At 70.2% G+C, this 57,671-nt stretch carries 46 protein-coding genes and 1 pseudogene (2 of these 47 cut by a window edge); 19 read left to right on the top strand and 28 right to left on the bottom strand.

Features of this window, described 5'->3' with window-relative positions; all coding sequences use genetic code 11:
- The 7 genes in view from VET29_RS15345 to VET29_RS15315 are tightly spaced (each overlapping or abutting the next) and all read left to right on the top strand, a layout consistent with a single transcriptional unit that may run on beyond the window.
- Positions 1-647 carry the 3' portion of a transketolase gene (locus VET29_RS15345; RefSeq protein ID WP_324920492.1) on the top strand. The gene continues 175 nt to the left of window position 1, outside the view, so only the last 647 of its 822 coding nucleotides appear in the window; the start codon falls outside the window, past its left edge; the stop codon is at positions 645-647.
- Positions 644-1,591 (top strand): transketolase family protein, encoded by a 948-nt coding sequence (locus VET29_RS15340; RefSeq protein WP_324920490.1) that lies wholly within the window; start codon positions 644-646, stop codon positions 1,589-1,591. Before VET29_RS15345 ends, VET29_RS15340 begins: the two co-directional genes overlap by 4 nt.
- Positions 1,588-1,764, top strand: coding sequence for a lysine biosynthesis protein LysW (locus VET29_RS15335; protein ID WP_324920487.1), 177 nt, complete (start codon positions 1,588-1,590; stop codon positions 1,762-1,764). The genes VET29_RS15340 and VET29_RS15335 overlap by 4 nt, the downstream gene beginning before the upstream one ends.
- On the top strand, positions 1,761-2,612 hold the full coding sequence (gene lysX, locus VET29_RS15330; protein WP_324920485.1) for a lysine biosynthesis protein LysX: 852 nt from the start codon (positions 1,761-1,763) through the stop codon (positions 2,610-2,612). Before VET29_RS15335 ends, lysX begins: the two co-directional genes overlap by 4 nt.
- Positions 2,609-3,628, top strand: a complete 1,020-nt coding sequence (gene argC / locus VET29_RS15325; protein ID WP_324920483.1) for an N-acetyl-gamma-glutamyl-phosphate reductase — start codon at positions 2,609-2,611, stop codon at positions 3,626-3,628. Before lysX ends, argC begins: the two co-directional genes overlap by 4 nt.
- Positions 3,549-4,439, top strand: coding sequence for a [LysW]-aminoadipate kinase (locus VET29_RS15320; protein WP_324920480.1), 891 nt, complete (start codon positions 3,549-3,551; stop codon positions 4,437-4,439). The genes argC and VET29_RS15320 overlap by 80 nt, the downstream gene beginning before the upstream one ends.
- Positions 4,423-5,463, top strand: coding sequence for a M20/M25/M40 family metallo-hydrolase (locus tag VET29_RS15315; protein ID WP_324920478.1), 1,041 nt, complete (start codon positions 4,423-4,425; stop codon positions 5,461-5,463). The genes VET29_RS15320 and VET29_RS15315 overlap by 17 nt, the downstream gene beginning before the upstream one ends.
- On the opposite strand, the gene VET29_RS15310 is transcribed toward VET29_RS15315, so the two are convergent.
- The 10 genes from VET29_RS15310 to VET29_RS15265 form a co-directional block, all read right to left on the bottom strand.
- The gene (locus VET29_RS15310) at positions 5,419-6,648 is read right to left on the bottom strand and encodes an MFS transporter (RefSeq protein WP_324920475.1); all 1,230 of its coding nucleotides are present in this window, start codon (positions 6,646-6,648) and stop codon (positions 5,419-5,421) included. The genes VET29_RS15315 and VET29_RS15310 overlap by 45 nt on opposite strands.
- Positions 6,648-7,700, bottom strand: a complete 1,053-nt coding sequence (locus VET29_RS15305; protein ID WP_324920473.1) for a GNAT family N-acetyltransferase — start codon at positions 7,698-7,700, stop codon at positions 6,648-6,650. The genes VET29_RS15310 and VET29_RS15305 overlap by 1 nt, the downstream gene beginning before the upstream one ends.
- Positions 7,701-7,985: 285 nt before the next feature.
- On the bottom strand, positions 7,986-9,284 hold the full coding sequence (locus VET29_RS15300; RefSeq protein WP_324920471.1) for an alpha-glucosidase/alpha-galactosidase: 1,299 nt from the start codon (positions 9,282-9,284) through the stop codon (positions 7,986-7,988).
- Positions 9,281-10,189: a carbohydrate kinase family protein gene (locus tag VET29_RS15295; protein ID WP_324920536.1), complete on the bottom strand. Its 909-nt coding sequence runs from the start codon at positions 10,187-10,189 to the stop codon at positions 9,281-9,283. The genes VET29_RS15300 and VET29_RS15295 overlap by 4 nt, the downstream gene beginning before the upstream one ends.
- Positions 10,189-11,076, bottom strand: a complete 888-nt coding sequence (locus tag VET29_RS15290; RefSeq protein ID WP_324920469.1) for a carbohydrate ABC transporter permease — start codon at positions 11,074-11,076, stop codon at positions 10,189-10,191. The genes VET29_RS15295 and VET29_RS15290 overlap by 1 nt, the downstream gene beginning before the upstream one ends.
- A complete protein-coding gene (locus VET29_RS15285; RefSeq protein ID WP_324920467.1) occupies positions 11,073-11,966 on the bottom strand; it encodes a sugar ABC transporter permease in 894 nt (297 codons plus the stop codon). Before VET29_RS15285 ends, VET29_RS15290 begins: the two co-directional genes overlap by 4 nt.
- Positions 11,967-11,976: 10 nt before the next feature.
- Positions 11,977-13,251 (bottom strand): ABC transporter substrate-binding protein, encoded by a 1,275-nt coding sequence (locus VET29_RS15280; protein ID WP_324920465.1) that lies wholly within the window; start codon positions 13,249-13,251, stop codon positions 11,977-11,979.
- Complete coding sequence (locus VET29_RS15275; RefSeq protein WP_324920464.1) at positions 13,245-13,973, bottom strand: endo alpha-1,4 polygalactosaminidase; 729 nt, start codon at positions 13,971-13,973, stop codon at positions 13,245-13,247. Before VET29_RS15275 ends, VET29_RS15280 begins: the two co-directional genes overlap by 7 nt.
- Before the next feature lie 1,052 nt (positions 13,974-15,025).
- The gene (locus VET29_RS15270) at positions 15,026-15,409 is read right to left on the bottom strand and encodes a cold shock domain-containing protein (protein WP_324920534.1); all 384 of its coding nucleotides are present in this window, start codon (positions 15,407-15,409) and stop codon (positions 15,026-15,028) included.
- 242 nt (positions 15,410-15,651) lie between these two features.
- Positions 15,652-15,960, bottom strand: coding sequence for a hypothetical protein (locus VET29_RS15265; protein WP_324920461.1), 309 nt, complete (start codon positions 15,958-15,960; stop codon positions 15,652-15,654).
- Positions 15,961-16,227: 267 nt separating this feature from the next.
- Here VET29_RS15265 and VET29_RS15260 point away from each other — a divergent pair, with 267 nt between their 5' ends.
- From VET29_RS15260 to VET29_RS15235, 6 genes are all read left to right on the top strand, one after another.
- Positions 16,228-19,128, top strand: coding sequence for a BTAD domain-containing putative transcriptional regulator (locus VET29_RS15260; protein ID WP_324920459.1), 2,901 nt, complete (start codon positions 16,228-16,230; stop codon positions 19,126-19,128).
- Positions 19,129-20,038: 910 nt separating this feature from the next.
- Positions 20,039-20,371, top strand: coding sequence for a DUF397 domain-containing protein (locus tag VET29_RS15255; RefSeq protein WP_324920456.1), 333 nt, complete (start codon positions 20,039-20,041; stop codon positions 20,369-20,371).
- 196 nt (positions 20,372-20,567) lie between these two features.
- On the top strand, positions 20,568-21,437 hold the full coding sequence (locus tag VET29_RS15250) for a Scr1 family TA system antitoxin-like transcriptional regulator (RefSeq protein WP_414636503.1): 870 nt from the start codon (positions 20,568-20,570) through the stop codon (positions 21,435-21,437).
- Positions 21,434-21,646 (top strand): DUF397 domain-containing protein, encoded by a 213-nt coding sequence (locus VET29_RS15245; protein WP_324920451.1) that lies wholly within the window; start codon positions 21,434-21,436, stop codon positions 21,644-21,646. Before VET29_RS15250 ends, VET29_RS15245 begins: the two co-directional genes overlap by 4 nt.
- 143 nt (positions 21,647-21,789) lie before the next feature.
- Positions 21,790-22,983 carry a CoA transferase gene (locus VET29_RS15240; RefSeq protein WP_324920449.1) on the top strand — a complete coding sequence of 398 codons (1,194 nt, stop codon included), beginning with the start codon at positions 21,790-21,792 and terminating at the stop codon, positions 22,981-22,983.
- The gene (locus tag VET29_RS15235) at positions 22,980-23,741 is read left to right on the top strand and encodes an enoyl-CoA hydratase/isomerase family protein (RefSeq protein WP_324920445.1); all 762 of its coding nucleotides are present in this window, start codon (positions 22,980-22,982) and stop codon (positions 23,739-23,741) included. The genes VET29_RS15240 and VET29_RS15235 overlap by 4 nt, the downstream gene beginning before the upstream one ends.
- A 2-nt stretch (positions 23,742-23,743) precedes the next feature.
- Here VET29_RS15235 and VET29_RS15230 read toward each other — a convergent pair whose 3' ends face one another.
- Both VET29_RS15230 and VET29_RS15225 read right to left on the bottom strand, forming a co-directional pair.
- Positions 23,744-24,508, bottom strand: coding sequence for an IclR family transcriptional regulator (locus tag VET29_RS15230; protein ID WP_324920444.1), 765 nt, complete (start codon positions 24,506-24,508; stop codon positions 23,744-23,746).
- A gap of 86 nt (positions 24,509-24,594) precedes the next feature.
- The gene (locus VET29_RS15225) at positions 24,595-25,950 is read right to left on the bottom strand and encodes an SLC13 family permease (RefSeq protein WP_324920442.1); all 1,356 of its coding nucleotides are present in this window, start codon (positions 25,948-25,950) and stop codon (positions 24,595-24,597) included.
- Between the two features lie 244 nt (positions 25,951-26,194).
- Here VET29_RS15225 and VET29_RS15220 point away from each other — a divergent pair, with 244 nt between their 5' ends.
- From VET29_RS15220 to VET29_RS15200, 5 genes are all read left to right on the top strand, one after another.
- The gene (locus tag VET29_RS15220) at positions 26,195-27,211 is read left to right on the top strand and encodes a pyridoxal-phosphate-dependent aminotransferase family protein (RefSeq protein WP_324920438.1); all 1,017 of its coding nucleotides are present in this window, start codon (positions 26,195-26,197) and stop codon (positions 27,209-27,211) included.
- Positions 27,208-30,042 carry an FAD-binding and (Fe-S)-binding domain-containing protein gene (locus tag VET29_RS15215; protein WP_324920436.1) on the top strand — a complete coding sequence of 945 codons (2,835 nt, stop codon included), beginning with the start codon at positions 27,208-27,210 and terminating at the stop codon, positions 30,040-30,042. The genes VET29_RS15220 and VET29_RS15215 overlap by 4 nt, the downstream gene beginning before the upstream one ends.
- Positions 30,039-31,142 (top strand): serine hydrolase domain-containing protein, encoded by a 1,104-nt coding sequence (locus tag VET29_RS15210; RefSeq protein ID WP_324920434.1) that lies wholly within the window; start codon positions 30,039-30,041, stop codon positions 31,140-31,142. Before VET29_RS15215 ends, VET29_RS15210 begins: the two co-directional genes overlap by 4 nt.
- Positions 31,143-31,196: 54 nt before the next feature.
- Complete coding sequence (locus VET29_RS15205) at positions 31,197-35,627, top strand: protein kinase domain-containing protein (RefSeq protein ID WP_324920433.1); 4,431 nt, start codon at positions 31,197-31,199, stop codon at positions 35,625-35,627.
- A gap of 122 nt (positions 35,628-35,749) precedes the next feature.
- Positions 35,750-36,151 carry a DUF1801 domain-containing protein gene (locus VET29_RS15200; protein WP_324920431.1) on the top strand — a complete coding sequence of 134 codons (402 nt, stop codon included), beginning with the start codon at positions 35,750-35,752 and terminating at the stop codon, positions 36,149-36,151.
- Between the two features lie 3 nt (positions 36,152-36,154).
- Here the strand turns inward: VET29_RS15200 and VET29_RS15195 are convergent, their stop codons facing one another.
- The 9 genes and pseudogenes from VET29_RS15195 to VET29_RS15150 all read right to left on the bottom strand — a co-directional run bounded on the left by VET29_RS15195 (position 36,155) and on the right by VET29_RS15150 (position 50,182).
- Complete coding sequence (locus tag VET29_RS15195) at positions 36,155-36,430, bottom strand: YggT family protein (RefSeq protein ID WP_324920429.1); 276 nt, start codon at positions 36,428-36,430, stop codon at positions 36,155-36,157.
- A 64-nt stretch (positions 36,431-36,494) separates the two neighbouring features.
- The gene (locus tag VET29_RS15190; RefSeq protein ID WP_324920427.1) at positions 36,495-38,459 is read right to left on the bottom strand and encodes a HelD family protein; all 1,965 of its coding nucleotides are present in this window, start codon (positions 38,457-38,459) and stop codon (positions 36,495-36,497) included.
- A 79-nt stretch (positions 38,460-38,538) separates the two neighbouring features.
- A complete protein-coding gene (locus VET29_RS15185; protein ID WP_324920425.1) occupies positions 38,539-39,297 on the bottom strand; it encodes an endonuclease/exonuclease/phosphatase family protein in 759 nt (252 codons plus the stop codon).
- A 109-nt stretch (positions 39,298-39,406) separates the two neighbouring features.
- The gene (locus VET29_RS15180) at positions 39,407-41,854 is read right to left on the bottom strand and encodes a PQQ-dependent sugar dehydrogenase (RefSeq protein ID WP_324920423.1); all 2,448 of its coding nucleotides are present in this window, start codon (positions 41,852-41,854) and stop codon (positions 39,407-39,409) included.
- A 393-nt stretch (positions 41,855-42,247) separates the two neighbouring features.
- Positions 42,248-43,885: pseudogene (locus tag VET29_RS15170) on the bottom strand (NPCBM/NEW2 domain-containing protein); the annotation flags it as partial.
- The gene (locus VET29_RS15165) at positions 43,885-45,765 is read right to left on the bottom strand and encodes a glycosyl hydrolase family 28 protein (RefSeq protein ID WP_324920421.1); all 1,881 of its coding nucleotides are present in this window, start codon (positions 45,763-45,765) and stop codon (positions 43,885-43,887) included. The pseudogene VET29_RS15170 and the gene VET29_RS15165, both read right to left, overlap by 1 nt.
- Positions 45,766-45,776: 11 nt before the next feature.
- Positions 45,777-47,903, bottom strand: a complete 2,127-nt coding sequence (locus tag VET29_RS15160; RefSeq protein WP_414636502.1) for a discoidin domain-containing protein — start codon at positions 47,901-47,903, stop codon at positions 45,777-45,779.
- A 691-nt stretch (positions 47,904-48,594) separates the two neighbouring features.
- Positions 48,595-49,557 (bottom strand): DMT family transporter, encoded by a 963-nt coding sequence (locus tag VET29_RS15155; protein ID WP_324920418.1) that lies wholly within the window; start codon positions 49,555-49,557, stop codon positions 48,595-48,597.
- 55 nt (positions 49,558-49,612) lie between these two features.
- Positions 49,613-50,182, bottom strand: a complete 570-nt coding sequence (locus VET29_RS15150; protein WP_324920416.1) for a CGNR zinc finger domain-containing protein — start codon at positions 50,180-50,182, stop codon at positions 49,613-49,615.
- A gap of 147 nt (positions 50,183-50,329) precedes the next feature.
- On the opposite strand from VET29_RS15150, the gene VET29_RS15145 reads away from it, so the two are divergent.
- Entirely contained in the window at positions 50,330-51,850 is a 1,521-nt protein-coding gene (locus VET29_RS15145; RefSeq protein ID WP_324920414.1) for an MFS transporter, read from the top strand.
- 48 nt (positions 51,851-51,898) lie between these two features.
- On the opposite strand, the gene VET29_RS15140 is transcribed toward VET29_RS15145, so the two are convergent.
- The 7 genes in view from VET29_RS15140 to VET29_RS15110 are tightly spaced (at most 9 nt apart) and all read right to left on the bottom strand, a layout consistent with a single transcriptional unit that may run on beyond the window.
- Positions 51,899-52,171 carry a YciI family protein gene (locus VET29_RS15140; protein ID WP_324920412.1) on the bottom strand — a complete coding sequence of 91 codons (273 nt, stop codon included), beginning with the start codon at positions 52,169-52,171 and terminating at the stop codon, positions 51,899-51,901.
- A gap of 9 nt (positions 52,172-52,180) precedes the next feature.
- Positions 52,181-53,062 carry an amidohydrolase family protein gene (locus tag VET29_RS15135; protein ID WP_324920411.1) on the bottom strand — a complete coding sequence of 294 codons (882 nt, stop codon included), beginning with the start codon at positions 53,060-53,062 and terminating at the stop codon, positions 52,181-52,183.
- A complete protein-coding gene (locus VET29_RS15130) occupies positions 53,059-54,156 on the bottom strand; it encodes a vWA domain-containing protein (RefSeq protein WP_324920409.1) in 1,098 nt (365 codons plus the stop codon). Before VET29_RS15130 ends, VET29_RS15135 begins: the two co-directional genes overlap by 4 nt.
- Positions 54,153-54,989 (bottom strand): MoxR family ATPase, encoded by an 837-nt coding sequence (locus VET29_RS15125; protein WP_324920407.1) that lies wholly within the window; start codon positions 54,987-54,989, stop codon positions 54,153-54,155. The genes VET29_RS15130 and VET29_RS15125 overlap by 4 nt, the downstream gene beginning before the upstream one ends.
- Positions 54,986-56,017 carry a xanthine dehydrogenase family protein molybdopterin-binding subunit gene (locus VET29_RS15120; RefSeq protein WP_324920405.1) on the bottom strand — a complete coding sequence of 344 codons (1,032 nt, stop codon included), beginning with the start codon at positions 56,015-56,017 and terminating at the stop codon, positions 54,986-54,988. The genes VET29_RS15125 and VET29_RS15120 overlap by 4 nt, the downstream gene beginning before the upstream one ends.
- Complete coding sequence (locus tag VET29_RS15115) at positions 56,010-57,398, bottom strand: xanthine dehydrogenase family protein molybdopterin-binding subunit (RefSeq protein ID WP_324920403.1); 1,389 nt, start codon at positions 57,396-57,398, stop codon at positions 56,010-56,012. Before VET29_RS15115 ends, VET29_RS15120 begins: the two co-directional genes overlap by 8 nt.
- Positions 57,398-57,671 carry the 3' portion of a (2Fe-2S)-binding protein gene (locus VET29_RS15110; protein WP_324920401.1) on the bottom strand. It continues 215 nt past the right edge of the window, so 274 of the gene's 489 nt are visible here — the last part of the coding sequence; its start codon lies off the right edge, out of view; it ends in the stop codon at positions 57,398-57,400. Before VET29_RS15110 ends, VET29_RS15115 begins: the two co-directional genes overlap by 1 nt.

Raw genomic sequence — 57,671 nt, 5'->3', positions numbered from 1 at the left:
CACGCTGGCCGGGCCGCGACCACTTCATCCTCAGCAAGGGCCACGCGTCGGCCGCCCTGTACGCGACGCTGGCCGAGTGCGGCTTCTTCCCCGTCGACGAGCTGGACACGTACGGCCGCATCGACGGCCGCCTGATGGCACATCCCACGCCCGCCGTGCCCGGCGTCGAGTTCGCGACCGGTTCGCTGGGCCACGGCCTGGCACTGGGCGCGGGACTCGCCCTGGCCGCCCTGCGTGCCGGGCGCGAGAACCGCGTGTTCGTCCTGATGGGCGACGGCGAGCTGCAGGAGGGCACGGTGTGGGAGGCCGCGATGGCCGCCGCCCACTACCGCCTCGACAACCTGACCGCCGTGGTCGACCGGAACCGGCTGCAGATCAGCGGGTCCACGGAGGACAGGATGCGCCTGGAGCCGCTGGCCGACAAGTGGCGCGCCTTCGGCTGGTGTGTGTCCGAAGTGGACGGACACAGCTTCGACCAGCTGGTTCCCGCGCTGGAAACACGTTCGGCCGGCCCAACCGTGCTGATCGCCGACACGGTCAAGGGCCAGGGTGTGCGGCATCTCCAGCACCGCAAGCAGAGTCATTTCGCCAAGCTCGGCGCCGCGGCGTACGAGCGGGCCCTCGGCGCGCTGAGGGCCGTGGCATGACCAGCGGCTTACTGTCCTCCGACCGGGCCGCGTACCGCGCGACCCTGCTGGAGCTGGCACGCAGCGACCCACGGATCTGGTGCCTGGACTCGGACATGGGCGGCCTGGAGAAGGAGTTCCAGGCGGAGCTGCCGGGCCAGTACGTGGATGTCGGCATCGCGGAGGCGAACCTGATGTCGTTCGCCGCCGCCCTGGCGAGCCAGGGAATCGTGCCGTTCGCGAACACCATGGCGGCGTTCGCGTCCGCGCGGGCGCTGGAACAGGTCAAGCTGGACATCGCCTACCACGACCTGCCGGTCCGCATCGTCGCCACGCACGCGGGTCTGTCGGCCGCGCACTACGGCCCGACCCACCACGCGACGAACGACGTGGCGGCCATGCGAACCCTCCCGAACATGACCGTCCTGGCCCCCGCGGACGCCGCCGAGACGGCCCACCTGGTCGCCGCGGCGGTCGAGCACCCGGGCCCGGTCTACCTCCGCCTGGGCCGCAACCCGATCCCGCTGGTGAGCGACCGGCCACCGACCATCGCCAGGGCGATGGAGCTGCGCGAGGGCAGCGACGTCACGATCGTCGCCAGTGGCGCCCTTCCCGTCCACTTCGCCCTGGACGCGGCGGCCGAGCTGCGCGAGCGGCACATCTCGGCCCGAGTACTGAACATGCACACGATCAAGCCACTGGACGTGCCCGCACTCGTCGCGGCGGCCGAGCAGACCGCCGGCGTGGTCACGGTCGAGGACCACTCGGTGTTCGGCGGGCTGGGTGGCGCGGTCGCGGAGGCGCTGGCGGAGCACCGTCCCACGCGGGTGCGGCGGGTCGGCATCGCGGACGCCTTCTGCCACCGCCCGGGAACGCACGCCGAACAGCTGGCGGCGGCGGGAGTGTCACCGGCACACGTCGTGTCGGCGGCACTCGCAGTAACCGACAAAGGAGATCAGTCATGACCGTAGCCCTGAGCACCTGCCCCGACTGCACCGAGGCCGTCCCCGCGGCGGGCGACGTCCGCGTCGCGTCGATCACGGTCTGCCCCGGCTGCCAGGCCGAGCTCGAGGTGATCAGCATCGACCCCGTCGAGTACGCCCTGGCACCGGACATCGAGGAAGACTTCGGCGAATGACCCTCGCCGTACTGACCACGCGTACCCGTCTCGAGGAGCGGCTGATCTTCGCCGCCCTCGAGCGGCGCGGCATTCCCTATGCCCAGGTGGACGACCGGTCCCTGATCCACCACCTGGGCGACCGGGAGGTCCCGCGCTACCTCGGCGTCCTGAACCGGATCATGTCGCACACCAGGAGTGTCTACGCGACAAGGCTGTTCGAGGCGACGGGCCACCAGGTCCTCAACCCCAGCAACGTGGTCGAGACCTGCGGCGACAAGATCCTGACCTCACTGGCGCTGACGAAGGCCGGCATCCCCACCCCGAGAACGGTCGTCGCGGTGACCCCCGACGCGGCCGTCGAGGCCATCGAGCAGCTCGGCTACCCGGCCGTGGTCAAGCCGGCCGTGGGCTCGTGGGGCCGTCTGCTGTCCAAGGTGAACGACCGGGACGCGGCCGAGACGCTGATCGAGCACAAGCAGTCGCTCCGCTCCCCTATCCACAACGTGTACTACCTCCAGGAGTACATCGACAAGCCGGACCGCGACATCCGCGTGATCGTCCTGGGCGACGAGCCGGTGGCCGCCGTCTACCGCCGCTCCGACCACTGGATCACGAACACCGCACGCGGCGCGACGACGACATCGTGCCCGCTGACCGACGACCTCGTGAGCCTGGCGCTGCGCGCGTCGGCGGCGGTCGGCGGCGGCATGCTCGCGGTGGACCTCCTGGAACGCTCGACGGGCGAGCTGCTCGTCACGGAGGTCAACCACACCATGGAGTTCCACGGCCTGGCGGCGGCGACCGACGTGGACGTGGCGGACCTGATCGTCACCCACACACTGTCCACACTGGAGCGTGCCGCATGAGGGCGACGGTCGTCGGCGGCAGCGGCTACATCGGCGGCGAGCTGGTCCGCCTCCTGCGGGGCCATCCGGAGGTCGAGCTGGCGTACGTCACCTCGGACCGCTACGCCGGCCGCCCACTGCGTACCGCACACCCGAACTTCCGCGGCGTGAACCAGACGTTCGTGCCGGCCGGCGAGGTGGGCGAGTCCGACGTCGTGTTCCTCGCCGTCCCGCACGGCGCGTCGATGAAGGAGATTGACCACTGGGCGACCCGCGCCCCGCGGGTCATCGACCTGAGCGCGGACTTCCGCCTGCACGACGACCGGCTCCGCGCGCGCCACTACCCCGGCAGCGCCCCGGATCCCGAGTGGCTGGCCCGTTTCCGCACGGGCATCCCCGAGCTGAACCGCGAGAACCTCCGCGACGCCAGGCACATCGCGGTGGCGGGCTGCATGGCGAACGCCGCCATCCTGGCGCTTCACCCGCTGGCCGCCGCCGGACTCGTGGCCGGCACGGTGCTGGTCGACGCCCGCACCGGGTCGTCCGGCGGTGGCCGTGTGCCCGACGAGGGCAGCCATCACCCCGAACGCAGCGGCGCGCTGCGCATGGCGAAACCGCACGGACACCGGCACATCGCGGAGATCGAGCAGGCGTGCGGGGTCGGCGTGCACATGTCGGTGACGGCCGTCGAGGCCGTCCGCGGCGTGCAGGTCGTGTGCCACGTGCCCCTGCCCGGCGCGCTGCCCGAACGCGACGTCTGGGCGGTCTACCGGGACGCTTACCGGAGCGAGCCATTCGTCCGGCTGGTCCGCGAACGCTCGGCACTGCATCGCCTGCCCGAGCCCAAACTATTGTCCGGCACCAACTTCTGCGACATAGGCCTGACGGTCACGCCGGGCACCGAGCACCTGATCGTGGTCTCGGCCATCGACAACCTCGTCAAGGGAGGTGCGGGGAATGCCGTCCAGTGCCTCAACATCGCGGCGGGCTACCCGGAGACAACCGGCCTCGAGTTCATGGGCCTCCACCCGCTGTGAGCGTTACGTCGTCAAGCTGGGCGGCTCACTGGGCACCGAGATGGCCAACGCCTGCGACGACCTCCGCACGCTGGTGGCACAGGGCGCCGAGGTGGTGGTCGTCCACGGCGGCGGCGCGGCGGCCGACCAGGTCACCGTGGAACTGGGCCGCCGGAAGCGTTACCTGACCGCGCGGGACGGTCGCCGCAGCCGTTACACCGACGCCGCGGCACTGGACGCGTTGACGCTGGGCATCCTGGGCCGGGTCAAGCCGGCGATCGTGACCGCCCTGGGGGACCGTGCGGTGGGCCTGTCGGGCGTGGACGGCGGCATGGTGAAGGCGACCCGCAACCGCCCGGCCCGGGCGACCGTGGACGGCAGGGAGATGATCGTCCGCGACGACCTTTCCGGTCGGGTGTCCGAAGTGGACACCACGCTGCCACGCGCCCTGCTGGCGGCCGGCTTCGTCCCGGTGGTCTCCCCACCGGCGCTGGGCCCCGACGGCCCGCTGAACGTGGACGCAGACCGCTTCGCCGCGGCGCTGGCGATCGCACTGGCGGCCGACTGGCTGATCGTGCTGTCGAACGTCCCGGGCCTGCTGCGCGACCTGGACGATCCCACCAGCGTGGTACCGGAGGTCCCGGCCGACCTGGACGTGTCCGTGGCCGACGGCCGCATGAGGGTCAAGCTCCAGGCCGCCGCGGCGGCCCGCCGGGCCGGTGTGACCAACGTGGTCCTCGCCGACGGCCGGGCCGACTCGCCGATCACGGCCGCGCGCGCGGGCGCCGGCACCCGTTTCACCGAAGGGAAACCCGATGTCCGAGCGAGCTGAGGCGTTGCTGCGGCGGATGGTCGAGATCCCGTCGGTGTCGGGCGACGAGAAGCGGCTGGCGGTCTTCCTGACGGAGGAGCTTGCCACCTGGGGCTTCACCACGTACCTGGACGAGGCAGGCAACGCGATAGCCCGCCGGGGCGACCCCGCCGCGCCCATGATCCTCCTGGTCGGGCACATGGACACCGTCCCCGGCGGGCCGGCGGTTTCCCGGGCGGGCGACATCCTGCACGGGCGAGGCACGGTGGACGCGAAGGGCCCACTGGCCACGATGATCTGCGCGGCGGCGGAGGCGGACCTGAGCGGCATCCAGTACGTGGTGGCCGGCGTGGTCGAGGAGGAGACCTACGGCCGGGGCGCGACACACCTGGCGGAGTGCTTCCGTCCGGCGGTGGCGTTCGTGGGCGAGCCGAACGGCTGGTCCGGCGTGGGCATCGGCTACAAGGGCCGAATCATGTTGCGCTACAGCGTGTCCCGGCCGGCCGTCCACACCGCGAGCCCGGCGGAGAAGGCGAGCGAGGCCGCGGCCGCGTTCTGGCACGACGTCCTGAACTACTGCGCCTCGGTGACGACCAGCGAGAAGGCGTTCGACCGTCCGATCCCGACACTGAACGAGATGTCCGGTGACATAGCGGACGCCCACCTGGTGATCTCGGTCCGCACCCCACCGGGGTTCGACCTACCGGCGTTCGAGGCGTTCCTGCGAACCGTGACGCGCGACGGCGAACTGGTCATCGACGACCGCACCCCGGGTGTCCGGGTTGATCACCGGGGCGTCGCGGTCCGCGCGCTGTGCGCCGGCATCCGGGCGCAGGGCGCCCGCCCGACGCTCAAGCTGAAGACGGGCACGGCGGACCTGAACATCGTGGAGCCACGCTGGCAGGTCCCGATGGCGGTGTACGGCCCCGGCGACTCGGCACTGGACCACACCGACGACGAGCACATCTCGCTGGCCGAGTACACGAAGGCGATCGAGGTCCTACGCGACGCGCTGAACATCCTCGCCGCCGGACTTCGTGGGTAGCGCCCGCACCTCGGCGACGGGGAAGGACCGCCGCCACCGCCCGCCCACGGCGACCAGCACGGCGACCAGTACGCCCGCGAACGCGCCGAGGAGGAGGAAGGAGACCCGCCCGGTCAGTTCGTAGAGCACGACCCCCACCACGGGCCCCAGCACATTGCCCACATCGGACACGAGTCCGAACAACCCGAACGCGGCGCCCTGGCTGGCCGCGGCCGACCTCAGCTCGACGATCCCCCGCCGGGCGGTGAGGAACAGGACCGCATACCCCACCATCACAACGAGAAACGCCGCGGCGACGGGCAGGACGGCCGCGCTGGCGGCCATCCCGGCAAGCCCGCCACCGAGCAGCAGAAGCCCGATCCCGACGAGCGGCACGAGGGCAAGGCGGTCGGCGACGCGTCCCAGCACCCACATGCTGACCGCGGAGGTGGCGAGCCCCACGACGAACACGACGGAGATCGCGCCGCGAGCGGACCCGGTCGCCGCGCCACTCAGGTAAAGCGGCAGAACCGGCTCGAGGGACGTGTAGACGAGGTGGGTGAAGAGGTCGAGCAACCCGAGCACGAGCACCCACCGCCACCACCGCTGCCGGCCGGTGACGCGCTCGGTCTCCTCGTGGGCCTCGGCGGGCATGTCCGGAATGGCCCGCAGCAACCCGAAAGCGGTCAACGAGGTCAACGCGGCCCCGGCGACGAACAGGGCCTCCAGCCCGAAGGGTGCGGCGACTCCCGCGACCAGGGGCCCGAGCAGGAACCCGGCCACGGCGGCGGACCCGAAGTTGCCCATCATCCGGCTGGAGGAGACGTCGTAGCGCCGGCAGAGCGCGGACATCCCGGCGTACAGGGCGGGAGTGACGAGCCCTTCCCCGATCCCCCAGACGAACCGCCCGGCCAGCAACGTGACGGAGTCGGCGGCGAGGGCGGTCATCACGATCCCGGCGGCGGCGATGTTGAGGGCGACGCAGGCGACGGCCCGGGGCCGCCACCGGTCCACCCAGGCACCGCCGACGGGTTGGCACAACGCCTTGGCAGCGGCGAAGAGCGCGAACATCAGCGCGATGGTGACCGGCCCGGCCCCGACCCGTTCCTCGAGATCGGGAACGAAGGGAATCAGGACGGTGTAGGACGCATTGACGCTGATGACCGCGATGAGGAGGAGAAGCGCACGCCGCTGCCCGGCCCCCATCAGGCGGCCTCGATGTAGGCGTGCAGGGTGGCGTGCATCCCGTTGATGGCGGTCGCGAGCTCCGGCCGGGCGACGGGCGAGTAGACCATGGCCCACAGCTCGGTGGCGTCGAGCCCGTGCCGCTCCTTGAAGCGGTAGTTGTCGCGCCCCCACTCGATCCGCGTCATGCCGTTGTCGTAGGCCCACTCGGTGGACCGGTACATGAGGTGGATGTAGGTGCTGTACTCGTGGAGGCTCCTGTAGTCGACCCCGCCACACATGAAGGTGACCTCGTCACCGCGCCGGAAACCGAAGAACACCCCCACGAGCCGCGTACCCACCTGCGCCGCGACGAGCAACGCACCGGGCACGTCGAGCATCCCGTGCAGGGCGTCCTCGTCGAACAGTGCGGGCCACTCGTTCTTGTCGCTGGTGTCGACGGTCAGCGGAAAAGCCTCCGGCACAAGGTGATGCGCGTCGGCCCCGGCAAGCATCCGCACCCGCAACCCACGTTCCTCACCACGCCGCAGCCGCCGCTCGACGTCCCGCCGGATCTTGGGGCTGAGCCGGTACATGTGGTCCTGGAAGGACCCGTCGACGTCGATGCTGTAGGTCCGCTCGAGGTGAACCGTCCCGACCGGCGGCCCGACGACATCGAGCCAGCTGTCGACCCCGGCACTGGTCAGGTTGGGCACGACGAGCAGTTCGGCCGACCCGTCCCGAATCCACGACATGGCCGTGGCGTAGGCACCCTCGACGAGAGGCCCGGCAATGGCGCCACGCTTGCCGTACATGGAGTAGGGCGAACCAGCGAAGACTATCGGGTTGCCAAAACGGCCGACCAGGCCACATTGCAGCTCGTACCCATGCCAGAAGGGCGAGTCGGTGGTCTCGTAGAGCGGCAGAACCTGGTCCCCGGAGTGAACGTAGACCTGTCGGGTCCGTCGCTCGATCCCAATCCGCTCCCACCCCCGCAACCACCCGGCCGAGTCATAGAGACAGGACGCCAGAACCTGGTCAGGAACCTCGCCGGCGACCCCCCAGCCGCCACCCTGCGCACCGGTGATCGCCATACCCAACACCCCGTTCGCATCTACCTGCCCGTAGACCGAACGTATCCACGAGTGGTAACGGAACTTCCACGCAGACCTGGAGCCCACCTGGAGCCGCCCCGGCAACCAACCGCCCAGCAGGGATCGGCCTCACCGACCCCCTTCTCACCCCACGACCTGACCAGGGGCTCCACTCGGCCCCAACCGCCCCTTGCCACCCCACCACCTGACCAGCCCCAGCAACCACACCCCTCCCCCGGCCCCCCACCCCCGGCCCCGGCGGCCCGGACCGCCCCGGCCGAAGCCTCAACCAAGCACGACCCGCAACGACGGCTGCAACCGATCCCCATGCGCGACGACCATCGCATCGCACAGCTCCCAGATCCGCTCCACCGTCAGCGCCGCGGCCGTGGCCGGATCCGCCATCGCCGCGTGCCGGATGTGCCGCGGCTCGTCCTCCACCGCGGCCCGGACCACCAGGTCGTTCATGCTCAGGTAGTTCCGGTTCAACGCCGCCAGCTGCGGCGGCAGCTCACCGACCCGAGTCGGTTGCACCCCAGACGCGTCGACCACGCAGGGCACCTCGACCACCCCACGCGACGGCAGGTTCGCGATCAACCCACGGTTCGGCACGTTCCCGTAGATCACCCGGGGCGTGCCGGTCACCATGCTGTGGATGATCTGCGGCGCGTACTCCATGGTCCCCTCGACCTCCAGCGGAGCCCCGGACGCCAGCGCGGCACGAGTCTGCTCGTACGCGGCGATGTTCTCGTCCACGATCTCCAGGTAGTTCCCCACCGGCACCCGCAGCCGCGAGATCTCGCTCTCATGGCCGAGATACCACGGCACGTACTCCGACGAGTGCTCGCTCGTCTCCGTCGGGTAGTAACCCAGCCGCCGGTACATGTCCACCCGCACCCGCCGCCGCAGCTCCGGATCCGCCTCGATCAGCGCGTCCAACCGCGGGTACAGGTTCTCACCGTCCCGCAGGAACTCCAGCACCCACGCCTGGTGGTTCACGCCCGCCGCCCGGTAGGTCACCTCCTCGAACGGCACGTCCACCAGCTCCGCCAGTCCACGCATCGTCCAGTACACCGAGTGGCACAACCCCACCACCCGCGTCAGCCCGGTCGCCTCCGTCAGGTACTGCACGTTCATCGCCATTGGGTTGGTGTAGTTCAGCAACCAGGCGTCCGGGCACACCTCGGCGATGTCCGCACCGAGCGCACGCAGCAGCGGAAACGTCCGCAGGGCACGGAAGATCCCACCCACCCCGAGCGTGTCCGCGATCGTCTGCCGGACGCCGAACGAGGCGGGGACGTCGAAGTCGGTCCGGGTGGCCTCCGCCATCCCGACCTGCACGATGTTGATGACGAAGTCGGCCCCCGCCAACGCCTCCCGGCGGTCCAGATGCGCCGTCAGCCGCGGCGAGGCGCCCAGCTCCCCGGCGATGTACCGAGCCGCGGCCTCGGCGGTGGACAGCCGCTCCTCGTCGATGTCGTGCAGGGCGATGTGCACGCCACCGAGCTCCGGAAAGGCGAACAGGTCCGCCAGTAAGCCCTGGGTGAACACGACGCTGCCCGCGCCGACAAAGGTGATCTTCATGCCTGCTTCTCCTCGACATAGCTCATCGCGTCGGCCCACGTCGGCTGGGACGTCGTGCCACCAGCGGACAATGTGGACAGTGCGCCGCACACGGCCGCGACGTCCAGGGCCAACTGGTCGGACATGCCCTTCAGCTTCGCGGCGACGAAACCCGCGTCGAAGCTGTCGCCCGCACCGACCGCGTCCACAGGAGACACCACGATGCCCCTGCTGTGCAAGACATTTCCATCGCTGTGACAGAACCCACCGGCCGCACCGTCCTTCACCGCCACCACCGGCCCACGAGACGCCAGCACCGACGCGGCCGCCAGAGCCGTTGGGGCACCGGCCAGACGCATCGCCTCGTTGGCGTTCGGCAGCAACAGGTCCACTTCGGACAGTAGTGATCCCACGTCCCAACGGCCGGCCGGGTCGTCGTTCGTGTCCAGGGACGTGGTCGCGCCGTGCCGGCGGGCCGCCGCCAGCAACCCGGGCAACGAGCCGGCCATCGACGACAGCAGAAAGTACGACGCCACATGGACATGCCGGCTCGACGCCAGCAGCTCCGCCGGCACGACGAAGGAAGGCCACGAGCCGGACGTCAGCATCGCCCGGTCACCGTCCCGGGTGATGATCACCGTCAACGGCGTCGGTGCGTCGTCGGTCACCAACGCGGCGGTGTCGACTCCCCGCTCCGCCAACGATTCCCGGACGAAGCGGCCGGCCGCGTCGTCGCCGACGCGGCCCGCGATGGCCACCGACAGCCCCAGCCGGGCCGCCCCGCACGCCATGATCGCGCCCGAGCCGCCCAGCGTCAGCACGCCGGCGTCGACCAGTTGCTCGTGCTGGCCGAACGCCAGCGGTTCCGTCAGTGGCCCGACGATGACATCGGGGTTCGCGTCCCCGATGACCAGCAGGTCGACCATCACGCCTTGAGGCCGGACGCGGTGACCGACTGGATGAACGTCTTCTGCGCGCCGAGGAAGGCGATCAGCACCGGTACGACCGTGACCACGTTGCCCGCCATCACCGCCGCCCAGTTGGTGCGGTGCAGCCCCTGGAACGTCGTCAGCCCGAGCGGCAGCGTGTACTGCGTGTCGTGGTTGATCGCGATCAGCGGCCACGTCAGGTCGTTCCACGTGGTCAGGAACGTCAGCACGGCGACGGTCGCGAGTGCCGGCTTGGACAGCGGCAGCACGATCCGGAACAGCACCCCGAACGTGGAGCACCCGTCGATCCACGCCGCCTCCTCGAGCTCGCGAGGCAGCGACAGGAAGAACTGCCGCATCAGGAACACCGCGAACGGCGTCACGAGCGACGGCACGATGAGCGCGCCGAGCGTGTCGATGAGCCCCAGCTGCCGCATGACGATGAACGTCGGGATCATCGTGAGCTGGAACGGAATCGCCATCGTCACGAGCATCAGCACCAACAGCACGCGGGAGCCGAAGAACCGCAGCCGCGCGAACGCGTAGCCGGCCAGCACCCCGAACAGCAGGTTCGCCGCGACCGCGACCACCGACACGATCAGCGAGTTCGCGAACCACCGCGGGAACATGCTGTGCCCGAACACGTACGCGTACCCGCCGAGGTCGATCCCCTTGGGCCACAACGGCGGCGGGAACCGGTTGATCTCGGCGTTGGTCATGACCGAGCTGATCAGCAGCCAGATCAGCGGGATGGCGAACAGGAGCGCGAGCGGCACCAGCAACAGGTGCCACGGGCTGAACGGCAGCCGCCGAGCGGAACGGCGGGGCGAGTCCGGCGGCGCCGGGCGGGACGGTGGTCGCTCGACCTTCGCGGTCATGGTCATCGGGCAACTCCCTGGCGCCGCACGATCCGCACCGCGAGCGCGATGATCAGCAGCGCCGCCGCGAGCACGTAGGCCGCCGCCGCACCGTAACCGGCCGTGAACGTCTTGAACGCCTGCTCCCACACGAAGTACACGATCACCGTGGTCGAGCCGAGCGGCCCGCCCTTGGTGGTCACGTACACAAGGTCGAACACCTGCAGCGACTGGATCACCTGCCACAGAAGCAGGAACACCGTGATCGGCCTGAGCGCGGGCAGCACCACGTGCCTGAGCACCTGCCAGCGCCCGGCGCCGTCGAGCCGCGCGGCCTCCACGAGCGACGGCGGCACCTCCTGCAACGCGGCGAGGTACACGACGACACAGAAACCCGTGCCACTCCACAGGGTTATGCCGACGAGGACGAGCAGCGCCTGCCCCGGATCGGTGAGGAACCCTTGCGAGGAAAGGCCGATCCGATGCAGCAGCGAGTTGGCCGCACCGAACTCGGGGTCGAGGATGAACGAGAACAGCACGCCCTGCGCGGTCGCGGAGACCACGAACGGCACGAACATCAGCGTGCGGTACAGCCCGACGAGCCGGATGCGCTGGTTCAGCACCAACGCGAGCGCCAGCCCGAGGACGATGCTGAGCGGGACGTACAGCGCGGTGTAGACCAGTGTGTTGCGGACGGCCTGCCCGAACTTCGGGTCCTGCACGAGCGCGTTGTAGTTGTCCAGCCCCACCCACCGGCTCGGCGTGACGAGGTCGTTGGCCTGAAAGGAAAGCAGAAGCGACCAGACCACCGGGACGATGCTGAGCCCGAGGATGATGAGCACCGCCGGGGAGATGAACAACCAGGCGGTACCGGCTTCGCGCCGGGGCCTGCGGCCTGGAGCGATCGTGATGGGCACGGCGGCCTCCTCAACGAGGTATACGCAGAGCCGAGTTCGATTCGTCGGCGCAGGCGCGCATCGCGTCCTCCGGCGAGCTTCGACCCAACAGCACGGCGGCGATGGCCTGCCCCAAGGCCTGGGAGATCTCGGGGTACGCGGGGTGTACCGGTCGCACCCGCGCGTGCTCGAGCGCCTCGGCGAAGTCCGACAGCCCCGGTGTCTCGGCGGCGTACTTGCGCCACTCCGGGCTGGACTCGCTCTGCTTGCTCAACGGCAGGCTGCCCGCGCCCAACGCCCAACGCACGTCCTGCTCCGGCGCGATCAGCCAGCTCACGAAGGTACGCGCGGCGTCGACCCTGGCGGGCCCGTTGTCGAACATCGTCCACGTGTCCGGACCCGAGATCGTCACCGCGTGACCGCTGAACGTCGGCAGCGGCACCACGTGGTAGTCGACCCCGGCGTCGGTGATGTCCGGCAGCTCCCACGGCCCGGTGGGCACCATGCCCATGCGGCCGGACAGGAACACCTGGTACATCTGCTCACTGCCGGACTTCGGGTCGATGTAGACACTCTTGTCGCGGGCGAGATCCTGGATGACCTGGAGCGCCTTCACACCCGCGTCGGCGAACCCGATGCCCGATCCCGACGACGCGATGATGTCACCGCCGGCGTCCCAGACGAGCGGCCACAGCCGCCACACCGTGTCCTCGTCGCCCACGCCCGGCCAGCCGGTGCCGAAGACACCGGCGCTCTCGTCGGTGAGCGCCTTGGCCGTTTCCACGAAGTCCCGCCAACGCCAGCCTTCCTGCGGCAGGTCCACGCCGGCCTTCGAGAAGACTTCCTTGTTGCACACCACGGCGAGCGAGTCGACGAGGGCGGGTGCCGCACGGACCTTGCCGTTGATCGTGACCGCCTCGCGGACGGACGGCCAGTAGTCCGCACCCGTGCCCTCGACGAGGTCGGTCAGGTCGACGACCTTCGGGCTGCGCGCGATGTTCGCGAGGTCCGACCCGAAGATGTAGGCGACGTCCGGATAGGACCCGGCGGCCAGCGCCGCGAGAACCTTCTGGAGCATGGCGTCCGCCAGGACGCCACCGCCCATGTCCACCTTGATGTTCGGGTTGTTGCGCTCGAAGTCCTGTACCAGGTCCTCGATGACCAGTACCGCGGTGTCGGTCTGGCCGTGCCAGAAGTTGATGGTGACGGGGCCGCCGTTGGCGGCGTCCCCGTCACCACAACTAGTCAGCGCCGCACCCGCGGCCAGTCCGAGGGTGCCGCGAAAGAGGTCCCGCCTGTTTAACATGTTTTGTACACGTACCCACTACTACCCGGTGTCGACACGTCCACATCCCTCCGCACGATGCTCAATGAAGAGCCCCAACCACTACATGCCGCCCGCAGACCCGCGGCGCTGTACTCGATCACGATCACGTTGTTGCCGAAAGCGCTGACAAAGTCACCACACTCGTCCCAGTCGGCACACTCCTCGGCGACTGCGAAGTCGAGTCCGTTGGCCACTCTGTTACCGGCAAGCTCGACCGTGTTTTTTTGCGCGATGGCGAGCCCGACCCCATGGGCGTGCGCCGAAAGCAGCTTGATGTAGGTCTGCGCCTGACTGGTCGTCAGCAGGTTGTTCGAACGACTGTACGAGTCGTAGTTGTCCGGTTCGACCCCCTGGAACCCCTTCGAGGCACACGAGTCGACCCACCCGTTGACCTTGGCGGCGATCCGCTGCCGCTTGTCCGCGGTGCGGATGTCGAGCAGGGCCTCGCCCCAGTCAACGTCGTAGACGATCTTGCCGGCGGAGTCACGGAGGAGGAGGTCACCCCACTCACTCTCCGTGTTCGGCTGGGCCTGGAAGGCGTTGACGTAGCAGATGTTGTAGAGCCCCGCGGCAGGCTGGGCACTGTGGTCGCGACTCACGACCCGAACACCACTCGGCGGCGTGTAGGCCCCGCCGATCTGGTAGTCGAACTTGGCATGGACGGGCGGCAGGGTAGTGGCCGCGACGGCGTCGGAGGTCACGAACAAAGCCGCGACAACCGCAACGACCAGGGGAAGAACGCGAGCACGGGAAGACATCATCGGTGTGAGCTCCAGATGATCGCGGGTACGTCCCCGCCTCGGACCGCGTACGCGACCTGGCGACTCTGTCCGGACTCACGGCTGTTCTCCGCTTACCGGCTGGGCGTACCTCTGACGCCGAGTGCTCCGTCTCGGCGTGCGCACCAGAGTAAAACCAGGCACACGTTCCGTTGTCAAGAGACCCAAAGGATCATGCCCCGAACGCCGTAACGCACCCGCCGTTCAAAGGATCATCCCCACGACGAAGTTGCCAAATAACCAGACGGAGCGACAACTCGTGACTGTCTCTTGTGGATGTTCAACACCAACGGTACACGAGGCGACGCGACTGCCTCGCAGCGAAGAACGGCCCGACAAGTGGGGGACTGGTGAACAGGCTCGGGCCGGGCACCGGGCGACAGGTGTTGGCGCGCTCGGGGCCGGCAGGAGGAACGGCCTCGCTCAACGCCCCCGGACGAGGAGGCACGACCACTCAACCACCCCGACCGACAGGACACGAACCGCTGAACCAGCAACAAGCACTCAACCACCCAGCCGACGAGGCATCACCCACTCAACCACCACAGCGAACAAGACAAGACCTGCTCAACCACGGAGGTCGAGGCACGACTCGCTCAACCGCCCCTGACCAAGCAACCTCCTGGCCAGGCCGAGTCAACAAGGCACAAACCGCTCAACCGCCCCAATCAGAGGCACGACCCCCGCACAATCAGCTCTGACCAAGCAACCCCCTGACCACACCCAAGCCAACAAGACACACCCCTCAACCAACACAGACCCCACTCAACGAACCCAACAAACAAGGACCCGCCCAACCAAGGCACGACCCGCTCAACCGCCCCCGACCAAAGCGACCCCCTCACCAAGCCCCAGCAACAACACACAAACCGCTCAACCACCCCACACCAAGCAACCCTCGACCAACCCCCGCCACACCCCACCCCCGGCCCCGCCCCGCCGAACCCCACACAACCCAAAGAAGGAACCGAGATTCAGTCCTCAACCCATCCATGCTCCCGAGCCTTGACCACCAACCCCTGCCGAGCCTGGAGAATCTGCTGTGCGGACATACTCGGCGCCGCGGACAGCAACGTCTCCGTCACCTCGGAGATGAACTTCTTGGTGGACAACACATCACAGAGATCATTGTCGATCGCGCGGGCGGGCTCGGGCGACCCGAGCATCCGCACGTGCGAAGCCTTGGGCCCACGATCCCCCTCCTCGACGGTGAACTCGACCATCGTCCCGGGAGTGAGTAGGCGCTTGTCGAAGGCGAGGTCGTTCACATGGATGAACACGTCCTCGCCGCCGCCCTCCGGGGCGACGAACCCATAACCGCGAACCTCGTCGAAACGAACCACTTTGCCGCTGACCATCACAACCACCCAATACCAAATGAACAACCACGCGTGAGCCACCCTAGCGCATCGGGGCACCGGCCGCCGCACCCCCGGTCGCGGCGGCCGGTCCTCGGGTGGCCTCGTGGTACCGCCGGCCACCGGTGTCGCGGGTAACCCCCGAAATCACGGGCGCGCGCACAAACTCGATGCGTATTCGCCCGCCGCACCCGCACGTGCGCGCAGTATCTCCGGTATTCCAAACGACCCGAAAATATGCGTCAGAGTTGCGCGTACCGGTCCGACCAGAGGCGGTAGACCATCCGGCCGAGTTGCTCCGCGTCCGCCAAGTCGAATCGCCCGCCGTACATCAGGATGTCCCGTGCGGGTAATCCGACCAGGCACCACCGTCCGCGCCGCTGCCTGGCGACCGCGAGCACGCAGTCGGGACAACGCCGGTACACGTCCCCGATCCACCTGCGTGCCTGGCGTCGCGTGCGGTGCTCGCTGATCACGACGTCGGCGGTGCGCAGCCACGCGGGCGAGCTCACTCCGTCGACGGCGACGACCGCCTCGCGGTGGGACGTCATTCGTCGTGGCACCTCCTTGAATTTCGACATTTGCCACCATTCCTGCTGGGCGCGCATCCCGCTCCCTCCCCTAAAAGGACCCACAAGAAGAGTGCCAGGTGTTTTGAACAAGCAACTTGCAGGTCGCTTGCACAGCGCTTGGCGCGCACGTAACAGTTGGATATCAGAGGCCGCAGCTAAACCGATTCGAGTTATTCGGGACAGACACTCATGGGGAAACCGTCAAGAAGGCTGGGGCATGCGGTGGAGCTACGGATACTCGGACGGGTGAGCCTGCTGGCACAGGGGCGGGAGATCGACCTCGGCGCGACGAAGGTACGCGGCCTGCTCGGCTTCCTGTCGTTCAAGGCGAACGAGCTGGTGCACGTCGACCGCATCGCGGAGGCACTGTGGGACGACGTGCCCGCGGAGCCGGGCAAGGCGTTGCAGACCTACGTGTCCCGCCTGCGGCGCGTACTCAAGGCCGCCGGCTGCCCGATGGAGCTGACGAACGCCCACCGCTCGTACCGGCTCGACGTCGATCAGTCCACTGTGGACTTCCACCGGTTCCGCGCCATGATCCACGCGGGCCAACGAGCACGAGGCAACGGTGACGTGGCAGCGGCGGCGGAGCATTTCGCCGCCGCGCTGGCGTTGTGGGACGGCCCGCCGCTGGCCGACCTGGACACGTACTGGGCGCGGCGCACCCGGGAGACGCTGACGACCGGGGACTTCCTGACGGCCCAGTGCGCCCTGTTCGACACGAAGCTGTCCCTGGGCGACCACGACTTCGTCCTGACCGGGCTCCCCCCGCTGCTCTCCGACCACCCGACCGACGAACGCCTTGCCACCAGGTGGATCCGGACGCTGGCGGCCACGGACCGCGCCGACGAGGTGCCCGTCTTCGTCCGCGAGTACGCCAGCCGGTTGCTGGAGGAGCTCGGCGTCCAACCACCACCGGAGCTGATCAAGGCCGCCCGGGACGCGACGACGAGGAAGCCGAGCCCGCCACGACGGCCGGCGCCCCCACGTGACACCCCGGACTTCACCGGCAGATCGGAGATCCTGGCGCAGATGGACGCGCTGCTGAGCCGCACCGTCGAGGTCGTGGCACTGGACGGCCCACCCGGCATTGGTAAGACCACACTGGTGCGGCACTGGGCGCACCTGCGGCTGGACCGCTTCCCCCACGGCGTGCTGTACGTGGACCTGGCGGGTTACTCGGACACACCACTGGTCGAACCACACGCGGTCATGGGCGTGTTCCTGGCCGAACTGGGCGTGGCCCCGACCCAGATCCCCGAAACCACGAACGAACGCGCCGCCCTGCTGCGAGACCTCCTGTCGTCGAGATCGGTCCTGGTGTTCCTGGACAACGCCCGCGACAGCAACCACGTGCGTCCCCTGCTGGAGGCCACGTCCCCATGCCCGACCCTGATCACCAGCCGCCAACGCATGAGCGGCATCACCGTCCGGGACGGCGTGGAGTTGCTGTCGGTCCCGGCCCTGTCCTCCACCGAGGCCACGGCTCTGCTGGCGAAGCGCATCGGCGCACGCGCGTCGGCTGACCCGGCCGGGTTCGCGAAACTCGTGGAACTGTGCCAGGGCCTACCCCTCGCGCTGAGGATCGTGGGCGAACACGTGGCGATGCGGCCGGCCGTCCCCATCGGCGAGCTGGCCGCGGAGCTGGCCAGACGCCTGCTGGACGCCGGCTCCCACGGCGACGACCACACGACCACCCTTCGGTGCACGTTCGCGTTGAGCTACCGTGCCCTGCGCGCACCGGAGCAACGCCTGTTCCGCCTACTGGGTCTCCATCCCGGCGCGCGGTTCAGCGTCCACGCGGTCCGCGCCCTCGCCGGCACGCACGAGGTGGAGAACCTGCTGGACTCCCTCGTCGGCGCACACCTGATCGACCAGGAAGGCGCGGGCCGCTACACCACCCACGACCTACTGCACGCCTACGCGACGGATGTCGCCGAGGACGAACCACCCGAGAGCAGCTCGCGTGCGATCCGCCGCATGTTCGACTGGTACTTCTGGTCCGCCAGCCTCGCGCGCGCCCACCTCCTGGACAACAACCAGACCGTGCCCGCCCTCGCGCCCGCCGAACCGGTCGAGCAGATGACGTTTGCCAGCAGGGACGAGGCACTGCGCTGGCTGGTGACCGAGCGTCAGAACCTCGTGGGGTGCGCGTACCGCGCGGCGGCGCTCGGGTACCACGAGCACGTGTGGCGCATCGCCGCGTGCATGTCCATACTCAGCCGCCGCGACGACCCACGGGACCTGCTGGACCTCTACGAACTGGGCCGCCACGCGGCGGAACTGCTGGGCAACAACGGCGCGGCCGGCGGCTGCCTCAACAACATGGGTGTCATCTACGTCCGGTTGAACGACGAGGAGAACGCCCGCCGCTGCTTCGAGCTGGCATACGAGGCGTTCACGAAGGCCGGCGACGAGCTCGGGCTGGCGGTCTTCACCCACAACACCGGATTCATTCGGCTCCAGACGGGCCAGCCGGTGGAGGCCGTCAAGTGGCTCACGAAGTCGCTGGCGATGCACAGCCGGGCCAGCGGCGAACGGCACATCGCCAACAGTCACCGCAGCCTAGGCGACGCCTACCTGATGCTCGACCGTTCCGCGGACGCGAAGTCGCACTACCGGCAGTCGCTGTTCGCCAGCCAGAAGATCGGCGACCTGGCCGGGCAGGCCAACAGTCTTTCCAGGCTGGCGAAACTCGCCATGGCGGAGGACCAGCTCGACGACGCTGTCACGTACGGCAACGCGGCGCTGGAGATGTTCGACCGGGTGCAGTTCGACGAGGCCGGCACCGCGAACGCGTTGCTGGCCCTCGCGACCGCCCACCTTCGTCGCGACGAGCCGGTGACCGCCGGCACGCTGGCGAGGGAGGCACTCAACCGCCACCAGGAGAACGGCGACGTGTCCGGCCAGGTCGACGCGCTGATCCTGCTGGGCCACACGCTGTCGGCCGCCGGAGAGCACACCGAGGCGGTCAGCACCTGGGCAACGGGCAGGTCGCTCACCCCGGCGAGCGATCCGCGCGGTGAGGTTCTCGACGAGTTGCTCGAGGCGGCCGCCACGCGGCCGGTGCCGGTGCCTCGTACGGAGAACACGGTGGGAGGCAATGAGGTGCGCGACGCACGCCAGTCCGTGGGAACCGCGGACTAGTGTCCCGCGCCGGAGATCAGGCAACTAATTCGGCGGCCCAGCTTCCTGCTGGCGGCGTTGCCGGTTCGCCCAAGTACGACCCAGTACGAGGGCGAACCGGTGTCTTGCCAGCAGAAACCCGGATCCACCGACTTAATCACCGCATTTCCGGCGCGGGACACTAGCCGCGGAAGGCCGCCTCCTCATACCAGTCCTCCGCGGCATCACCACCCGGTCGGACAGTGGTTCGGACGACCGCACGCCATGTGTCTGATCGGATGCGGCTCCGCTCTCCGATCGTGTCCAGTGACGACACCACCTCGCGCCTCCCCAGGTCCCCCGACTCTCCCGCCGCGGCACGCCGGTCGGCCGCGCGGTTACCCACAGCCAACTATAGGTCGTTGCAGCCACCAGCTACGACCACAGTTCCATAACAAGTTACAGTAACCAGTGATGCACGTCGACGGTGCTCGACCCGGACTCCGGTTGGTGAGACCGTGCGGATCCAGGATTCGACACGAGACCGAATGATGCCCTGCGCAGAAAGTTCCCCATCCAGGATCATCTGATATGGCGATAACTATGGGGCGAAATTAACTGATACATCGTTTTCGATTACTCTTCGAGATCAGAAAATACCCAATCGAGTCGTTATGACCACGAAGGGGCTATAGCACCTTGTCACGACTGCTGGTTCTGGCGACGATGTGCGGACACGCGAGGTTACAGTAACCCGGATCAATGCTTGAGCGTGCCACAGGAGGATCTGGACCATACCTTCGACCGTCCCCGACGGCACCCTGTTCAACGCCGGGAGGCCCAACCCCGAGGGCTCCCCATGGTCTTGATCGACGAAGTTTCGTAAAGCCGGCCGTGGCGTTCAGCACCGGCATGAACGCGCGTCCCCGAAACAAACGAAAACCATGGAAATGTGGCGAAAGGAACCACGGTGACAAACGAGCACGATCTGGATTGTGACGACGACGGGTGGTTCGTGAGTAGTTTCAGCAACGGCAAGGGCAGCTGCGTCCAGATCAAGTTCGTCGCCGGGGCGACCCTCGTTGGTGACAGCAAGGACACCCGCGCCGCCGCACCCGTGATCAGCATGCCATCACCTGGATGGAACTCGTTCCTGAGCAACATCCACGACCTCGCCCAGCCACACGCGTGTCCCACCGCTCACCGCACCTCCGCCACCCAGAGCAACCCCCCGCGGTCGACGCAGGCGGTCAGGTGCACACACACAAACGTCATCACTCGATGAGGTAGACGTAGTTCCTTGCCCCGCAACCCTGCGGCGCCGCCGGCCGGCGTCCGGTATAAAGCTCCCGCGATTACGTTTCGTCACCTCAAGCTGTGTACTGCCTGGCGAGACCACCAGTTCCACCACCAGTTACAGTAACCCGGCCGTCAGTTACAGTAACCAATCACGGAACCTTGTCTCGCTGTCCAAGAGGAGGATGAGGGTGCCACAGTCCCCATCGCCAGTGATCGCGAACTGGGAACTCGTTCTCCGCCTGCGTGAACGCCGAGAACAGCTCGGCATCGGCGTCAACGACATCACCCAGCGACTCGGCTTCACTCGCAACTACTGGTCAGCCATCGAAAACGAGCACAAGATAATTCCCGAGAACACGCTGCGCGGTCTGTTCGAGCTCCTCGAGTTCGGTGAGGACGACCGCAGGCAACTGCTCGAACTCCGCGAGTCCGCCAAGGAGACCGGTTGGTGGAGCGGGTATTCCGCGCTGTTCGACGGCAACATTCAACGGCTGTTCGGGCTCGAGCACGGTGCGCAACAAATTCACGCCTACGACACGTTGCTCGTTCCCGGACTACTGCAGACACCCGACTACACCCGAGAGATAATGAACTCGGACACCAGTATTCGACCGGTCGAGGTCGAGCAGCGCGTCACGGCTCGACGTCGCCGGCAGGACCGACTTCGCGGCGCCGACCCACTGCATCTGACGTCGATAATCAGTGAGGCCGCGCTTCGACAACAGGTGGGCGGGCCCCTTGTGCTCCGCGGCCAGCTCGACCACCTGCTGAGCACGTTCGACGAGTTCGAGAAGAACGTCGAGATCCGGGTCATCCCGTTCACCGCGACCTCCTGCAACCTGTTCGGGGCCGGGACGCTGAGCCTGCTGGACTTCGCGAGCCCCCGCCTCCCCAGAGCCGCCTGGCACGAGACGGTCTCGACCTGGGGTGTCATCTCCGAGCCGAACAAGGTTCGCGACATCACCATGGCCTTCAACGAGGCGCTGACCCGCACTCTGGACCGCGGGGAAACAAGAAAGATCATCGAGAAACATCGAAAGGAGTTGCGTTGACCGAACAGAATGATCTGGCGCATGACGAGGACGGGTGGTTCGTCAGCAGCTTCACCAACGGCAACGCCAGCTGTGTCCAGGTCAAGTTCACCGGGCAGGGCACGGTCCTGGTCCGCGACAGCAAGGACCGCGCCGCCTCACCCATCATCGGTATGCCATCGACCGGATGGGCCTCCTTGTTGAACGGCATCAACGGCAAATCCGCCTAGCTCTCAAGACTGTCCAGCGGGGAACCGGCTGGGACCACGTCTGGTCCCAGCCGGTTCGTTGCTTGACCGGAAAACTGCCCGATCGTATGGTCGGTGTTCCACTGCACAACGGTCGTTCCGCTACACGGCACAGCGAGGATGCGATGCCGCTCGCGCTGGAGAACCTGACGGTCCTCGACCTCACGCAGGTGATGGCCGGGCCGTTCTGCTGCCAGCTGCTCGGCGACCTCGGCGCCGACGTGATCAAGGTCGAGCCCGTCGGGCGCGGGGACGCCACCCGCGAGGCCACCGGGCACCGGCTGCCGCACGGGGAGAGCGCCGCCTTCCTGGCCGTCAACCGCAACAAGCGCGGCATCGCGGTCGACCTACGGACGGACGGCGGGCGGGCGGCCTTCCGCCGGCTGGTCCGGGCGGCCGACGTCGTGGTCGAGAGCTTCCGGCCGGGCGTCGCCAGGCGGCTCGGGGTCGACTACGAGACGCTGCGGGAGACCAACCCGCGGCTCGTCCACGCGTCGATCTCCGGGTTCGGCCAGACCGGGCCCTACGCCGCCCGCCCCGGCTACGACCTGATCGCCCAGGCCATGTCCGGGATCATGAGCGTCACCGGCACGCCGGACGGTCCCCCGACGAAGTCCGGCGTCCCGGTCGCGGACCTCTCGGCCGGGCTGCTCTGCGCGGTCGGCATCCTGTCCGCGTGCCTCGCCCGCACGGTCACCGGGCGCGGCCAGGCCGTCGACACCTCTCTCTACGACGCGGCACTCGCCATGTCCGTGTGGGAGACCGCCGAGCTGTGGGCCACCGGCGAGGCACCGGGCCGGCTCGGCTCGGCGCACCGTGTCAACGCTCCCTACGAGGCGTTCCCCACCCGCGACGGCCACCTCACGATCGGCGCCAACAACGCCCGGCTCTGGGCACGGCTGTGTGCCGTGCTCGGCCGGCCGGAGCTGCTGGCCGACCCGCGGTTCGCGAGCAACGCCGACAGGGTCCGCGACCGCGCCGCGCTGGCCGAGGAGCTGACGCGCACCCTGGTCACCAGGGACACCGACGAGTGGGTGGAGCTGCTGCTGGCCGAGGGCGTGCCGGCCGGCCCGATCCGCGACTACCGGCAGTCGTGCGCGGACCCGCACACGCTGGCCCGGGAGATGGTCGTGGAGCTGGACCACCCGGTCGAGGGGCGGGTCAGGGCGCTCGGCATCCCCGTGAAGCTCAGCGAGACCGCGGGCAGCGTGCGGCGGGTCCCGCCCGGCCTCGGCGAGCACACCGACGAGATCCTCCGCGCCGCCGGCTACACGGCCGCCGAGGTCGCGGCACTTCGAGCGGACGGAGCCGTCGAATGAGCGTCGACATCGAGGTCGCCGGCACCGTCGCCACCGCGACCATCAACCGGCCCGCGGCCCGCAACGCCATGACCATGGCGATGTACGACGCCCTCGCCGGCTTCTGCGCACGTGTGGACGACGACCCCGGGGTACGGGTCGCGGTGATCAGGGGCGCCGGCGGCAAGGCGTTCGCGTCCGGCACCGACATCGGGCACTTCCGGGACTTCGAGTCCGCGGACGACGGCGTCGAGTACGAGCGGCACATCGAGTCCGTGCTGGCCCGCGTCGAGCAGGTGGCGGTGCCGACGATCGCGGTCGTCGACGGCTACGCGACCGGCGGCGGGCTGTCCCTCGCCGCAGCCTGTGACCTGCGGCTCTGCACGCCGGACGCCCGGTTCGGCCTGCCCATCGCGCGAACGCTCGGCAACTGCGTGTCCATGGCGACGTACGCGCGCCTCAACCACCTGCTGGGCCCGGCCCGCACGCTCCACCTGATCTACACGGCCGGCTTCGTCGACGGCGCGGAGGCGGTGCGCATCGGGCTCGCGTCGGAACTGGTCGAGGAGGTGGACGCGCGCCTGGCCGAGCTGTGCACCCAGCTGGCGGGGCACGCGCCGCTCACCATGCGGGCCAGCAAGACCGCCCTGCGCCGCCTGCGGAACCACGACCTGCCGCCCGACGAGGACCTCATCCGGCGCTGCTACGGCAGCGAGGACTTCCACGAGGGTGTGAAAGCGTTCCTGGACAAGCGATCCCCGCGGTGGCACGGCCGATGAGCCTACGCGGGACGCCGGTAGCCCAGGGTCGCGCTGACCCGTTGCGCGGCCTCGACCACCAGCGCCCCGTAGACCGGCCGCAGCTCCGCGGGCATGCGGCTGCCCGGCGCGGAGATCGAAAGGCTCGCCTGGGTCCTGCCCTCATGGTCGAAGATCGGCGACGCGACCGCCGAGATGTCCGTCCGCCACTCGCCGACGTTCGTGGCGTACCCACGCTCGCGCACCCGTGCCAGCTCGGCGGTGAACTCGTCCCAGTCCACAATGGTCCGGTCCGTGTAGCGCTCCAGGTGGTCGCCCACGATGGCGCGGACCTCCTCGGCCGGCCGGTGCGCGAGCATGGCCTTGCCGTTCGACGAGCCGTGCAGCGGCACCCCGCTGCCGAGGGTGATCACGGCGCGGATCGCGTGCTGGGTCTCGACCTTCTCGATCAGCACCGCCCGGTCTCCTTCCAGGACCATGAGGTGCGCCGTCTCGCCGGTCTCCTTGCGCAGCTCCCGCATGATCGGCAGCGCCGCGTCCCGGACGCCCAGGTCCGGGATCGCGCGCTGTCCGATGTGGAGCGCCCGGGTCGTGAGCACCCAGCTGGTCGTCTCCGCGCCGGAGGGGCAGATCCAGCCGGCCGTCCAGAGTGTCTGCAGGGCCCGCTGCACGGTCGTCTTCGGCATCCCGAGCCGCCGCGACAGCTCCCCGACGCCGGTCGGCTGCGTGAACGCGACCTCCTCCAGCACCCGGAACGTCCCGAGCACGGTTCGCATCCCCTCACTCATGAGGCCCCCGTGCCCGCTCGGCGGCGTCCAGGATGTTGATCATGCACTCCGCCGGCTCCGCTCATGACGCCAGTCTATGCACACGCTCACAACCACCCTGGGGCAACGAAGATGGCCCACGACAGCACCGGCGCCACGATGATCATCGACAGGCCCCAGACCATCAGGCCGCGGAACACCCGGTCCCGGACGTCCGGCCCGCTGCTCGCGACCACCAGCGCGCCGCTGGTCGAGAACGGCGAGGAGTCGACGACCGACGACGAGATCGCCAGCGCGATGATCAGGCCGACCGCGCCGACCTCGCCGCCGAGCAGGAACGGCACCGCGAGCGGGATCAGGGCGCCCAGGATGCCGGTGGTGGACGCGAACGCCGACACCGCGGCGCCGATCAGGCAGATCACGAACGCCGCCAGCAGCGGCACGCCGATCCTGGCGACGCTGTCCCCGAGCATGTCGATGGTGCCGATGGTCTTCATGACGTTCACGTAGGTCACCACGCCGCAGATGAGCAGCACGGTCGGCCAGGCCACCTCCGCGAAGTTCGCCTTGCAGTCCTTGGGGAACAGCACGCAGATCACGGTCGCGATGGACAGTGCGAGCAGGCCGACGTCGATGTCGAAGCCCAGCGCGCCGACGACCAGGGCGACGAGACCGACCAGCGTCACGACCCGTTGCGGGTCGAGGGACACGGCGACCTCGGTGGTGGGCTTGGTCTTCGTGGCGACCGAGCCCGACGCGCCGGTCCCGCCCGCCGGCTCGCCGGACTCGGCGTCCCCCGGGACGTCCTGCTCGTCCTGCTCGTCCTGCTCGTCCTGCTCGGACGGCTCGGCGCGCCGCGCCAGCAGGTCGCGCCCGCCGAAGAGGACGAAGATCACCACCGAGAGCACCGCGTTGAAGAGGAACGAGCCGACCCACAGCAGGCCCGGGTTGCTCGCGAGATGCTCGTGCTCCACGACGCCGTTGGTGATGACGCCGAACACGCCGATGGGCGAGAAGCCGCCCGCGCTCGCGCCGTTGATGATCAGCAACCCCATCAGCAGCGGGTTGATGCGGTGCCGGGCGGCGAAGCTCAGCCCGATCGGCGCCATGATCGCGACGGCGCCGGGCACGACCGCGCCGACGGACGTGAGCACGGCGGTGACCACGAACATCATCCACGGGATCAACGCGATCCGGCCGCCGACGGCCCGCACCCCCATGTGCACCAGCCAGTCGACCGTGCCGTTGCTCTTGGCGATGGCGAACAGCAGCGTCACCCCGACGAGCACGATGAAGAGGTCGCCCGGAAAGCCGGCGAAAATGTCGTCGTCGCTGACGTCGAAAACCAGACTGCCGAGCAGGAATACACCGAGAAAAGCGATCGCCCCCATGTTCACCGATCGCAGGGTGGCAAGCAGAACAATGAGTACGAGTCCGACAATCGAGATAATCTGCATCGTCATGACGACTCCCGAGGCCGCAACGGCTCGTGCCGGACAGGGGCCACTATGACGTGACTCACAGGCAAGGTCAATAGGTTCAGGCAACCGACAGGAGTTGGCGATGCCATACCCGGCCGGACGACATTTCCTGCAAACTCCCGGTCCGACCAATGTTCCGGACCGGGTGCTGCGCGCTATTTCCGCGCCCACGACCGACCACCGCGGGCCCGATTTCGCCGTGCTTTCCCGCGCGATTCTCGACGGTTTGAAACCTGTTTTCGGCACGATCCGGCCGGTGGTCGTCTATCCGTCCTCGGGCACCGGCGCGTGGGAGGCGGCGCTGGTGAACACGCTGAGCCCCGGCGACCGGGTGCTGGCGTTCGAGACCGGACACTTCGCGACGCTGTGGCGGGACCTGGCCGGCAACCTCGGGCTGGACGTGAACTTCGTGCCGGGTGACTGGCGGCACGGCGTGGATCCCGTGGTGCTCGCGGAGTCACTCGCCGCCGACCCCTCGGTCAAGGCCGTGTGTGTGGTGCACAACGAGACCTCGACCGGCGTCACCAGCCGGATCGCCGAGATCCGCCGGGCGATCGACGAGACCGGGCACCCGGCGCTGCTGCTGGTGGACGCCGTCTCGTCGCTCGGGTCGGTCGACTACCGGCACGACGAGTGGGGCGTGGACGTCACGGTCTCCTGCTCGCAGAAGGGTCTGCTCCTCCCACCGGGCCTCGGCTTCAACGCGGTGAGCGAGAAGGCGTTGCGTGCGGCCGAAAGCGCACGGCTCCCCCGGTCGTACTGGGACTGGCGGCCGATCCTCGAGGCGAACGAACGCGGCTACTTCCCCTACACGCCACCGACGAACCTGCTGTACGGGCTGCGCGAGAGCCTGGCGGTCCTCGACGAGGAAGGCCTGGCGAACGTCTTCGCCAGGCACCGCAGGCACGGCGAGGCGACGCGGGCGGCCGTGCGGGCGTGGGGTCTGGAGGTGCTGAGCCTCGACGAACGCGAACACTCGCCGGTGCTCACCGCCGTGCTCGTGCCGGCGGAGCACGACGCCGACAAGATCCGCGCGCTGATCCTCGACCGCTTCAACATGTCGCTCGGCACCGGACTCGGTAGGCTCGCCGGGCGGGTGTTCCGCATCGGGCATCTCGGTCACTTCAACGACCTGTCCCTGGCGGGCACGCTCGCCGGCGTCCAGATGGGACTGGCACTCGCCGGCCTGTCCGTCGACCGCGGCGGCATCGACGCCGCGCTCAGCGTTCTGGAGACCACATGAGCCTGACGGAACGGCTGCGCCGGGATCTCTCCGGCGAGGTCCTGTTCGACGACCACACGCGACAGCTCTTCGCCCGGGACGCGAGCATGTACGCGATCACCCCGCTGGCCGTGGTGTTCCCGCGGGACGTCGACGACGTGGCGGCCACGGTGAGCGCCGCCCACGACCACGGCGTGCCGGTCGTGCCTCGTGGCGCGGGCACGAGCCTCGCCGGGCAGACCGTCGGGCCCGGCATCGTGCTCGACCTGTCCCGGCACCTGAACCAGATCCTCGAGCTGGACCCGGAGTCGCAGACCGCGCTGGTCGAGCCGGGCGTGGTCCAGGACCAGCTCAACCGCGCCGCCGCCGAACACGGCCTGATGTTCGGCCCAGACACCTCCACCAGCAACCGCGCCACGATCGGCGGGATGATCGGCAACAACTCCGCCGGCAGCGGCTCGGTGCGCTACGGCATGACCATCGACCACGTCCGTGAGCTGGACGTGGTCCTCGCCGACGCGTCCACGGCCCACTTCGCGCCGGGTGTCGACCTTTCCGCCATGAGCACGCTCGCCGGCAGGCTGCACCGCGAGCTGCCGAAGCTGGTCGAGGACCACCGGGACGCCATCGCCACCGGCTTCCCCGAGTTCTGGCGCCGCGCGGGCGGCTACCGCCTCGACCGCCTCGCCAGGGACTTCGACCTCGCGAAGTTCGTCGTCGGCTCCGAGGGCACGCTCGTCATCGCCACCAACGCGCTCGTCGACCTGGTCCCGAAGCCGAAGCACACCGTCATCGCCGTCGGGCACTTCACGTCCACCCAGGCGGCCATCGCGGCGACCGAGGACGCGCTGGCCTGCGATCCCGCCGCGGTCGAGCTGATGGACCGCACGATCCTCGACCTGTCCCGCCAGCGACACGAGTACGCCACGCTCGGCACGATCCTGCACGGCGACCCGGACGCGCTGCTGTTCGTGAGCTTCACCGGCGCGGACGAGCAGGAGCTGCGCGGCAGGCTGAGCATGCTCACGACGTTGTGGCGCGAGCACGACCACGGCTACCACACGCTGGCGGCCGTCACGCCCGCGCAGCAGGGCGCGCTGCTGAAGGTGCGCAAGGCCGGCCTCGGCCTGCTGATGGCGGCGAGCGTCGGGCCGCGCAGGCCGCTCGCGTTCGTGGAGGACACCGCCGTCGACCCCCGGCACCTGCCCGAGTACACGGCCGGGTTCGCGAAGATCCTCGACCGGCACGGCCTGCGGGCCGGCTTCTACGGCCACTGCTCGGTCGGCTGCCTGCACGTCCGCCCGTTCGTCGACCTGACCGAACCCGGCGGGGTGGCGACCATGCGCGCCGTCGCCGAGCAGGTCAGGGACCTGGTCCGGGAGTACGGCGGCGTCAACTCCAGCGAGCACGGCGACGGCCTGGCGCGCAGCGAGTTCAACCGCGAGCTGTTCGGCGACGAGCTGTACGAGGCCATGCGCGAGGTCAAGGCCCTGTTCGACCCGGCGGGTGTGCTCAACCCGGGCAAGATCGTGGACGCGCCGCCGATGACCGAGAACCTGCGTGACCCGGCCCTGCCGCGGGCCGAGCCGCTCCGGACGCACCTCGCGTTCGAGGTGGTCGGCGGCATGCGGGGCGCGGCCGACCGGTGCATGAACATCGGCCTGTGCCGCAAGACCGACGCCGGCGTGATGTGCCCGTCCTACATGGCCACGAGGTCCGAGGAGGACTCGACGCGCGGCCGGGCCAACGCGCTCGTGCACGCGCTGTCGCAACCGGATCCCCAGGCCGCGCTGGGTGACGACCGGCTGCACGAGGTGCTGGACCTGTGCCTGATGTGCAAGGCGTGCAAGAGCGAGTGCCCGCTGGGCGTGGACATGGCGAAGCTCAAGAGCGAGGCGTTGCGGCACCGGCACGAGAGCCACGGCATTCCTTTGCGTGCCAGGGTCTTCGCCAGCATCCGGCTGCTGAACCGCCTTGGCTCGGCGACGGCGCCGCTGTCGAACCACGCCGGCTTCGTGCGACGGCTCGTCGGCATCACGCCGAACCGGCCGCTGCCGCGGTTCCACCGGCGCAACCTGGTGCGGTGGTTCCGGAGGCGCCGCGCGGGCGAGGCGCCCAGGGGCGCCGTCACGTTCCTGGCCGACTCCTTCACCACCTACACCGAGCCGGCGGTCGGCCAGGCGGCCATCGAGCTCCTGGAGCGTGCCGGGTACGAGGTCAGGCTCGCCGCGGACGGCTGCTGCGGCCGAGCCAGCCTGTCCAAGGGCCTGCTGGACGACGCCCGCCTCAAGGCGCGGGGCATGCTCCACCAGCTCGCGGGCGGCACGACCCCGATCGTCGGCTGCGAGCCGTCCTGCGTGCTCGCACTGCGGGACGAGACGCTGTCCCTGCTGCCCGACGACCCGAGGGCCCAGGAGGTCGCCGGCCGCGTGCGGCAGGTGGAGGAGCTGATCACCGAGGCCGTCGACGCGGGGGACCTGACCTTCGCCGACTCGTGGGTCGCGGGACGCCGGATCCTCTACCACGGCCACTGCCACCAGAAGGCCGACGTCGGCACGGCGGCGACGGTGGCGATGCTGTCCCGTATCCCGGACGTGCGCGTCGAGGAGGTCGACGCGGGCTGCTGCGGCATGGCCGGCTCGTTCGGCTTCGAGGCCGAGCACTACGAGATGTCGATGTCGGTCGGCGAGGACCGCCTGTTCCCGGCCGTGCGTGCCGAGCCGCGGGACACGGTCATCGCCGCGACCGGCGTGTCGTGCCGGCAGCAGATAGCGCACGGCACCGGCCGCCGGCCACACCATCCGGTGGAACTCGTGCTGGCGGCGGTGAAAGGCGAGACAATGCGGACATGAAGTGGAAACGGGGGGTTCCGCTGGTGGTCGCGGGACTGTTGGTGGCGTGCACGCCGGCACGGCCGGCGGCGCAGGTCTCGCCGGACCCGGTCGTCGGGTCGCTGACCGACTACGTCGACCAGGCGGTGGCCGCCGAACGGTTCCGTGGCGCGGTCGAGGTGCGCGACGGGCCGAAGGTGTTGCTCCGCCGCGGTTTCGGCCGGGCCAACCCGCAGACCAGGGTGCCGAACGGTCCGAACACGCGGTTCCGGATCGCGTCGGTCACCAAGCAGTTCACCGCGCTCGCCGTGCTCGTGCTGCAGGAGCAGGGCCGGCTGAACGTGGCCGACGGCGTGTGCGCCTACCTGACGAGCTGCCCGCCGCAGTGGGCGCCGATCACCATCGACGAGCTGCTGGCGCACACCTCCGGCATCCACGACTACGGGGCCGGCTTCGGGAGCATCGAGCAGTTCTTCGCGAGCATCGGCACGCGGGAGCCGTCACCCGAACAGCTGACCCAGCTCTTCGCCGGCCTGCCGCTGGACTTCCCGCCCAGCACGAAGTGGTCGTACAGCAACTCCGGGTACGTCGTGCTCGGTCTGCTGATCGAGCGGGTCTCCGGCAAGAGCTACGGGGACTTCCTGCACGACGAGGTCCTCGACCCGCTCGGCATGTCCGACACCGGCTACCAACCCGGCCTCGCCCCGAGCGACGAGTACGCCGTCGGCTACTCGAACTGGACCACGCAGGCCCCGGTGTTCGACGACTCGGTGTACTACTCGGCCGGCGGCATGTACTCGACGGTCCGGGATCTCGGCCGCTGGCAGCAGTTCCTGCTGCACGGCGACACATCCGTGGTCCAGGCCGGCACGGTCGCCGCGCTGCTGCGTCCACGCGTCGCCGCGAACCCCGGCACCTGGTACGGCTACGGCATCGCCTCGCGCGGCGCGTCGATCGACGCCGTCACGAGCTACGGCCACACCGGCAACATCGCCGGCTTCAACTCCTACACCGAGATCCGCCCGGCCACCGGCGTCACCGTGACCGTGCTCGCCAACATCAACTTCGGGATCGACGAGTTCGGCCGCGAGCTGGCCGAGCTCGTGCCGAAACAGCGCTGAGCAAAGGGAACGTTCCACGATCGAGGGACATCCCTCCCCCAGTACGCTGGCGCCGTGACGCTGCTTGCCGGGCGGTACCGGCTCGAAAGCCTGCTCGGCAGGGGCGGGATGGGCGAGGTCTACCGCGCGGTGGACACGGCCGACGGGCGGGTCGTCGCGGTCAAGGTGCTGCCGGCGGCGGCCGACCGGCACCACGCCGACCGGATGCGGCGCGAGGCGCGGGTCGTCGCCGACCTCGCCGGCCCGCACATCGTCGAGCTGCTGGACGCCGGTGACGACGACGGCCGGGTCTACCTCGCGATGCGGCTGGTCGACGGCACCGACCTCAGGCGCCTGCTCGCCGGCGGGCGGCTGGACCCGGCGCGCGCCGTCGACATCCTCACGCAGGCCGCCGACGCGCTCGACACCGCACACGCCAACGGCATCGTGCACCGGGATGTCAAGCCCGCCAACATACTGCTCGGCGAGGACGGCACCGCCTACCTCACCGACTTCGGCATCGCCCACCCGCTGGACCCCGAGGCCACCAGGATGACGGTGACCGGCGGCTACGTCGGCTCACTGGACTACATCGCGCCGGAACAGCTGCGCGGCCTCGACGTCACCGGCACCGCCGACGTGTACTCGCTGACCTGCGTGCTCTACGAGTGCCTGACCGGCAGGGTCCCGTTCCCGGGCGCCGGGCCGGCCGCGAAGCTCGCCGCACAGCTCAACTCGACGCCGCCGGCCCCGTCGGTGTTCGACCCGCGCATCCCACCCGCACTGGACCTCGTCGTGGCCACCGGCATGGACAAGGACCCGCACCGCCGCTTCGGCACCGCGGGCCAGCTCATGGCGGCGGCCGGGGCGGCGATGACCCAGCCCACGCAGCGGACGATGCCGGTCCCGCAGGGCGATCCGGCCCTGCCCGGTCAGCAGGTCATCATGCGTGCGATCGTCGCCGCGTCCGCACACGACAGGCCGGGGACCGGCACCGACCTCTGCCCGTACCCGGGACTGCGCAGCTTCGGCACGGGCGACGCGGCCTGGTTCCACGGCCGGGACCCGGAGGTCACCGACCTGCTGGTGCGGCTGTCCGGTCAGCTGTCGACCGGCGGCCCGCTGGTCGTGGTCGGCGCCTCCGGCACCGGCAAGTCCTCGCTGCTGGTCGCCGGGCTCCTCCCCGCCCTGGACAGGGCGGCGGAGACGAAGTGGCCGCGCGTCGTGCTCACCCCGGGCGACCGCCCGGTGGACACGCTCGCCGCGCGGCTCGCCGGGGTGATCCACGTCGACCCGGCGACCATCGCCGCGTCGATCCGTACGGATAGAGCCGCGAGCGGGCCGCCGGCGTCTGGACCGACCGAGCAGCGGAGGCGCCCGGGAGCGAAGCGACCCGCGCCGAGCAGCGCAGGGAGGGAAGACGCCGGGTACAGGCCCGCGAGCCGCCGAGCGGAGCGAGGCAGTCCAACACCGTTCGGGGTGTGCCGGATCGCCGCGGAGCGGGTGGCCGAGGACGGGGCGCGGTTGGTCCTCGTGGTCGACCAGTTCGAGCAGCTGTTCACCGACGGCGCGGACCCACGGGAGCGGCTCGCGTTCGTCACGGCGCTCGCACATGCCTGGCCCGCGCTCGTCATCCTGTCCGTGCGGGCGGACTTCGTGCCGGACTGCATCGCGCTGGAGCCGTTGCGTGCCTCGCTGGACACGCCGTTCGTGGTCGGTCCCCTGGGTAGCGAACAGCTGCGGCAGGTGATCACGCTGCCCGCCGAGCAGGCCGGCCTGGTCGTCGAGGACGGCCTGGTGGAGCGGCTGATCAGCGACGTCGGCGCCCGCGACGGGCTGGCCGAGAACCCGCTGCCCCGGCTCGCGCACGCGCTCCGCGCCACCTGGCAGAACCGTCGGGGCAACGTGCTGACGCTGCGTGGCTACCAGGCGACCGGCGGCGTCGACCGGGCCGTCGCGGTCACCGCCGACCAGCTGTACGGGCAGCTGACCCCCTACGGCGCGGCGGCCATGCGTGCCACCCTGCTGCGGCTCGTGCGGGTGCTGCCCGACGGCGGCCTGGTCCGGCGGCTCGCGGCCCGTGCCGAGCTGGACGAGCACGTCCTGCCCGCGCTAGTGGACGCGCGGCTGGTGAGCGTGGACGACGAGGGCGTGCGGCTCTCGCACGACGCGTTGCTGGTCGCGTGGCCGCGGCTGCGGGCGTGGGTGGACGCGGAGCGTGCCGACCTGCTGCTGCGGCAACGACTCGACGAGGCCGTCACCAACTGGGTGGACAGCGGCCGCGAGCGCGGCGACCTGTACCGGGGCACCCGCCTGCAGGCCGCACTGGAGTGGGCCGGCACGCACGTGCTCACCCCGCCGCAACGCGACTTCCTCAGGGCGGGCGAACGTGCACAGCGGCGGTCGACCCGCCGGCTGCGGGCCGTGGTCGCCGCGCTGGCGGTGCTGCTGGTCGCGTCGCTGGCCGCCTCGGCGGTCGCCTACTACCAGGCGCGGGTGTCCGACGACCGGCTCGCCGACGCCGAGTCCCGGCGCCTCGCCACGCTGTCCGACCAGTACGTCGACACCTGGCCGGAGCAGTCGCAGCTGCTCGCCGCCGCGGCCTGGCGCCGCGCGCCGACCAGGCAGGCGCGGGAGGCGTTGCTGGCCGCGCCCAACCAGCGGCTCGACACCGTCCTGCACGGGCACGACGGCCCGGTCCAGACGGTCGCGTTCAGCCCGGACGGCAGGTTCCTCGCGAGCGGCGGCGTCGACCACACGGTCCGGCTGTGGGACCTGTCCACCCGGCGCGGCAGGGTGCTGTTCACCGCGCGCGATGCCGTCAACACCGTCGCCTTCTCACCGAACGGCAGGGAGCTCGCCGTGGCGAGCACCGACGAGCGCCTGTACCTGGTAAGGGTTGCCACCGGCGCGGTGACACGGCGGATCGACCACGGCGCGCCGGTGGTCGGCGTCGCGTACAGCCCCGACGGCCGCCGCGTCGTCACCACCAACGGCACACCGCGGCTGTGGAACACCGCGACCGGCAGGCAGCTCGGCGGGCCGCTCCTCGGCGCCGAGGACATCGTCACCTCGGTCGTGTTCACCAAGGACGGCCAGGAGGTGATCGGCGGCGGCCTGGACGGCACGATCCGGGTCTGGCGCGCCGCCGACCAGACCCTCGTCCGCACGATCGTGACCGGCGGCAAGGTCTGCCAGTTCGTCGCGTACGACCCGGACCGGAACGTGGTCGCGTGCCGGCTCGGCACGGCCATCGGCCGCTGGGACCTCGCGACGGGCGAGCGGGTCGGCAGCCTGCTGACGGGACACACGGACACCGTCGCCGACCTCGCGTTCGGGCACGGCGGCCAGGTGCTCGCGTCGGCGAGCTCGGACCGCACGGTGCGGCTGTGGTACCTCGCGACCGGCCAGCAGATCGGCGAGCCGATGCGGGCCAGCGACGACGACACGTTCCGGATCGCGTTCAGCCCGGACAGCAGCCGGCTCGCGGTGGCGAGCGGCGACGGCGACGTGGTGCTGTGGCGCCCGGAGCTGCCGGTGGCGGCCGGGAAGGCCGAGACCGCCGACATCAGCCTGGACGGCCGGCTGGTCGCGTTCGCGAGCCAGGAGGCCGGCACGGTGACCGTGTGGGACGTGGCGCGACGCCTGCGGGAGCGGGTGCTGAGGTGCCCGTCCGCCGGCGCGCCGGTGTTCAGCCGGGACGGCACCCGCATCGCGGCGCCGTGCGACGACGGGCTCGCGGTCTGGCAGGCCGACGGCACCGAGGTCGCCAGGTTCGGCAACCTGGACGCCGTCGCCGTGGCGTTCAGCCCGGACGGCCGGACGCTCGCCGTCAGCTCCACGCGGGGCGGGGACGTCGACCGTGGAAGGCTGTCGCTCGTGAGCCTGTCCTTCTCCGGCGCGGGCGCACGCGAGCTGTGGCGGTCCGGCAAGGGGCGCCTGGTGTGGAGCCTGGCGTTCAGCCAGAGTGGTGACCGGCTCGCGGCCGGCACGCTGGGCGGCGAGGTGCGGCTGTGGGACGTGGCGGGCGGCAGGCAGATCGGCGGCCCGTTCAAGGGACACGTCGACGGGGTGCAGAGCGTCGCGTTCCAGCCGCACGGGAACCTGCTCGCGTCGGCCGGGTGGGACAACACCGTGCGGCTGTGGGATCTGGACCGGCACCTGCCGGTCAGCGTGCCGCTCGTCGAGCACACCGACCGGCCGATCACGCTGTCGTTCTCGCCCGACGGCAGGCGGTTGGCGTCGGCCGGGTGGGACGGCGTGCCGCTGGTGTGGAACGTGGCGGACCGCAGCGTGTACGCGGCGCTGCACGACCAGGGCTCGGTGCAGGCCATCAGGTTCGTCGGCGGGCACGACCTGGTGGGCACCGGCCCGAACGGCCTGGTCACAAGGTGGGACATCGATCCGGCGAGCGCGCTCGCGGACGTGTGCGGCCGGCTTTCCTCGCTCGACGGGGACCAGTGGCGGCAGTTCGCCCCGGGCGTCGAGTACGTCGCGCAGTGCTGACCAAGCCGTCTCGGTCGCGGCCGGGCGGTGGCCGTGCCGGTGCCGTGGTGGCGTTCCCGTTCGGCATGGCGGAGAGCCGGCCAGGGCACTTGATCGCCGGTGCGCGGCGCCAGGAGGTCGCGATGACGTACGAGAAGGACCCGAGGGTCGACGCCTACATCGAGCGGCTGCCGGGCTGGCAGCAGGAGATCTGCCGACAGGTGCGGGACATCGTGCATGCCGCCGACCCGGAGGTCGTCGAGACGATCAAGCGGACCGTCCAGCCGTACTTCGTGCTGCGGGGCAACGTCTGCGCCCTGCTGGCCGCGAAGGACCACGTGAACGTGTTCCTCTACGACGGCGGCATCGTCCCCGACCCGGAGGGCGTCATCACCGGCGGGCACGACAACAAGACCGCGCGAATGATCTCCTATTACGAGGGCGAGCCGGTCAATGTGCCCGCGCTCACCCGCCTGTTCGAGCACATCATCGCCAACAACCGGGCCGGCGGCTGGCGCAGGGTCAAGGCCGCGCGCGGGTTGTGAGCGTCACAGGCTGAACGCGACCTGCCGCAGGATGATCGCGGCGATGAAGACCAGGGTGAACGCCAGGTCGATGCCGATCCCGCCGGCGCGGATCGGCGGCACCAGCCGCCGGACGGGGGCGAGCACCGGCTCGGTGCCCACATGGGTGAGCCGGCGGGCCCGGCGGACCCACGGCGGGCTCGACCCCAGCACCCCGACCCAGTCGAGGATCATCCTCGCGATCATCAGCAGCACGAACAGCGTCAACAGGTAGCCCAGCAGGGTTCCGACGGCACTCATTCCGACACCTCCACCCATCTGAACGCGCACGGGCGGGTGAAAAGTGTCGGGTTGGTCCAGTTTCTCAGCGGACTGTAAGGCTCGCCAGCTCCGCGGGCGGGGCACCCACGTGCACCACCCCCAACCGCTGCGTGGCCCTGGTCATCGCCACGTAGAGATCGTTGGGCCCGTGCGGGCCGGCGACGAGGATGCTCGCGGGATCCGCGACCACGACGACGTCGAACTCCAGGCCCTTCGCCTCGGCCGGGGTCAGCAGCACCACCTTGCCGGTCAGGTCCGGCGGCATCGGCAGCGACAACGCGGTCGCGAGCTCGTCGACCTCCGGCGCGATGATCGCCAGCTGGCCCTCGGTGTGCGCGTCGACAAGGTCCGCGAGCGCGCCGGCCAGGTCCGCCGTGCGCAGGCGCCACGGGGCGTGCCCGCTCGTCCGCACCGACCGCGGCGGCCGCAGCGAGGGGTGGTGCCTGGCGAGTAGCTCCGCCGCGACCGCCATGATCTCCGCGGGTGTGCGGTAGTTGACGGTCAGCTGGGCGAGCCGGTGCGGCCGCGGCACCCGCTTCCACGACGCCGCACCCGCCGCGCTGCCGGTCTGCGCCAGGTCGCCGACGACGGTCATCGACCGGGTGGGGCAGCGGCGCACCAGCATCCGCCAGCCCATCTCGGACAGCTCCTGCGCCTCGTCGACCACCACGTGCCCGAACACCGGCACGCTCTCCCCGACCAGCGCGGCGACCTCGTCCAGCAGCGGGATGTCCTCGGCACTCCACGGCCCCTCGACCACCTCCGTCGGCGCGAGCGGCGGCCACAGCTCGTCGAGCACGTCCTGGACGCCGGCGTCGCCGAGCAGTGCCGTCCGCAGGGCCTCCCGGTCCACCTCGTCGAGCATCACCCGCGGCCCGTCGTTCTCCTCCGGTCCGAGCACCACCCCCGCGGCCTCCAGGGCACGCACGTCCGCGTCGCCGAGCCTGCCGTCGGCGCTGCCGCCGTCGAGTGCCTCGCCGGTCTCGGTGAGGACGACCGCCTCCATCCGGTCGACCAGCTCCCTGGTGAGCGTGCCCACGAGCTCCCGCTGGAAGACGAGCCGCGCGTGGTTGTGCGGGAGCCCGGTCTCCCTGGCCCTCCGCACCGCCCAGCGGACCGTCGACGAGTCCAGCCGCAGGACCTGCTGCTCGAACTCGACCTCCACCGGCCCGCTGGGCACGCGCACGGCGGCACGCACCGCCTCGGCCAACATGGGCGCCATGTCGGCACGGCCCTTGCGCGCGGCTTCCTCGGGTGAGCTTTCCCGGCTGACCCGCACGCCGGGCACGAGGTCCGGCACGGTCGCCGTCACCACCCGGTTCTCGCCGAGCCCGGGCAGCACCTGGCCGATGTAGTCGAGGAACACGTGGCTGGGGCCGATGACGAGCACGCCGCGGGTCCGCAGGTGCTCGTGCGTGTACAGCAGGTAGGCGACCCGGTGGAGCGCGACGGCCGTCTTGCCCGTGCCCGGCCCGCCCTGCACGACGAGCACGCCCTGCGCCTCGTCCCGGATGATCCGGTCCTGCTCGGCCTGCAGGGTCGTGACGATGTCCCGCATCCGCCCGGTCCGCTCGGCCGTCACCGCCGCGAGCAGCGCGGCCTCGCCGACCAGGCCGTCGCTCGGCGCGTCCGGGTCGAGCAGCTCGTCGTCCAGCGCGACGACGGTCCTGCCGCGAGTGGTGATCCGCCGCCTGCGCACGACCGCGCCCGGCTCGGCGGCGGTCGCGGTGTAGAACGGCCTGGCCACGGGTGCGCGCCAGTCCACCAGCAGGGGCTCGTCGTCGTCCTCGAACAGCCCGAGCCGTCCGATGTAGACCCGCTGGCCACCGGCCAGGTCCAACCGGCCGAAGCAGAGACCGTCCTCGACCGCCGCCAGCCGCGCCAGCTCCGCCCGCCACACGTCCTCCGCGTGCCCACGGGCGAGCGCGGCGGCCGCCTCCTCCCGCAACGCGTCGAGGCGGGCGTAGAGAACGTTCACGTGGTCCTGCTCAGCGGCGATTTCACTCACGCGGAACAGCCTGCACGCGATTCGGCACGAAGTGCAGTCTTGTACTTCTTGACAACGTCGATCGTCGCCGGTTGGCGGCTCAGATCGCGACCAACGCCTGGACGGGCAGATGGTCGGAGGGGAACTGCCCGTCCAGGGAGAAGGTGTTGATCCCGGCCGCCCGCACGTCCAACCCGCGCGTCAGGATCCAGTCGATCCGGATCCCGTCTGCCACCAGCGGCCCGTACCCGTGAAAGGTCGCGTACAGCGGTGTCCGCGCGTCCGTGGCGGCCCAGGTGTCGACGAGCCCGGCACCCACGAGGATCTCGTGGGAGGCAGACCCGGCGGGAGTGTTGAAGTCACCCGTCAACACCACCGGCAGGGGAGCGAACCCGTCGACCCGGTCGCGCACCAGCGCGGCACTCCGCTGCCGGGACTCCTCGGACTCGTGGTCGAAGTGCGTGTTGACGGCCACGAACTCCTTGCCGGTGGCCAGATCCGAGAACCGCACCCAGGTGGCCATCCGGACCACCCGGTTGCCCCACGACCTCGACGCGACCACCTCCGGTGTGTCGGACAGCCAGAAGTGACCGGACGCCACCGGCGCCAGGCGCCGCGTGTCGTAGAAGACGGCCATGAACTCGTCACGAGTGCCCCCGCCCCGGCCGACACCGATCCAGTCGTACCGGTCCGGCAGATCGTCGTGGAGGTCCGTCACCTGGCCGTGCAGCCCCTCCTGCGTGCCAAGGAGCACAGGCCGCTCACGGCGGAGCAGCTCCGCCACCACCGGCCTGCGCCTCTGCCACGACCTCCCCGACCCGCGTCGCAGGTTGAACGACATCACCAGGAACTCGATCACCGCACCATTGTGACCGCTCGCCCCTCGGCCGGCGCGGGACGGACCAGCGGGGCGGCTCGGGGGTGCCGCGGCGGGCGACACGGGCACCCCCGAGGTCCACTGTGGAGTGTCAGCCCAGGTTCACCCGGTAGAACCCGTCGGACCCACTCCCGCCGCCGCCGTTGTTGTCCGCGTTGGTGGTGCCGAACCAGATCGCGTTCTCACCGGGCACCTTCACCACCGCGCGCAGCCGGCCGTACGTGCCGTTGTAGTGCGAGCTGACCGTGCTCACGTTCTCGCCGTTCAGCACGATCCGCCACAGCCGCTCGCCACGCAGCGCGCACATGAACAGCGCCCCGCCCGCGTACGCGAGACCGCTCGGCGACGCCTCCGCCACCGACCACGTCCGCTTCGGGTTGGTCATGCCGGACACGCTGCACGAGCCTTCACAGGTCGGCCAGCCGTAGTTCCTGCCCGGTTGGATCAGGTTCAGCTCGTCCTGCGCGGAGTTGCCGAGCTCGGAGGACCACAGCCGTCCCGAGGAGTCCCATGCCAGGCCCTGCGGGTTGCGGTGCCCGTAGCTGTAGATCCTGGTGCCGAACGGGTTCCCCGGCGCGGGCTCGCCGGTCCTGGTGACCCGCAGGATCTTGCCGTTGAGGGAGTCCCGGTCCTGCGCGAGATCGCTCTGCTGCGAGTCGCCGGCCGTGGCGTACAGGTAGCCGTCCGGGCCGAACCGGATGCGGCCGCCGTTGTGGTAGCGGCTCTTGCGGATGCCAGTGACGATCGCGGTGTAGCCGGACAGCGTCGAGCCGTTGAAGCTCATCCGCGCGATCCGGTTGCCCTCACTGGCGGTGTGCATGAAGAACACCTCCTGGTCGGTCGTGCCGTTCCACGTCGGGGAGAACGCGACGCCCATCAGGCCGCCCTCGCCGTCGGTGGTCTGGCTGTTCGGCACGGTGCCGACCTGCGTCCTGCCGCTCCCGTTCTTGTTGATCCGGAAGACCTTGAACGTGTCGCGCTCGGTGGCCAGCCCGAACGTGCCGTCCGGCGCCCACGACAGGTCCCACGGGATGGACCAGCCGCTCGACACCTGGGTCGGGGTGCCCGGGTTGTTCCCGCCGTCGCACGCGGAGGTGGTGAAGCCGGTCGCCTGGCTCGACGGCGACACGTTGCCCGCCGCGTCCTTCGCCACGATGTGCACGGTGTAGGAGGTGTTGCAGGCCAGTCCGGTCACGGCCCTGGTCGTCGCGGGCGGGGTGCCGGTGACCGAGTCGAGCACCGCGCTGTCGGTGGCGATGTCGTAGCGGACCACGCCGCGGTTGTCGGTCGACGCGGCCCAGCTGACCGTCGCGCCCGTCTGGCCGATGGCCGACACCGCCGGCCTGCCCGGGGTGGACGGCGGCGTCGGGTCGCCGGGGTCGGCGGTCGTCGTGCACACGACCTCCGGGCTCGAGTCGGACTCATTGCCGGCGGCGTCGCGGCCGAACACCGAGAAGCGGTACTCGGTGTTCGGCCGCAGGCCGGTCACGCGGAACGGCGACCGCGGCGCCTCCGCGACCTTCTGGCCCAGGAAGAAGATGTCGTAGGCGACCACGGCGACGTTGTCGGTCGACGCGGGCCAGGACAGGGTCAGCGAGTCGTAGCCGATGTCACCGCACGCGGGTTGTCCCGGCGCTGTCGGGTGTTCGGTGTCGGCCGGCGCGCCGACCCGCAGCACGTCGAGGTTGGGGCCGCCGTTGGCGGTCGTCGAGCTGACGCGGACCGTGTTGGCGCCGGCCGCCAGCGTGGCGTTGAGCGTGTCCTCGTCCCAGGCCGTCCAGTCGCCGGTGCCCGGGAACGACCGGCCCGCGGCGACGACCGCGCCGTTGACCGCGATGTCCATCGGCCGGTCGGCGGTCGTGCCGTTGGCGTACCGGAGGGTGAGGCTCGCCGGGCCGGCGGCCTGGGCGTCGACGGTGAACTGGACGGAGCTGCCGACGACGTTGTCCATGTTCACGAAGCCGGTGCCGGTGTAGCCGGCGTGGTTGGCCTCCACGACTCCCTGCGAGATGGTGGCGTTCTCGGCCTGGTAGTCGACGGTGGCCGCGACCTCGACGTCCAGTGCGTCGAGGTTGGGGCCGCCGTTCGCGGAGGTCGAGGTGGCGCGGACCGTGTTGGCGCCGGATCTCAGCGGCGTCGCGATCGTGACGGTCTGCCAGGTGGTCCAGGCACCGGTGCCGGGAAACGACTGCGCGGCGACGACCGTCGAGCCGTTGACCGCGATGTCCATCGGGCGGTCGACGGTGGTGCCGTTGGCGAACCGGATGACCAGCGTGCCGTTGCCGGCGGTGGGCGCGTTGACACCGAACTCGACGGAGCTGCCCACGACGTTGTCCAGGTTCACGAAGCCCGTGCCGCTGAAGCCGGCGTGGTTGGCCTCCACGACACCCTGCGAGACGGTCGCGCTCTCCGCCTCGTAGCGGGTCGGTGCCGCGGCGGCCGGACGGGTGACCGACAGGACCGTCGGCACCAGCGCGAAAGCGGCGACCGACGTCAGCACCCTTCGCCATGATCCCGTGGGACCTCGACGTCTCATCATGACTCCTCCCTAACCGATAGCGATCACATCGAGATCCGGCGCCCAGCCGAGGTCGTTGAAGAACCTGAGGGTGTTGCTCCCGGCGGCGAGCGTGACGGTCGCCGTGCCGGTCACGGGCGTCGCCCAGCTCGTGCCGGACAGGGCCACCTCGGTTGCCGTGCCGCCGTTCACGCTCACGAAGAACGACCGGGTGCCGTCCACCGTGTACTGGATGGTCAGCTGCCGGTTGCCCGCCGCCGTCGCGGTGACCGGGATGGTGACCGAGTTCGCGGTGCCGTTGCCGATGAAGCGGACCTTCGCACCACCGGAGCACGCCGCGCACGGGGTCGAAGCGGCCTGCCCGGCGAACGTGTTGCCGGCCGCCTCGGCCTCGACCGTCGTGGTGGCAGAGCCGGGACACGTGATCCGCGGGTTCGCCCAGTCGGCGTGGTCGGAGCCGATGCCGTCACCGCCGTCGGTCGCCGCGAGCAGCAGCGTGGTGGCGCCGGTCAGGTCGGCGGTCAGGCGTTTCGCGGCCTGACCGCCGGTGACGTAGCCGCTGTCCGCGGCCTTCACCCCGTCCAGCCAGACCTGGAAGACGACCTTCCCGGCCGTGACCTCGTCGTCCACGCCGACGTCCGCCATGAACGCACTACATCGCCGGCCGAGGTGGTAAGTGACGCTGCTCGGTGCGTGCGCGCCGAGGCCCTTGGCGAACGTGGCGCCCCCGATGGTCAGCGTGCGCCCGTCGCCGGCGGCCTGGGCGTTCACGCTGCGGTCCAGCTCGACGGGACCCCAGCCGTTGGTCGAGGACAGCATGGGGCGGTCCGAGAGCTGACTCGTGCCGGACGGCGGGCCGCTCGCACCGGCCGGGGTGACGCGGTAGACGACGGTGCCGTGGGACGGCACCGAGGCGCTGATCGCGCCGTCGGTCGTGCGCACCTGCTTGCTCCACAGGTCTTTCAGCGAGGCGCCGCCGGACACGCCGATGGCGGCGGTCGTGGTGCCGACGGTCGCGGTCGAGCCCGTCTCGTTGAGGAGCGCGACCGCGAGGTCCCCGTTGGACAGTGCCTTGCGGTAGACGACCAGACCGCCGCCGGCCGACACGATCGTCGCCTGCTGGCCCAGCGGGTCCTGGTCGACCGCGATGAGATCGGTGTTGCGGAGGATGTTCAGCGTCGCCGCCGAGGCGTCGCGGAGGTCGCTGCCGACGAGCAGCGGCGCGGACATCATGGCCCACAGGCCGAAGTGCGTGCGGTACTCGGTGTCGGTCATGCCGCCGTTGCCGACCTCGAGCATGTCCGGGTCGTTCCAGTGGCCGGGCCCCGCGTACTGAGCGAGGTCGTCGTTGGTGTGGACGCGGGAGATCATGCTCGACCAGTTGTCGCTGATGTCTCCGGTGGTGCGCCACAGGTTGCCCGTGCCGGCGCCCCAGGTCCAGACCTTCGGCGTGCTCCGGCCCCACTCGCAAATGCTGAACACCATGGGCCTGCCGGTCGCCGCGAGCGCGTCACGCATGGCCGTGTAGCGCTGGACCGCGTCGACGCCCTGGTTGTTGCAGTTGTCGTACTTGAGGTAGTCGACGCCCCAGCTCGCGAACAGGTCGGCGTCCTGCTGCTCGTGGCCGAGGCCACCGGGGAAGCCCGCGGTGTTGCATGTCTTGGTGCCGGCACTGGTGTAGATGCCGAACCTCATCCCACGCGCGTGCACGTAGTCGGCGAGCGCCTTGACACCGCTGGGAAAGCGGGCCGGGTCGGGGACGAGGTCACCCTGCCCGTCGCGTTGCGGCAGCGCCCAGCAGTCGTCGATGTTGACGTAGGTGTAGCCGGCGTCGCGGAGTCCTTTCGCGACGAACGCGTCGGCGACGGCCTTGATGGTGGTCTCGTTGAAACCACTGTCGCAGTGGGTGAAGTTCCAGTTGTTGAAGCCCATCGGCGGCGTACGCGCGAGCCCGTTCTCCAGTGCCCTGGCCGGCGTGGGGTGCGCCACCACCGCGACCACGCCGGCCAGGACGATCCCAGCGAGGGCTCCGGTGAGGAGTCGGCGGAACATCACGCCACGTCCACGTAGTCCACGTTGGGACCGCCGGCCGCCGTGCTCGCCGTGATGCGCACCGTGTTGTCGCCGGCGTGCACGGGCACCTGGACCGACGCGGTCCGCCACGTCGTCCACGCCCCGGTCGCGCCGAAGGCGAGGGTGCCCACCGCCGTTCCGTCGACGCTCACGTCCATCGGCCGGGTGGCCGCCGTTCCGTTGGCGAAGCCGAACACCAGCGTCGCGGTGCCGGCCGCGTCGCGGTGGACCGTCCACTCCTCCGCGCTGCCGACCGCGTTGGTGGTGTTGCAGAAGCCGGTACCGGAGAAGCCCGCGTGGTTGGCGTCGATCGTGCCATGGCACAACCCCGCCTCCGCCTCGAACCGGCCCGTCGGCGGGGGTTGCGACCCGCACGACTCCGTCGAACCCGTCTGGCTCACCCGCAGCGCGCCGCCGGTCGTGTTGACGCCGTCGCGCACGCAGTAGCCGCCGACGTTCTGGAACAGCAGGTCCGCCGACGCCGAGCCGCGTTCCGCGACGAACGGGTCGAACCTCACGCCGGTGCTGTTGTTGACGATCACAGCGGGCCGGGCGTCGCTGTCCGCGAAGCGCACCGAGCCGCCGTTGAACCGGATGTCGCTGGCGTTGCGGATGTACCAGCCGTAGGCCGGCCGGGTGCCGATGCTCTTCGGGTTGTAGTCGTTCGGGTCGTTGCTCGGCACGCCCGTCGACACCGAGCCGCTCCCGCCGGGCACGGTCAGGTCGACGTTGGTGAACGTCACGTCGCTGATCTTGTCGTTCGCCCCGGACTCTCCCCACAGCGTCGCCGTGAAGTTGTTGTCGTCCTGGCCGGACGAGGTGATGTTCTCGTAGGTGATGTCGTGGATCCGGCCGATCCCGGGACTGTTGCCGCATCGCCGTCGTGTGCCGATCTTCTGCGTGATCGCCGCGCGGACGTTCGTCATCGTGATGTCCTTGTAGTGCACGTCGGAGATGACCGCGCCGTCCATCGAGACCATGCCGAGGCCGGACTTGTCGGAGCCGTCGATGGTGATCCGGCCGAAGTCGTAGCCGGTGAAGTCGCCGCACGTCTCCGAGCCGAACATCAACGCGTTGCAGCACTTCGCGGACAGGTGCGAGTCGTGGACCGTCACGTTGCCGTTCGGCAGCTTGGCGCCCAGCGCGTAGTCGCTCTTGAACGCGAGCGCGTCGTCGTTCGCGGCGATGTTCGCGTTCGTGATGTGCACGTTGGTGGTGCTGATGACGTTCCAGCCGTCCCGGTCGCTCGCCGTGTCGATGCGCAGCCGGTCGGAGGTGACGTTGGTGCACCCGTTGGTCAGCATCGCGAAGTGACCGCCGCGGCGCAGGGTCAGTCCGTCGCCGACGGTCAGGCCGTCGCACCGGGTCAACGAGATGATCTTGTCGGCCTCGCCGTCGCCGGGGTTGCCGGTGATCAGGTTGCCGCCGCCGTCGATGACGCCCTCGCCGACGAACGCGATGTGACTGAGCCGGTCCCCGTAGATCATCGCGTCGCGGAAGTGGCTGTGACCGTAGTCCTGGAAGTCGTCGTTGGGGTTGTCCTCGGCGTCGTCGTAGTCGTCGTTGCCCGCGCCCTTGAGGGTGGCGCCGGAGTTCAGTTGGAGCGTGATGTCACTACGCATGTGGATCGTGTTGCGGGACTGGTAGGTACCCGACGGGAACAGCACCGTCCCGCCGCCGGCCGAGCTCGCCGCGTCGATCGCCTTCTGGATGGCCGGAGTGTCGTTGCTCGACCCGCTGCCGGTCGCGCCGTAGTCGCGCACGTTGAACGTGCCGGCCGCGCCGGCGGCGCCGGGCGCGACCACGAGCACACCGACGGCCAGCGCCAGTACCGAGGCCGCTCTTGTCAGACGTCTCATTGCACCGCTCCTCACAGGGACTGGTTGACGGTGATCCTGTCCAGGTCCGGCGCGTTCGCGCCGTCGTTGAAGAACCTGATGGTGTTGACGCCCGCGGCCAGGGTGACGCTGATCGTGCGGCTGGCCGGGGTGTCCCAGCTCGTGCCGGACACCGGGATCTCGGTTGCCGCGGCACCGTTGACGCTCACAAAGAACGAGCGGCCTCCGTCCACCGTGTAGTCGAGGGTGAGCTGGCGAGTAGCGGCCACCGCGGACCGCACCGTGAACGTGACGTAGTTGGCCGTGCCGTTGCCGATGAAACGCACCTTGGCGCCGCCGGAGCAACCGGCGCATGCCGCGCCCACGGCCCTGCCGGACAGTGCGGCCGACTCGGCCTCGGCACCGGCCGATCCACCGCCACCGCCCGGATACTCGCCGCCGACCCACGCCTCGTCGACACGCAGCCGCTTGTACCGCGTGCTGTCACTGGACGCGGCGTAGGTGCTCACGACCTCCAGCCGCACGTGCCTGGTCGTCGTGACCGGGAGGTCGATGAACGCCACGCCGCGGTGGCCGGGCAGCGTTCCCGACACGATCGGGCTGCCCCAGTCGGTGCCGTTCGTGCTCACATAGACGCGGTACCCCTTGATCCGCGCGGACTGCTCGGTGTCCGAGCGGGCGTAGGCGACCGAGTCCTCCCGCTGGTTGATCCCGAGGTACCGGACGGGCTTCGCCGACCCGAGGTCGAACCGCAGCGACACGGGGGTGGTCTTGTCGCTGTCCCAGAACGTCCGGTAGTCGCCGTCCGCCGCGGCCGACGCGGCATGGCCACTCGCCGAGGTGCTCGCGCTCATCGTCACGCCGGTGTGGATGCCCTGCCGGCCGGCCGTGGTCACCCGGAACACAGTGTCGTACTGGTCCCAGGTGGACACTCCGGTGAGCGTCAGGTAGCCGGCCGCCTGGGTGAACTGGACCCGCGCACCGGTGCGGAAGTTCGTCACACCCGTGACCCGGTAGCCGTTGTCCCGCAGGCGGAGTGTGCTGCCCGACGGTTTCGTCACCACGTGGACGAAGTGCAGGTCAGGATCGGTCCTGCTGACCGTGGTCACGCCGTGCGCGCCGTCGTTCCAGAAGCCCGGCTTGAGGCCGCCGAAGGAGTATCCGCCGCCCTCGGTGCCGCCGATCGAGCCCCAGATCGCGTCCAGGTAGGTGTTCGCGAAGTCGTTGAACGCCTCCTGGTTGCTGGGGAAACGGCCGTTCACCTGGGCGGTCTCGGCCATCAGCGACTTGATCGACGAGCCGGCGTTGGCGACGTACCGGCCGAGCGTGAGGTGCTGGTCGACCGACGGGTTCGAGCCGTCGTACCACCAGGCGCCGCTGACCGGCAGCTTGTAGTCGGCCTCGATCAGCCGTGGCGCGGCCGTGTAGACGGCCTGCGGGTAGTCGTAGGACGGGGACATGCCGGTCTTCTGCTCATTGCTGATCATGTCCATGATCGGCGTGTCCTCGTTGTTGTTGCTCAGCGTCCAGTTGGGACGGTCCTGCCGGATCCGCTCGTAGAGCCCGTGGCTCTCCCAGTAGGCGTTGTCGTTGTCGATCCAGAACCCGGACAGGTTCGGGTAGCGCCGCATGACCTCGACGAAGTTGTCGTAGCCGAACTCGCCGAAGCCGTCGCGGGTGTGCAGGTCGACGTCGTGGCCCTTGTAGTCGGAGTAGGCGGCGGAGTCGAGCCAGCTCTGCCCGGAGGGCAGACCCTCGTTCCACCACTGGGGATCGTCGGTCATGTAGAGGATCGTGCGCATGCCGGCGGCGTCGGTCGCGTCGACCAGCTCGCCGAGGAAGTCGCGTTTCGTGTGGCAGCTGCCGGGAATCGCGGACGGCCAGGGCCGGGCGTAGCCGAGCCGGCTGTGGAACGTGGCGAGCACGATGTACTGCGCGTGCAGCTTCTTCGCCTCGTCCACCCAGTACCGGGCGTTCCAGCCGCCGTTCGTGACGTCGCTTTCCCAGGTGCCGCAACCGGTGTGCGCCGGCGAGGTGCGCAGGCCCCAGTGGATGAAGAGCCCCGCCTGCGCGTCACGGAGGAACCGCTGGCGCGGATGCTCCAGCTCAGCGCTCGCGGGGACCGCGAGAAGAGAGGCGGCAACAACGAGGATCGCCACCAGAACAGCCGGAGTTCCGCCAAGCCGACGCCGCATCATTGCCGCCTCCCAGAGCCATAGACATCGGATGTATATGCTCCGATTCCAGACGTTACTCGCGAGCACCAGGGCTCATCAAGGTTCTGAACCGGTCAATCGCCGGATCTTTTTTCGTTGAAGCAAGCGCTTTCCACATACACGCGAGGCGCGCCGCGGCCCCGCCGGGCTGGGACTGCGGCGCTTGTGCCCCCGTTGGAAGGTCGGGTCTTTCCGGCTGTCTAACCAGTCGGGAAGTCGTCCGGGTGTTGATCCTGGCGCGGACCCACACGCCCGCAGACTTCAGCGGTGACGTGCCCGTGTACGGGCCTGGTGTCCCGCGCCGGAAATGTGGTGATCAAGAAGCTGGGCCGCCGAATCAGTTGCCTGATCTCCGGCGCCGGACACTAGGTCTGCGTGCCGAACTCGGTGACGAACATGGGGATCCGGTCCGCCGCTGTCGACGTGGGATCGTGGCGTCCTCGGCCTGGTGGCGGTGGCCGCCTTCGGCTCGGCGGCGAGGGTCGGTTGCGCGAGCGCCGCCGCGAGCACGGCGGGCAGCATCAGGGAAAGCCTTCGGACACGCACGTGAGGGTCTCCTCTCGAACGCTCCACTGCTCCTGGAGCATGCGTCGGGGCGGCCTGCTGGGGACGTACGAATGGTTAGACAGTCTTCCTATCCATCGAATCGCACACCCTGCCGCGCCGTGCTGTCAAGCGCCACACCCGATCGGCCCAACCGAAACACGGAGAGTAAGCGCTTTCCTGACGGCACCCGCCTGGTCAGCACGGTCATGAGCACGCCGGCGCCGGACACTGCCATGCCGATGAAGACGGTCATCGAAGTGGTCTGGTCCAGTACGACCGGCGCGAGCAGGGCGGTCACCGGCGGCACGAGGTAGAGCACGCTCGTCGCCGCGCCGCCGGAACGGTGGCGCAGCAACAGGAACAGCATGGTGAACCCACCGATCGAGTTGACCAGTGCCAGCCACACCGTGGAGCCGATGGCCGGCGTGGTCATCGGCAGCAGCACACCGCCGTGCACCGCCGCGAGCGGGAGCGTGGTGATCATGCCGGCCACGAGCTGCACGGTCGTGCCCGTGCGCAGGTCGACCGAGCCGCCGAACCGCTTCTGGTACAGCGTGCCGGCCGCGAACCCCAGCAACGCGAGCCCGGTGAGCGCGTAGCCGGCGAGGGAGCCGCCGCCGTTCAACCTGTCGCTCAAGGAGATCACCACCCCGGCCAGTCCGACCGTGAGTCCGACCCACTGCCGGCCGGTCAGCCGCTCGCCGAACAGCGGCACGGCCGCGGCGGCGACGACGAGCGGGCAGGCACTCATGATCATCGCGGCCACGCCGGCCGTGACCCCCATGCCGAGTCCGAGGTAGAGCGGTCCGAACTGGACAGTCTGCAGCAGGAAGCCCGTGACCAGCAGGTGCAGGTAGGTGCGTGGCCGCGTGGGCCACGGCGCGCGCGTGACGACGGCGAGGACGCACAGCACGACGAACGCCAGGAGGAACCGCCAGAACAGCAACGCGAGCGGCGGACCACTGTGCGCGCCGACGGTGCCGGCGAGGTACCCGCTGCTCCACACGACGACGAAGGCCGCCGGGAGCAGACGGTCGCGGTGCTGCGCCATCGCTCTCCCTGTAACGGGTCAGCTGGTTACCGCACCACTGTAACAGTCCAGACCGTTACATGGACCGCTGCCGCTCACGATGTGCGCGGACCCGGTTTCGCACGCCGCAGGTCTCGGCCGAGCACCAGCGCCGCCGGCCGTTCGGGTCGATGAAGACCATCGAGCAGTCGTGGTCGGCACAGGTGCGCAGCGTGGCCGCGACCGGGCCGGCGAGCTGCTCGGCCGCCTGCCGGGCGACACGGGCCAGCGCCTCACGAACGGTCGCGGGCCGGCGCACGGTCAGCGCGCCGGCCCTGTTGACCCGCACCGCGACCGGCACGTCGTCGGCGAGAACCGCGTTGAGCTGGTCGAGCGCCTTCTTCGGCGGCGCGGCCGAGCCGACGGCCGCCTCGGCGAGCACACGCAGCGTCCGCCGGAGAGCCGTGACGAGGCCGAGATCCGCGGCGGTGAGGTCGTCGGTGGGCAGGAGGTCCTCGCCGGCAAGCCACTCACGCAGGCGGTCGAGGTCGTACAGCCGTTCCAGCGGGGTCGCCGTGTGCGCGAACCCGACGGTGGCCACGAGGTCCAGCCACGTCGCGCCGGAGTCGAACCGCAGGCGGCGCTCCCGCTCGTCGTCCACTATCACGTCACGACGATACGCTCCGGGCCGTTACAGCGATCCGTGCGCCCCGTCGCCGGGCGCGAGGAAAGTTTCTTCGCCGGAGATGTCGAGGTGGGCCGTCCCGGTTCGACGTGGTGATGACAGGCCACGAACGAGCGAAGGACAAGGGCGATGAACACGGAGACGACCAGGACGGCATCACCGGCCGGGCGCCGCGAGTGGATCGGGCTCGCGGTGCTCGCCCTGCCGACGTTGCTGCTCTCGCTGGACATGAGCGCGCTGCACCTCGCCGTGCCGCACCTCGCGGCCGACCTGCGGCCCAGCGGCACCGAACTGCTCTGGATCATCGACATCTACGGGTTCATGATCGCGGGCTTCCTGGTCACGATGGGCACCCTGGGCGACCGCGTCGGGCGCCGCAGGCTGCTGATGGCCGGCGGCGCGGCGTTCGGCCTCGCCTCGGTCATGGCGGCGTTCGCGACCAGCCCGGCCATGCTGATCGGGGCGCGGGCGGTACTCGGAGCCGCCGGGGCGACGCTCATGCCCTCCACCCTGGCGCTGATCAGCAACATGTTCCGCGACCCGCGTCAGCGCGGCACCGCGATCGCCGTCTGGATGAGCTGCTTCATGGGCGGCATGGTGATCGGGCCGGTCGTCGGCGGGCTGCTGCTGTCCGTCGCCTGGTGGGGCTCGGTGTTCCTGCTCGGCGTGCCGGTCATGGTGTTGCTGCTGGTCACCGCGCCGAAGCTGCTGCCGGAGTATCGCGACGAGCACGCCGGCCGGCTCGACCTCGCGAGCGTCGCGCTCTCGCTGGGCGCCATCCTGCCGGTCGTGTTCGCGCTCAAGGAGATCGCCAAGGACGGCGTGTCGCCGGGGATGGCCGGCGTGCTGCTGGCCGGTACCGGCATCGGCGTCGCGTTCGCGCGACGGCAGCGGCGGCTGGCGCACCCGATGCTGGACCTGGCCCTGTTCCGCAACCGGACGTTCGCCGCGGCCCTGTGCATCACGCTGGTCGGCGCGATCACCATGGGTGGCGTGTTCCTGCTGATCAGCCAGTACCTGCAGCTGGTCGCGGGCCTCACGACGGCACAGGCCGGGATCGCGCTGGTCCCCCAGGCCGGCGCCGTGGTGACCGGCTCGCTGATCGCGCCTCGGTTGGCCAAGCGGTTCCGGCCGGAGTTCGTGCTCGGGTTCGGCATGCTCTTCGCCGCGGTCGGGCTGGTGCTGTTCACGCGGATCGACGACGGCAACGGGGTCGGGCTGGTGGTGCTCGGCCTGTCGATCGCCGCGTTCGGCATGGGCCCGCAGGGCGTGCTGGGCACGGAGATGGTCATCGGCTCCGTGCCGCCCGGCAGGGCCGGCGCCGCGTCGGCGATGTCCGAGACCAGCGCCGAGTTCGGCATCGCCACGGGGATCGCGTTGTTCGGCAGCATCGGCACGGCCGTCTACCGCGACAAGCTGCCGGCCGGCGCGCCGGCCGGGGTCCGGGACAGCATGACGGGCGCGGTGAACGCCGGTGACCCGGCACTGCTGGACGCCGCACGCGATGCGTTCACGAGCGGGCTGCACACGGTCGCCGGCATCGCCGCGGTCATCCTGGCCGTCTTCGCGGTGGGCGGCATGGTCGCGCTGCGCAACAAGCCCCGGCCGGCCGCCGAGGTCACCGGGGAGCGGGTCCTGACCACGGTGTGAGAGAGCAGCGGCCCGCCCCCACCTGGTGTGGGGCGGGCCGCTGCCGTGTCAGACCGAGCCCACGGTGACCCGCCACTGGCGCAGGTACCGGTCCTTCGTCACCTCGGCCTGGGTGTACGGGTCGCCGGCGACCAGCTCCTCGGCGGCCTCCTGGGACTCGGCGTTCAGCACGATCGCGCCGCCCGTCAGGTCCTCGTACGGGCCCGCGATCGCCAGCGCGCCGTCGTCCTTCAGCTTGTTCAGGTACGCCAGGTGGTCCTCCCGGCGCGCGGCGCGCTGGTCGGTCTCGTGGTAGCCGTAGGTCAGCAGGAACAGTGCCACTTGTTCTCCTTATTGTTCGGGTAGCGCGTAGACGCGCCGGGCGGTGTCGGCGAAGACGGCGGCGTGGTCGGGTTCCGGCACCGCGGCACGCCATGCGGCGACCAGCGACGGCAGGTCGGTCCACAGCTTCTCGACCGGGAAGTTGGTGCCGAACATGGCGCGCTCCGCACCGAACCAGCCGAGCGTCTCCGTCGCGACGAACGCGATGAAGTCCGGGTCGAGCCGGCGGGTGAACGTGCCCTGGCCGGTCAGCTTCACCGCGACGTTCGGGTACGACGCGAGCCGCGCCATGCCCGCACGCCACTCGCGGACGGTCTCGTCCGCGCGGTCGGTCAGCATGCCGGCGTGCACCAGGACGAACGTGACGTCCGGGACGGCCTCGACCAGGTCGGCCGCGTCGGCCATCTGGCCGGGGAACACCTGCAGCTCGAACAGCCAGCCGAGGTCCTCGAGCGCGGCGACGTTCCTGCGGAAGACCGGGTCCTTCATCCGGTCGGGCGCGACCGCGAAGCGGAACTCCTCGTTCTCGTGCCAGTGCAGCTGCAACCGGGTGCCACGCACGACCGGGAACTCCGCCTGCTCCTTCATCACGTCGACGGCGTCGGGGCTGAACAGGTCCGCGCAGCCGACGACGGCCGTCGGCCAGCCGGTCTCCTCGTGCAGCTCGTTCAGCCACCGCACCTCGGCGACCGCCTGGTCCAGCGGCCAGTTCGCCTGCACGTACACCGACTGGGTTATCCCGCCCGACGTCGCGTCGGCGATGTACTCGTCGATCAGGTAGTCACGCTTGATCGGCTCGTAGGGGCCGAAGATCCGCGGCACCATCGGGCCGGAGAGCCACGGCATGTCCTTGACGCGCCACACGTGATGGTGCGCGTCCACTGTGTTCACAGCGCCTCCTTCTTGACCTGTTGCCAGGCCGTGTGCAGATCACGTACGCCGGCGAGGTCGTCGACGTGCCCCACGATCGCGGCCATGCCGCGGGTGACGGGTCGGTAGCCGGGGTCGCAGGCCAGCGGCGACCACCAGAGCAGCCGGTGTGCCAGCAGCGACAGGCGCCGCACGGCCTTCGTCAGCGGCACGCAGTCACCGCGTTCCAGACCGTCGGACAGCACGAGCACCAGTGCGCCCCGCGCCATCCGCAGGTGCCGGGCGTTGCCGAGGAAATCCCGCAGCGACGGCCCGATCCGCGTGCCGCCGTCCGCGTCCCGGACGACGTCCGCGAGCGCCGACAGCGCACCGTCGATGTCACGTCTCCGCAGCTCCGGGGTGACGTGGGTGAGCCGGGTGCCGAACGTGAACACCTCGGCGCGGTCGCACGCGGCCACCACGGTGTGCGCGAACCGCAGGTGGTCGCGGCTGTGCTGCTTCATCGAGCCGGACACGTCGATGAGGACGAGCACGGGACGCTGCCGCTGGGGCCGGGCGCGCCACCGTGGCCGGAGGACCTCGCCGCCGGTGCGCCACGCGTCCCGGTGCACGCGCCGGACGTCGATCCGGTCGCCGCGCCGCGCCGGCGTGCGGCGGCGGGAGCGGATCGTCGGCACCGCCCCCGGCAGATCGCGCCGCAACCGCGCGAGGACCTGGTGCTCGGCGGTGGACGTGAGCGCGAACGTCGCCTCGCGGTCCACGGCCGACCAGCTGGCCTCCCGGCCGGCGCCTTCGCGGGCGAGCTGGTCGGGCGGGGCGGCCTCGGCGCCGTCACCGCCCCGGTCCTCCTCGCCCGGTGTGTCTGTCTCGGGCAGGACGGACAGCGCGCCGCCCGCGAACCAGTGCGCGAACACCGGGTCGAGGACCTCCCGGTCGACGACCGACGCCGTGAGGGTGGCGCTCGCCAGCCAGTACAGGTGGCGGACATCGCGTGGCGGCACTTCTGTCAGCGCATGCAGGAAGTCACGCTGCCTGGTGACCGGCGCCGGCAGACCCGCCGCGCGCAGGTCACGCAGGAACCCGCGGAGCAGGTCCTGGCCCGCGTCGCGGCTCATGGCGCGATCAGCTCGTCGAGATGAGCGTTCACCAGCGCCATGTCCTCCTCGTCCTTGATGAGCAGGCCCAGCGCCCGCCGCAACGCGACCGGCCACGGGTCGCCGTTCGCGGCGAGGGCCGCCGCGCCGCGAGCCCACTCGACGGACTCCGCGATGCCCGGCCGCTTGAGCAGGTCGAGCCGGCGTGCGCCGGACACCGCCCGGACGAGCGAGTCGGCCGCGTCCGCCTCGATCGACGGCACGTGCGCGCGCACGATCGCCCGCTCGCGCTCCGCGCCGGGAAAGGGGATCCAGTGGTAGAGGCAGCGGCGCTTGAGCGCGTCGTGCAGCTCGCGGGTCCGGTTGGACGTCAGCACCACGACCGGTGCCTCGGTGGCACGGATCGTGCCGAGCTCGGGGATGGTGATCTGGAAGTCGCCGAGGAACTCCAGCAGGAACGCCTCGAACTCGCTGTCGGCGCGGTCCACCTCGTCGACGAGCAGCACGGCGGGTCGGCGCAGCGACAGCAGCAGCGGGCGTTCGAGCAGGAACTCCTCGCGGTACACGTCACCGACCCCGGCCTCGGTGGCCCGCAGGTGCAGGAGCTGCTTCGGGTAGTCCCACTCGTACAGCGCCTGCCCGGCGTCGAGGCCCTCGTAACACTGCAACCGCAACAGTTCCCGGTCGAGCACGCGGGCGAGGACCGCGGCCAGCTCCGTCTTCCCGACGCCGGGCTCGCCCTCCAGCAGCAGGGGCCGGCCCAGCGTCAGCGCCAGGTAGACGGCCGTGAGCAGGCCCTCGTCGGCGAAGTACCGCTGTGCCCGCATCCCCGCGGCGAGCTCCTCCTCGTTCATGCGGACGTCGAATGCTGTGCCCGACGGTCCGCCGCGCGCAGCGAGTCGATGCCCCGCAGCACCCGTTCCGGTGTGAACGGCATGTGTTCGACCCGCACACCGCACGCGTCGAAGATCGCGTTGGCGATCGCGGGAATCGGCGCGTTGGCCGTCATCTCGCCGATCCCCTTGGCGCCGAACGGTCCGGTGTCCGCCGGCCGTTCCAACAGGACACTGTGCTGCTCTGGCACGTCACCGGGGCCGGGCATCAGGTACTCGCTGAAGTCGACGGGACCGTGGTCGCGGGCCGGGTAGTACGGCTCGGTCGTCTCGAACAACGCGTGGGACAGGCCCATCCACGCGCCGCCTTCCACCTGCTGTGTGGCCATGGCCGGGTTGAGGGCGCGGCCCACCTCGTACACGCTGTACATCCGCAGGACCTCGACGACGCCGGTCTCGTCGTCCACCTCGACCTCGGCGACCGTGCAGGCGTGGGCCTGGCAGGAGTCCGGGTTCATCTCGCCGGTCTCCGGGACGACCTCGCTCTTCTCCTTCATGAACACGCCACGGCCGGAGATCGTGCGGCCGTGCGTGAAGTGCGCGGCCAGCGCCAGGTCGGTGATGTGGATCTTGAGCTCCGCGCCCTTCACCTTGATGTAGCCGGTGCCGTCGGTCTCCAGGTCCGCGGCGTCGACCTCCAGCTCCTCGGCCGCGACGTCGAGCATGATCGCGCGGGCCTCGGTGGCCGCCATGATCACGGCGTTGCCGACGCGGTGCGTGCCGCGGCTCGCGAACGTGCCCATGCAGTGCGGGCCGGTGTCGGTGTCGGCCGTGTCGACGAGCACGTTCTCGATGGGCAGGCCGAGTGTCTCGGCCGCGCACTGGGCCACCACGGTCTTGAGCCCCTGCCCAAGGTCCACTGAGGACAGTGCGATCACGAACGTGCCGGTCGTGGTGGCGTGGATCAACGCCTGCGACGGGTCGCCGCCGAGGTTCATCCCGGTCGGGTAGTTGACCGCCGCGTACCCTCTCCCTCGCAGCCTAGTCATCGCGTCCCTCCATTGAGGACATCGCGCGGTAGGAGTCGGACAGCTCGTGCCCGACCAGCTCCGCCGCCTTCTGCATGACCTCGATGAGCGCCGTGCCCTCGGCTACCTTGCGGTGTGCCTTCAGGTCACCGTCGCGGTAGGCGTTGCGGAGCCGGAACTCCAGCGGGTCGATGGCCAGCTCGCGTGCCACCCTGTCCATCTGCGACTCGATGGCGAAGTCGCCGATGGTGACGCCGAAGCCGCGCATGGCACTCGACGGCGTGCGGTTCGTGAACACGCAGTGGCAGTCGATCCAGACGTTCGGAATCGTGTAGGGGCCGGGAAAGTGCGCGGCGGCCTTGGTCGTGCCGTACGGCGTGTGCCGGGAGTAGGCGCCGGCGTCGACGTACGCGGTGACCTGGCGGGCGACCAGCTGGCCGTCGCCCGTCACGCCGTCCTTGATGTAGATGCGTTCCGCCGCGCGCGGGGACGACACCTGCATCTCCTCGTGCCGGCCGTAGACGAACTTCACCGGCCGGTTGGTGACCATCGCGGCCACGCACGCGACCGGCTCGACGACCACGTCCACCTTCCCGCCGAACCCGCCGCCGACCGTGCCCCCGACGATCCGGAGCTTGTTGAAGTCGGCCCCCAGGATCAGCGCGGTGTTGTCGAGGGTGAAGAAGCACGCCTGGGTGTCGGAGTGGATGCGCAGGCGGCCGTCGGGCTGCGGGATCACGACGCAGCCCGTGGTCTCGACCGGCGCCTGCTCGATGGGCGAGGACTGGTAGCGCCACTCGAAGACGTGGTCGGCCGCCGCGAAACCCGCCGCCACGTCGCCGAGCCGGACGCGGCGGCAGTGGTGTCCCTCGTAGGTGAAGTAGTTGTTGCCGTGGTACTCGTTGACGATCGGCGCGCCCTTCTGGAGGGCCTCCTCCACGTCGAACACCGGAGGCAGGTTCGCGTAGGAGACCTCGACCGCGGCGGCGCCGGCGAGCGCGGCGGCCTCGGTCTCGGCGACCACCGCGACGATCGGCTCACCGAGGTAGCGGACCTTGCGCTCGGCGAGGATCGGCTCGTCGTCCGGGGTGACGCCGATGAGCTTCAGCGGCGTGTACAGGTTGTTCGGGATGTCCTCGTGGGTCAGCACGGCCACCACGCCCGGCACCCGGCGCGCCGCTTCGGTTTCCACACGCACCAGCCGCGCGTGGTGGCGGGCGGAGCGGTGCATCTTGAGGTGCAGCATGCGTGGCGGGCGGACGTCCTCGAAGAACTCGGTGCGGCCGGTGACGTGGCCGCGCGCGTCGGCACGCTGCACCACCGAGCCGATGACGGAGAAGTCGGCCGGACCACGCTCGGCCGCGAAGTAGCCGTCGTCGACGGGGGTCTGCCGGTAGGCCATCAGGCGGTCCTCCCGGACTCCCGGCGACGTTCCGCGGCGTCGAGGATCGCGGCGACGATCGGCTCGTACCCCGTGCATCGGCAGACGTTTCCGCTTATCGCCTCGACCACCTCGGCGCGGGTCGGGTCCGGGTTGCCGGCGAGCAGCGCCTCGGCCGTCATGATCATGCCGGCCGTGCAGAACCCGCACTGCGTGGCGAAGTCCTCGAGGAACGCGCTCTGCACCTCGTCCAGCTCGCCGTCCTCGGCGATGCCCTCGAGGGTGCGGACGGCC

The organism is Actinophytocola sp. (assembly GCF_035634895.1).
Lineage (GTDB): Bacteria > Actinomycetota > Actinomycetes > Mycobacteriales > Pseudonocardiaceae > Actinophytocola.
This window is presented reverse-complemented; position numbering and strand designations above follow the sequence as displayed.

What these genes read in the sequence shown, in the direction of transcription:
- VET29_RS15310 (WP_324920475.1), bottom strand. Translation starts at nt 6,648, where the DNA reads ATGGGGGCCGGGCAGCGGCGTGCGCTTCTCCTCCTCATCGCGGTCATC.
- VET29_RS15120 (WP_324920405.1), bottom strand. Translation starts at nt 56,017, where the DNA reads ATGACTAGGCTGCGAGGGAGAGGGTACGCGGCGGTCAACTACCCGACC.
- VET29_RS15230 (WP_324920444.1), bottom strand. Translation starts at nt 24,508, where the DNA reads ATGAGTGAGGGGATGCGAACCGTGCTCGGGACGTTCCGGGTGCTGGAG.
- VET29_RS15200 (WP_324920431.1), top strand. Translation starts at nt 35,750, where the DNA reads ATGACGTACGAGAAGGACCCGAGGGTCGACGCCTACATCGAGCGGCTG.
- VET29_RS15300 (WP_324920471.1), bottom strand. Translation starts at nt 9,284, where the DNA reads ATGAAGATCACCTTTGTCGGCGCGGGCAGCGTCGTGTTCACCCAGGGC.
- VET29_RS15315 (WP_324920478.1), top strand. Translation starts at nt 4,423, where the DNA reads ATGTCCGAGCGAGCTGAGGCGTTGCTGCGGCGGATGGTCGAGATCCCG.
- VET29_RS15240 (WP_324920449.1), top strand. Translation starts at nt 21,790, where the DNA reads ATGCCGCTCGCGCTGGAGAACCTGACGGTCCTCGACCTCACGCAGGTG.
- VET29_RS15145 (WP_324920414.1), top strand. Translation starts at nt 50,330, where the DNA reads ATGAACACGGAGACGACCAGGACGGCATCACCGGCCGGGCGCCGCGAG.
- VET29_RS15155 (WP_324920418.1), bottom strand. Translation starts at nt 49,557, where the DNA reads ATGGCGCAGCACCGCGACCGTCTGCTCCCGGCGGCCTTCGTCGTCGTG.
- VET29_RS15320 (WP_324920480.1), top strand. Translation starts at nt 3,549, where the DNA reads ATGCCGTCCAGTGCCTCAACATCGCGGCGGGCTACCCGGAGACAACCG.
- VET29_RS15250 (WP_414636503.1), top strand. Translation starts at nt 20,568, where the DNA reads ATGAGGGTGCCACAGTCCCCATCGCCAGTGATCGCGAACTGGGAACTC.
- VET29_RS15210 (WP_324920434.1), top strand. Translation starts at nt 30,039, where the DNA reads ATGAAGTGGAAACGGGGGGTTCCGCTGGTGGTCGCGGGACTGTTGGTG.
- VET29_RS15265 (WP_324920461.1), bottom strand. Translation starts at nt 15,960, where the DNA reads ATGACGTCCCACCGCGAGGCGGTCGTCGCCGTCGACGGAGTGAGCTCG.
- VET29_RS15340 (WP_324920490.1), top strand. Translation starts at nt 644, where the DNA reads ATGACCAGCGGCTTACTGTCCTCCGACCGGGCCGCGTACCGCGCGACC.
- VET29_RS15305 (WP_324920473.1), bottom strand. Translation starts at nt 7,700, where the DNA reads ATGGCGATCACCGGTGCGCAGGGTGGCGGCTGGGGGGTCGCCGGCGAG.
- VET29_RS15280 (WP_324920465.1), bottom strand. Translation starts at nt 13,251, where the DNA reads ATGTTAAACAGGCGGGACCTCTTTCGCGGCACCCTCGGACTGGCCGCG.
- VET29_RS15290 (WP_324920469.1), bottom strand. Translation starts at nt 11,076, where the DNA reads ATGACCATGACCGCGAAGGTCGAGCGACCACCGTCCCGCCCGGCGCCG.
- VET29_RS15180 (WP_324920423.1), bottom strand. Translation starts at nt 41,854, where the DNA reads ATGATGAGACGTCGAGGTCCCACGGGATCATGGCGAAGGGTGCTGACG.
- VET29_RS15115 (WP_324920403.1), bottom strand. Translation starts at nt 57,398, where the DNA reads ATGGCCTACCGGCAGACCCCCGTCGACGACGGCTACTTCGCGGCCGAG.
- VET29_RS15295 (WP_324920536.1), bottom strand. Translation starts at nt 10,189, where the DNA reads ATGGTCGACCTGCTGGTCATCGGGGACGCGAACCCCGATGTCATCGTC.
- VET29_RS15165 (WP_324920421.1), bottom strand. Translation starts at nt 45,765, where the DNA reads ATGAGACGTCTGACAAGAGCGGCCTCGGTACTGGCGCTGGCCGTCGGT.
- VET29_RS15195 (WP_324920429.1), bottom strand. Translation starts at nt 36,430, where the DNA reads ATGAGTGCCGTCGGAACCCTGCTGGGCTACCTGTTGACGCTGTTCGTG.
- lysX (WP_324920485.1), top strand. Translation starts at nt 1,761, where the DNA reads ATGACCCTCGCCGTACTGACCACGCGTACCCGTCTCGAGGAGCGGCTG.
- VET29_RS15335 (WP_324920487.1), top strand. Translation starts at nt 1,588, where the DNA reads ATGACCGTAGCCCTGAGCACCTGCCCCGACTGCACCGAGGCCGTCCCC.
- VET29_RS15215 (WP_324920436.1), top strand. Translation starts at nt 27,208, where the DNA reads ATGAGCCTGACGGAACGGCTGCGCCGGGATCTCTCCGGCGAGGTCCTG.
- VET29_RS15270 (WP_324920534.1), bottom strand. Translation starts at nt 15,409, where the DNA reads ATGGTCAGCGGCAAAGTGGTTCGTTTCGACGAGGTTCGCGGTTATGGG.
- argC (WP_324920483.1), top strand. Translation starts at nt 2,609, where the DNA reads ATGAGGGCGACGGTCGTCGGCGGCAGCGGCTACATCGGCGGCGAGCTG.
- VET29_RS15130 (WP_324920409.1), bottom strand. Translation starts at nt 54,156, where the DNA reads ATGAGCCGCGACGCGGGCCAGGACCTGCTCCGCGGGTTCCTGCGTGAC.
- VET29_RS15125 (WP_324920407.1), bottom strand. Translation starts at nt 54,989, where the DNA reads ATGAACGAGGAGGAGCTCGCCGCGGGGATGCGGGCACAGCGGTACTTC.
- VET29_RS15225 (WP_324920442.1), bottom strand. Translation starts at nt 25,950, where the DNA reads ATGACGATGCAGATTATCTCGATTGTCGGACTCGTACTCATTGTTCTG.
- VET29_RS15235 (WP_324920445.1), top strand. Translation starts at nt 22,980, where the DNA reads ATGAGCGTCGACATCGAGGTCGCCGGCACCGTCGCCACCGCGACCATC.